This window comes from Algibacter lectus (assembly GCF_004368925.1).
In the GTDB taxonomy this organism is placed as follows: Bacteria; Bacteroidota; Bacteroidia; order Flavobacteriales; family Flavobacteriaceae; genus Algibacter; species Algibacter lectus.
In genome coordinates this window covers 1-57,671 of the sequence record NZ_SORL01000009.1, presented here as the reverse complement: position 1 = coordinate 57,671, position 57,671 = coordinate 1, and the positions used below count along the sequence as shown (strand labels likewise).

At 32.4% G+C, this 57,671-nt stretch carries 55 protein-coding genes (1 of these 55 running past the window's edge); 34 read left to right on the top strand and 21 right to left on the bottom strand.

What is annotated here, in order from left to right:
• The 6 genes from DFQ06_RS12875 to DFQ06_RS12850 all read left to right on the top strand — a co-directional run.
• On the top strand, positions 1-197 hold the final stretch of the coding sequence (locus DFQ06_RS12875; RefSeq protein ID WP_042504792.1) for a stage II sporulation protein M. 781 nt of this gene lie to the left of the window's left edge; 197 of the gene's 978 nt are visible here — the last part of the coding sequence; its start codon lies beyond the left edge, outside the window; the stop codon is at positions 195-197.
• Entirely contained in the window at positions 184-1,122 is a 939-nt protein-coding gene (locus DFQ06_RS12870) for a hypothetical protein (protein ID WP_133968099.1), read from the top strand. The genes DFQ06_RS12875 and DFQ06_RS12870 overlap by 14 nt, the downstream gene beginning before the upstream one ends.
• A complete protein-coding gene (locus tag DFQ06_RS12865; RefSeq protein ID WP_042504790.1) occupies positions 1,115-1,882 on the top strand; it encodes a hypothetical protein in 768 nt (255 codons plus the stop codon). Before DFQ06_RS12870 ends, DFQ06_RS12865 begins: the two co-directional genes overlap by 8 nt.
• Entirely contained in the window at positions 1,879-3,075 is a 1,197-nt protein-coding gene (locus tag DFQ06_RS12860) for a DUF4350 domain-containing protein (protein ID WP_133968097.1), read from the top strand. The genes DFQ06_RS12865 and DFQ06_RS12860 overlap by 4 nt, the downstream gene beginning before the upstream one ends.
• A 2-nt stretch (positions 3,076-3,077) precedes the next feature.
• A complete protein-coding gene (locus DFQ06_RS12855) occupies positions 3,078-4,151 on the top strand; it encodes an AAA family ATPase (protein ID WP_133968095.1) in 1,074 nt (357 codons plus the stop codon).
• Positions 4,152-4,241: 90 nt separating this feature from the next.
• Positions 4,242-5,573: a DUF58 domain-containing protein gene (locus DFQ06_RS12850; RefSeq protein ID WP_235833540.1), complete on the top strand. Its 1,332-nt coding sequence runs from the start codon at positions 4,242-4,244 to the stop codon at positions 5,571-5,573.
• Positions 5,574-5,666: 93 nt separating this feature from the next.
• Here DFQ06_RS12850 and pepT read toward each other — a convergent pair whose 3' ends face one another.
• A complete protein-coding gene (gene pepT / locus DFQ06_RS12845) occupies positions 5,667-6,911 on the bottom strand; it encodes a peptidase T (RefSeq protein WP_133968093.1) in 1,245 nt (414 codons plus the stop codon).
• Between the two features lie 192 nt (positions 6,912-7,103).
• Here pepT and DFQ06_RS12840 point away from each other — a divergent pair, with 192 nt between their 5' ends.
• Positions 7,104-8,138 carry a quinone-dependent dihydroorotate dehydrogenase gene (locus DFQ06_RS12840; RefSeq protein ID WP_133968091.1) on the top strand — a complete coding sequence of 345 codons (1,035 nt, stop codon included), beginning with the start codon at positions 7,104-7,106 and terminating at the stop codon, positions 8,136-8,138.
• Here the strand turns inward: DFQ06_RS12840 and DFQ06_RS12835 are convergent, their stop codons facing one another.
• The gene (locus DFQ06_RS12835; RefSeq protein WP_133968089.1) at positions 8,139-9,323 is read right to left on the bottom strand and encodes a zinc-dependent metalloprotease; all 1,185 of its coding nucleotides are present in this window, start codon (positions 9,321-9,323) and stop codon (positions 8,139-8,141) included.
• Positions 9,324-9,729: 406 nt separating this feature from the next.
• Here DFQ06_RS12835 and DFQ06_RS12830 point away from each other — a divergent pair, with 406 nt between their 5' ends.
• The 7 genes from DFQ06_RS12830 (at position 9,730) to guaB (ending at position 21,538) form a co-directional block, all read left to right on the top strand.
• The gene (locus DFQ06_RS12830; protein WP_042504782.1) at positions 9,730-10,593 is read left to right on the top strand and encodes a hydroxymethylglutaryl-CoA lyase; all 864 of its coding nucleotides are present in this window, start codon (positions 9,730-9,732) and stop codon (positions 10,591-10,593) included.
• Between the two features lie 294 nt (positions 10,594-10,887).
• Positions 10,888-12,084, top strand: a complete 1,197-nt coding sequence (locus DFQ06_RS12825; RefSeq protein ID WP_133968087.1) for a DUF4856 domain-containing protein — start codon at positions 10,888-10,890, stop codon at positions 12,082-12,084.
• Between the two features lie 35 nt (positions 12,085-12,119).
• Positions 12,120-13,217, top strand: a complete 1,098-nt coding sequence (locus DFQ06_RS12820; protein ID WP_133968085.1) for an imelysin family protein — start codon at positions 12,120-12,122, stop codon at positions 13,215-13,217.
• A gap of 84 nt (positions 13,218-13,301) precedes the next feature.
• Positions 13,302-14,684 carry an HTTM domain-containing protein gene (locus tag DFQ06_RS12815; protein WP_174564434.1) on the top strand — a complete coding sequence of 461 codons (1,383 nt, stop codon included), beginning with the start codon at positions 13,302-13,304 and terminating at the stop codon, positions 14,682-14,684.
• Positions 14,665-17,088 (top strand): TonB-dependent receptor domain-containing protein, encoded by a 2,424-nt coding sequence (locus tag DFQ06_RS12810; RefSeq protein ID WP_133968083.1) that lies wholly within the window; start codon positions 14,665-14,667, stop codon positions 17,086-17,088. Before DFQ06_RS12815 ends, DFQ06_RS12810 begins: the two co-directional genes overlap by 20 nt.
• Positions 17,089-17,163: 75 nt before the next feature.
• A complete protein-coding gene (locus DFQ06_RS12805; protein WP_133968081.1) occupies positions 17,164-19,923 on the top strand; it encodes an outer membrane beta-barrel protein in 2,760 nt (919 codons plus the stop codon).
• 142 nt (positions 19,924-20,065) lie between these two features.
• A complete protein-coding gene (gene guaB, locus DFQ06_RS12800; RefSeq protein ID WP_042495518.1) occupies positions 20,066-21,538 on the top strand; it encodes an IMP dehydrogenase in 1,473 nt (490 codons plus the stop codon).
• A gap of 271 nt (positions 21,539-21,809) precedes the next feature.
• On the opposite strand, the gene DFQ06_RS12795 is transcribed toward guaB, so the two are convergent.
• A complete protein-coding gene (locus DFQ06_RS12795; RefSeq protein ID WP_133968079.1) occupies positions 21,810-22,160 on the bottom strand; it encodes a hypothetical protein in 351 nt (116 codons plus the stop codon).
• A gap of 2 nt (positions 22,161-22,162) precedes the next feature.
• On the bottom strand, positions 22,163-22,894 hold the full coding sequence (locus DFQ06_RS12790; RefSeq protein WP_133968077.1) for a hypothetical protein: 732 nt from the start codon (positions 22,892-22,894) through the stop codon (positions 22,163-22,165).
• 156 nt (positions 22,895-23,050) lie between these two features.
• Between DFQ06_RS12790 and DFQ06_RS12785 the strand changes: the two genes are divergently transcribed.
• Together DFQ06_RS12785 and DFQ06_RS12780 are read left to right on the top strand one after the other, a co-directional pair.
• A complete protein-coding gene (locus tag DFQ06_RS12785; RefSeq protein ID WP_083415760.1) occupies positions 23,051-24,430 on the top strand; it encodes a phenylacetate--CoA ligase family protein in 1,380 nt (459 codons plus the stop codon).
• A gap of 3 nt (positions 24,431-24,433) precedes the next feature.
• Entirely contained in the window at positions 24,434-25,468 is a 1,035-nt protein-coding gene (locus DFQ06_RS12780; RefSeq protein WP_133968075.1) for an ATP-grasp domain-containing protein, read from the top strand.
• Between the two features lie 182 nt (positions 25,469-25,650).
• Here DFQ06_RS12780 and DFQ06_RS12775 read toward each other — a convergent pair whose 3' ends face one another.
• The 8 genes from DFQ06_RS12775 to DFQ06_RS12740 all read right to left on the bottom strand — a co-directional run bounded on the left by DFQ06_RS12775 (position 25,651) and on the right by DFQ06_RS12740 (position 33,331).
• Entirely contained in the window at positions 25,651-26,073 is a 423-nt protein-coding gene (locus DFQ06_RS12775) for a T9SS type A sorting domain-containing protein (protein WP_133968073.1), read from the bottom strand.
• A gap of 278 nt (positions 26,074-26,351) precedes the next feature.
• A complete protein-coding gene (locus tag DFQ06_RS12770; RefSeq protein WP_133968071.1) occupies positions 26,352-26,819 on the bottom strand; it encodes a hypothetical protein in 468 nt (155 codons plus the stop codon).
• A gap of 111 nt (positions 26,820-26,930) precedes the next feature.
• Entirely contained in the window at positions 26,931-27,311 is a 381-nt protein-coding gene (locus DFQ06_RS12765; RefSeq protein ID WP_133968069.1) for a hypothetical protein, read from the bottom strand.
• On the bottom strand, positions 27,312-28,784 hold the full coding sequence (locus tag DFQ06_RS12760; protein WP_074937628.1) for a potassium/proton antiporter: 1,473 nt from the start codon (positions 28,782-28,784) through the stop codon (positions 27,312-27,314).
• A gap of 762 nt (positions 28,785-29,546) precedes the next feature.
• Positions 29,547-30,059 carry an IS1096 element passenger TnpR family protein gene (locus DFQ06_RS12755; RefSeq protein ID WP_042504769.1) on the bottom strand — a complete coding sequence of 171 codons (513 nt, stop codon included), beginning with the start codon at positions 30,057-30,059 and terminating at the stop codon, positions 29,547-29,549.
• Positions 30,060-30,097: 38 nt separating this feature from the next.
• Complete coding sequence (locus DFQ06_RS12750; protein WP_133968067.1) at positions 30,098-31,114, bottom strand: COX15/CtaA family protein; 1,017 nt, start codon at positions 31,112-31,114, stop codon at positions 30,098-30,100.
• Positions 31,115-31,127: 13 nt separating this feature from the next.
• Positions 31,128-32,543 carry a CCA tRNA nucleotidyltransferase gene (locus DFQ06_RS12745; RefSeq protein WP_133968317.1) on the bottom strand — a complete coding sequence of 472 codons (1,416 nt, stop codon included), beginning with the start codon at positions 32,541-32,543 and terminating at the stop codon, positions 31,128-31,130.
• 227 nt (positions 32,544-32,770) lie between these two features.
• Positions 32,771-33,331, bottom strand: a complete 561-nt coding sequence (locus tag DFQ06_RS12740; protein ID WP_074937621.1) for an L-threonylcarbamoyladenylate synthase — start codon at positions 33,329-33,331, stop codon at positions 32,771-32,773.
• Positions 33,332-33,395: 64 nt separating this feature from the next.
• Here DFQ06_RS12740 and DFQ06_RS12735 point away from each other — a divergent pair, with 64 nt between their 5' ends.
• Positions 33,396-34,157 carry a lipopolysaccharide kinase InaA family protein gene (locus DFQ06_RS12735; protein WP_133968065.1) on the top strand — a complete coding sequence of 254 codons (762 nt, stop codon included), beginning with the start codon at positions 33,396-33,398 and terminating at the stop codon, positions 34,155-34,157.
• Here the strand turns inward: DFQ06_RS12735 and DFQ06_RS12730 are convergent.
• Positions 34,154-34,912, bottom strand: a complete 759-nt coding sequence (locus tag DFQ06_RS12730; protein WP_235833539.1) for a glycosyltransferase family 2 protein — start codon at positions 34,910-34,912, stop codon at positions 34,154-34,156. The genes DFQ06_RS12735 and DFQ06_RS12730 overlap by 4 nt on opposite strands.
• An 11-nt stretch (positions 34,913-34,923) precedes the next feature.
• Positions 34,924-36,009 (bottom strand): glycosyltransferase, encoded by a 1,086-nt coding sequence (locus DFQ06_RS12725; protein WP_042504767.1) that lies wholly within the window; start codon positions 36,007-36,009, stop codon positions 34,924-34,926.
• A gap of 142 nt (positions 36,010-36,151) precedes the next feature.
• Here DFQ06_RS12725 and DFQ06_RS12720 point away from each other — a divergent pair, with 142 nt between their 5' ends.
• Complete coding sequence (locus DFQ06_RS12720; protein ID WP_133968063.1) at positions 36,152-37,231, top strand: glycosyltransferase family 4 protein; 1,080 nt, start codon at positions 36,152-36,154, stop codon at positions 37,229-37,231.
• A gap of 15 nt (positions 37,232-37,246) precedes the next feature.
• On the opposite strand, the gene DFQ06_RS12715 is transcribed toward DFQ06_RS12720, so the two are convergent.
• Together DFQ06_RS12715 and DFQ06_RS12710 are read right to left on the bottom strand one after the other, a co-directional pair.
• Complete coding sequence (locus DFQ06_RS12715) at positions 37,247-38,359, bottom strand: glycosyltransferase family 4 protein (RefSeq protein WP_074937611.1); 1,113 nt, start codon at positions 38,357-38,359, stop codon at positions 37,247-37,249.
• Between the two features lie 63 nt (positions 38,360-38,422).
• Positions 38,423-39,238 carry a 2,3,4,5-tetrahydropyridine-2,6-dicarboxylate N-succinyltransferase gene (locus tag DFQ06_RS12710; protein WP_133968061.1) on the bottom strand — a complete coding sequence of 272 codons (816 nt, stop codon included), beginning with the start codon at positions 39,236-39,238 and terminating at the stop codon, positions 38,423-38,425.
• Positions 39,239-39,568: 330 nt separating this feature from the next.
• On the opposite strand from DFQ06_RS12710, the gene DFQ06_RS12705 reads away from it, so the two are divergent.
• The 6 genes from DFQ06_RS12705 to DFQ06_RS12680 all read left to right on the top strand — a co-directional run bounded on the left by DFQ06_RS12705 (position 39,569) and on the right by DFQ06_RS12680 (position 43,326).
• Positions 39,569-39,868 (top strand): hypothetical protein, encoded by a 300-nt coding sequence (locus tag DFQ06_RS12705; protein ID WP_074937608.1) that lies wholly within the window; start codon positions 39,569-39,571, stop codon positions 39,866-39,868.
• A 110-nt stretch (positions 39,869-39,978) separates the two neighbouring features.
• On the top strand, positions 39,979-40,389 hold the full coding sequence (gene ruvX / locus DFQ06_RS12700) for a Holliday junction resolvase RuvX (RefSeq protein WP_042495487.1): 411 nt from the start codon (positions 39,979-39,981) through the stop codon (positions 40,387-40,389).
• Positions 40,390-40,508: 119 nt separating this feature from the next.
• The gene (def, locus tag DFQ06_RS12695; protein WP_042504762.1) at positions 40,509-41,099 is read left to right on the top strand and encodes a peptide deformylase; all 591 of its coding nucleotides are present in this window, start codon (positions 40,509-40,511) and stop codon (positions 41,097-41,099) included.
• A gap of 54 nt (positions 41,100-41,153) precedes the next feature.
• Positions 41,154-41,585, top strand: a complete 432-nt coding sequence (locus tag DFQ06_RS12690; RefSeq protein WP_042495484.1) for a DUF5606 family protein — start codon at positions 41,154-41,156, stop codon at positions 41,583-41,585.
• A gap of 120 nt (positions 41,586-41,705) precedes the next feature.
• Positions 41,706-42,377, top strand: a complete 672-nt coding sequence (locus DFQ06_RS12685; RefSeq protein WP_042504760.1) for a Crp/Fnr family transcriptional regulator — start codon at positions 41,706-41,708, stop codon at positions 42,375-42,377.
• 76 nt (positions 42,378-42,453) lie between these two features.
• A complete protein-coding gene (locus DFQ06_RS12680; RefSeq protein ID WP_133968059.1) occupies positions 42,454-43,326 on the top strand; it encodes an anti-sigma factor in 873 nt (290 codons plus the stop codon).
• Positions 43,327-43,395: 69 nt separating this feature from the next.
• Here the strand turns inward: DFQ06_RS12680 and DFQ06_RS12675 are convergent, their stop codons facing one another.
• Entirely contained in the window at positions 43,396-43,983 is a 588-nt protein-coding gene (locus tag DFQ06_RS12675; protein ID WP_133968057.1) for an outer membrane beta-barrel protein, read from the bottom strand.
• A gap of 124 nt (positions 43,984-44,107) precedes the next feature.
• On the opposite strand from DFQ06_RS12675, the gene tgt reads away from it, so the two are divergent.
• The 10 genes from tgt to DFQ06_RS12625 all read left to right on the top strand — a co-directional run bounded on the left by tgt (position 44,108) and on the right by DFQ06_RS12625 (position 53,588).
• Entirely contained in the window at positions 44,108-45,238 is a 1,131-nt protein-coding gene (gene tgt / locus DFQ06_RS12670) for a tRNA guanosine(34) transglycosylase Tgt (protein ID WP_074937601.1), read from the top strand.
• A 48-nt stretch (positions 45,239-45,286) separates the two neighbouring features.
• The gene (locus DFQ06_RS12665) at positions 45,287-46,369 is read left to right on the top strand and encodes an LptF/LptG family permease (RefSeq protein ID WP_042504759.1); all 1,083 of its coding nucleotides are present in this window, start codon (positions 45,287-45,289) and stop codon (positions 46,367-46,369) included.
• Complete coding sequence (locus tag DFQ06_RS12660) at positions 46,356-47,252, top strand: DMT family transporter (protein WP_042504758.1); 897 nt, start codon at positions 46,356-46,358, stop codon at positions 47,250-47,252. Before DFQ06_RS12665 ends, DFQ06_RS12660 begins: the two co-directional genes overlap by 14 nt.
• Before the next feature lie 68 nt (positions 47,253-47,320).
• Entirely contained in the window at positions 47,321-48,274 is a 954-nt protein-coding gene (locus tag DFQ06_RS12655; RefSeq protein ID WP_042504757.1) for an acetyl-CoA carboxylase carboxyltransferase subunit alpha, read from the top strand.
• A gap of 170 nt (positions 48,275-48,444) precedes the next feature.
• Positions 48,445-49,983, top strand: coding sequence for a replicative DNA helicase (gene dnaB / locus DFQ06_RS12650; protein WP_074937595.1), 1,539 nt, complete (start codon positions 48,445-48,447; stop codon positions 49,981-49,983).
• 294 nt (positions 49,984-50,277) lie between these two features.
• Complete coding sequence (locus tag DFQ06_RS12645) at positions 50,278-51,462, top strand: asparagine synthetase B (RefSeq protein ID WP_133968313.1); 1,185 nt, start codon at positions 50,278-50,280, stop codon at positions 51,460-51,462.
• Positions 51,463-51,502: 40 nt separating this feature from the next.
• Positions 51,503-51,781, top strand: coding sequence for an EF-hand domain-containing protein (locus DFQ06_RS12640; RefSeq protein WP_074937593.1), 279 nt, complete (start codon positions 51,503-51,505; stop codon positions 51,779-51,781).
• Between the two features lie 20 nt (positions 51,782-51,801).
• Positions 51,802-52,224: a secondary thiamine-phosphate synthase enzyme YjbQ gene (locus tag DFQ06_RS12635; protein WP_133968055.1), complete on the top strand. Its 423-nt coding sequence runs from the start codon at positions 51,802-51,804 to the stop codon at positions 52,222-52,224.
• Between the two features lie 261 nt (positions 52,225-52,485).
• Positions 52,486-52,932 (top strand): YHS domain-containing (seleno)protein, encoded by a 447-nt coding sequence (locus tag DFQ06_RS12630; protein WP_042504753.1) that lies wholly within the window; start codon positions 52,486-52,488, stop codon positions 52,930-52,932.
• 5 nt (positions 52,933-52,937) lie between these two features.
• On the top strand, positions 52,938-53,588 hold the full coding sequence (locus tag DFQ06_RS12625) for a hypothetical protein (protein WP_133968053.1): 651 nt from the start codon (positions 52,938-52,940) through the stop codon (positions 53,586-53,588).
• 117 nt (positions 53,589-53,705) lie between these two features.
• Here the strand turns inward: DFQ06_RS12625 and rplT are convergent, their stop codons facing one another.
• From rplT to thrS, 4 genes are all read right to left on the bottom strand, one after another.
• Positions 53,706-54,050, bottom strand: a complete 345-nt coding sequence (gene rplT, locus DFQ06_RS12620; RefSeq protein ID WP_042495466.1) for a 50S ribosomal protein L20 — start codon at positions 54,048-54,050, stop codon at positions 53,706-53,708.
• 111 nt (positions 54,051-54,161) lie between these two features.
• Complete coding sequence (gene rpmI / locus DFQ06_RS12615; protein ID WP_042495462.1) at positions 54,162-54,359, bottom strand: 50S ribosomal protein L35; 198 nt, start codon at positions 54,357-54,359, stop codon at positions 54,162-54,164.
• A gap of 91 nt (positions 54,360-54,450) precedes the next feature.
• Complete coding sequence (infC, locus tag DFQ06_RS12610) at positions 54,451-54,990, bottom strand: translation initiation factor IF-3 (protein WP_074937583.1); 540 nt, start codon at positions 54,988-54,990, stop codon at positions 54,451-54,453.
• A 46-nt stretch (positions 54,991-55,036) separates the two neighbouring features.
• Positions 55,037-56,971, bottom strand: a complete 1,935-nt coding sequence (gene thrS, locus DFQ06_RS12605; protein ID WP_074937581.1) for a threonine--tRNA ligase — start codon at positions 56,969-56,971, stop codon at positions 55,037-55,039.
• Between the last annotated feature and the right edge of the window lie 700 nt (positions 56,972-57,671).

The following is a 57,671-nucleotide window of genomic DNA, read 5'->3' as shown; positions in this document are numbered from 1 at the left end:
AAATATTAATTAGTACGTTTCCGTTTACTATTGCGGCTGGTTTTTTAGAAGGTTTTGTAACTCGATATTCTAATATTATGCCCAATTGGTTATCGGTTGGCATCATTTTAATAACGTTAGGTATAATTTCATTTTACTATTTAGTTTACCCATTTATCGTAAATAAAAAACTTAAAAAAACATATGGAATTATATAAATCAAGAGGTTTTAGTGAGTTTTTTCAAGATACTTTCGCGTTTATAAAACAAAGCGGAAAACACTTTTTTAGAGAATATTTTATTATAAATGGTATCTTTTTATTGGTTTTAGCGGTTTTAGGCTATTTCTTTACGAAGTTTTATAGCGATTTTGTTTTCGGAAGCATTCTAAACAACAATAGCACCACGCTTTTAGATGAGTACTTAAATGATAATTTTGTGCTATTCATGGCTATGGTTTTTATTTTCGTTATTGTTGCTGTCATTGCCGGAGTAGTATCTTATGCATTTCCTTTTGTTTATTTAAAATTATATAACCATAACAGCGGTACAAACTTCGAAACACGAGATATTTTAAAAGCCTATAAAGCGAACCTAGGTAAGCTTTTTACATTTATACTTTGTTGTTTTCTAATTGGTTTTCCTATGCTAATCATCTTTTCTATTGGTGCTATAATTTTAACGGTTACCATAATCGGTATTATGGCGCTTCCGCTTTTAGCAGGTGCATTTATGCTTTTTTATGGCATGGCATTAATGGAATATTTAGAAGACGAAAAAGGCATTTGGGAATGTTTTTCATACTCATGGGATTTGCTTAAATCTAAATTTTGGGCAGCAGTAGGTAGCGTTGGTTTGTTCTATTTAATAGTTTACATTATACAGAATATAATTTCAATAATTCCTTACTTTTTTGGTATGGCAAGCATGTTTACTACGGTACAAGATGTACCTTCTAACGAAGATATTGGGGCTACCATGACTGTGGTTATGCTAGCTATATTTTTCTTAACCTTTTTTGTTAGTGCAGTTTTAGGTAACGTTGTGCAGCTTAATCAAGGTATTGTGTTTTACAGTCTAAAAGAAGATAAAGAGAATATAAATACCAAAAGTGTTATCGATCAAATAGGTTCGGGTGAATAGGAAGCAAGCTTTACATATCGTTTTTTTAGTATTTGGATTGTTTTTATCTTCAGGAACTATTTCGGCTAAAAGCATCACAACTTTAGAGGTGGTTTTGGTTGAGCAGGATAGTTTGCAAATAGATACCACTTGGGGCGAAAAACGACATTTCGAAAATTTAAAAGAAATCTATACTGGTGAAGAATTTGTTTACGATAGAACCGTTGAGAGTTCTGGTTGGTGGACACGATTTAAGCAATGGTTAAATGAACGTTTTATCGATTTCTTTGAAATTAAAGATAAAGGGCAATCTTTTGCATTTGCAGATATAGCTCTTAAAATAGGAGCCGTTCTCGTTATTCTGTTAGTCATCTTCTTTATTTTTAAAGCTGTAATGAATAGCGAAGGCAAATGGGTTTTTGGCAAAGGATCGGATAAAAGTATTATTCCTGTTAGTGATATAGAAGCTAATATTCATGCTGTAGATTTTAAAACACTTATCGCTTCCGCGGAAGCAGAACACAATTATAGATTGGCTATTCGGTATTATTATTTATGGCTTTTAAAAGGATTAACTACGGCCGAAATTATTGAATACGACGTTGAAAAAACAAATAGTGATTATCAAAACGAAATTGTTTCGCAGGATTTAAAAAAGGGTTTTTCATACACATCTTATTTGTATAACTACATATGGTATGGCGAATTTGATGTTAACGAGCATGAGTTTAATAAAGCGAAAGAAGCTTTTATTCAATTTCTAAAATCGATAAAAGCATGAACAAAACAATAAAAATATATATCGTTTTGCTCGTCTTTTTATTTGCTGGAGCCGCCGCTATAGAGTTTACTAGAGAGGAACCTATAGACTGGAATAGAAGCTTTGACGAGACAGATAAAATTCCTTACGGGACTTTTATTTTCTACGAAGAACTTAAAAATCTATTTCCGGAAAGTGATGTAAAAACAATTAAAACAACACCTTACGAGTATTTTGATGCGCTTTATAATTTTGAAGATAGCATTTATAATACTAGCGGAACGTATATGGCGGTTAATAATTTTTCTGGTTTAGACGATGTGTCTTCACAAGAATTATTAGATTTTGCTGCGCATGGAAACGATGTTTTTATAGCATCTCATTTTCCATCTAAAAACATTCAAGACTCTTTAGGAGTCGATATTAAAAGTGATTATAATTTTAAAGGAAAAGCCCTTTTTAACTTTGCCAATCCTAACTTTAGAACCGATTCTATAACCGTTGAAAAAGGTTTAGGGAATTATTATTTCACTAAGTTAGATTCGGCAACAACAACCGTTTTAGGCTATCAAAAATTCGATTCTATTCAAAATATTAATTTTGTAAAAGTAGAATACGGTGCAGGGAATTTCTATTTACACTTGCAACCCATTGTGTTTACTAATTATCATTTACTTAAAAAGAACAATAAAAAATATGCCGAAGCAGCTTTGTCTTATGCAGAAAACGATACCATTCATTTCGATTCGGTTAATAAAATAGGGCAAGATTTAGGCAGTTCACCGTTAAGATTTATTTTAAAAACACCGGCCTTGCGTTGGGCTTGGTATTTGGCTTTGTTTACAATGGTTTGCTTCATGATTTTTAATGCAAAACGCAGACAACGTATCGTAAAAATTATAAAACCTAATGAGAATACAACCGTGGCATTCACTAAAACCATTGGTAATTTGTATTACGAAACCAAGGAACACGATACTATTATTGATAAAAAAATCACTTATTTTTTAGAGTTCTTAAGACGAGAATACTTTTTAGATACGCAGATTTTAGATGAAAAATTCATTAAAAATTTAAGTCTTAAATCAAATAAAAAAGAAGATACTATAAAACGATTAATTAATTTAATTTTACAATTGAAAGCCAAACGACATCTAGAAGAGGCCGATTTGTTAAGGTTAAACAAAGCTATTGAGGCTTTTTATAATAAATAATTATGGACGAAAAGAACACGCCAAGCAACGATAATTTAGATTTAGGAGCAGAACAACAAAGTTTTGAAAATACTATTGAAGGTAAAGAAGCCGGACAAGATTCTAATTTAGATTTTAAGAGTCGTATTGATTTAAGTGAGCTACAAGAAGGTATAGCACTTATAAAAAATGAAATAGGAAAAGTTATTGTTGGGCAGAAAGGGATGATAGATATGCTAATTGCTTCTATTTTAGCTAACGGCCATTCTTTAATAGAAGGTGTTCCGGGCGTTGCCAAAACCATTTCGGCTAAGTTATTGGCAAAATCATTAGATGTTGGTTTTAGTCGTATACAGTTTACACCCGATTTAATGCCAAGTGATATTTTAGGAACCTCGGTTTTCGATATGAAATCATCTGAATTTCAATTCAAAAAAGGACCTATTTTTTCGAATATGATTCTTATTGATGAAATAAATCGTGCGCCTGCAAAAACGCAAGCTGCTTTGTTTGAAGTTATGGAAGAACGCCAAATTACTATCGATGGTAATAAATTTATTATGGATTTACCATTTATTGTTTTGGCAACACAAAACCCTGTAGAGCAAGAAGGAACTTACCGTTTACCGGAAGCACAATTAGACCGTTTTTTGTTTAAAATAGATGTAGATTATCCTAATTTAGAAGAAGAGATTGAAATTATAAATAGAGAACAAGCCTTGCAAGGTGGCACAAAAACCGAAAAGATTACGGCACATTTAAGTAAAGAAGATATTTCTAAATTTCAGATTTTGGTGAGTCAAATAATTATCGAATCACATTTAGTAAAATATATCGCTGATATTATTGTTAACACACGAAGTAATCCGTTTTTATATTTAGGCGCTTCGCCACGTGCATCTATTGCAATATTAAAAGCAAGTAAAGCCTTTGCAGCCATGAACGGACGCGATTTTGTAACACCCGAAGATATTAAACAAGCCGCTATTCCGGTATTGCAGCACCGTGTTATTGTTACTCCAGAGCGCGAAATGGAAGGCGTAACTTCTAAACAAATTATTAAACAAATTATAGAAGCTGTAGAGATCCCGAGGTAAGGAGTGAATTATTCAGTTTACAGTATTTAGTAAAAAATAAGTAACGAGCACAACACGTAACTAATAACCATCAACCAATAATCAAAAAAATTGAAACGTATTAAACCTTTTTACATACAAAACAGATTTTTCTACGGATGCCTGATTGTTATGGTCTTGTTTGTGTTAAGCTTTGTGTTTCCTAGGTTGTTTAATTTAGTGAAGTTGTTATTGCTATGTTTGTTTGCTCTTACGTTTTTAGATGCTATTTTATTATTCGTTGCAAAAAAAGGTATAAAAGGAAAACGAAATTTACCGGAAAAATTCTCTAATGGTGATCAAAATGCTATTGGTGTTTCTATTGAAAACTTCTACACATTCCCTATTTTTATTAGAATTATAGATGAAATTCCTGTACAGTTTCAGGTGCGTGATTTCAAAATAGATAGAAAGTTAGATGCTTCTAGCTTAACAGAATTAGAGTACGAACTGCGCCCAACGGAGCGTGGAGAATATCAATTCGGGAAACTTAATATTTATGCCACATCGGTTTTTGGATTAATTGCAAGACGCTTTTGGTTTGATGATGACCAAATGATTGCTACGTACCCAAGTTTTATTCAATTGCGTAAATATAATTTACTTGCCATAAGTAATAATTTATTACAGTATGGAGTTAAAAAAGTAAGGAAGTTAGGGCACACCATGGAATTTGAGCAGATTAAAGATTATGTTTTAGGTGATGATTTACGAACCATAAATTGGAAGGCTACTGCCAAGAAAAATCAATTAATGGTAAATCAGTTTCAGGATGAAAAATCTCAGCCTATATATTCTGTAATTGATAAAGGACGTGTTATGAAAATGCCTTTTGATGGCTTAACTTTACTAGATTATGCTATAAATGCTGCTTTGGTAATATCTAATGTGGCTTTAAAGAAACAAGATAAAGCCGGTATTTTTTCATTTTCCAAAAAAGTAGAAAATAGAGTCGTTGCGGAGCGCAGAACATCTCAAATGAATTTGATTTTAGAGGCGCTTTACAAGGTGAACACCGATTATTACGAAAGTGATTTTGGACGTTTGTATGCCGATGTAAAGCGTAATATTACGCAACGAAGTCTTGTTTTGCTATATACTAATTTTGAAACCTTAGATGGTTTACACCGCCAATTACCTTATTTAAAAGGAATTGCTAAAAGTCATTTATTAGTCGTTATATTCTTTAAAAATACAGAGTTAGATAGTATAATAGATGAAAAGGCCGAAACTGTTCAGCATGCTTATGATAAAGTAATAGCAGAAAAATTTGCTTTCGAAAAACGCCTTATCGTTAATGAACTGAAGAAATATGGTATTTATTCCATTTTAACAACTCCAGAAAATTTAACTATAGATACTATAAATAAATATCTGGAAATTAAAGCACGAGGCTTGCTCTAGACTATATATTATCTTTTGGATATAAAGTAAAATAGCGCTAAAACCTTCAGGTCTTAGCGCTATTTTTATAAATAAGGATATGGGTTGAAGTTCTTAGTTTTGAGCTTCTTTTGCTGTTAACTCTGCAATTTTACAAATGACTTCAGTAGCTTTTATAATGCTTTCTACAGGTACATATTCATAACGCCCATGAAAGTTATGGCCACCAGCAAAAATATTAGGACAAGGTAAGCCCATGTAGCTTAATTGCGATCCGTCTGTACCACCTCTAATGGCTTTAATTAATGGTTCAATATCTAATGCTTTCATCGCTTTTTCTGCAACATCAACAATATGCATTACAGGTTCAATTTTTTCACGCATGTTAAAATACTGGTCCTTAATTTCTGTAGTAATCACTTCGTTTCCATATTGCGAATTAAGTTCAGCAGTAAGTTTTAGCATCACTTCTTTTCTAGCTTCAAAATGGCCACTATCATGATCGCGAATAATATATTTTAAAGTGGTTTCTTCAACATCACCTTCCATATTATGTAAATGGAAAAAACCTTGATAATCTGTAGTATGCTCAGGTGTTTCCATACGTGGTAGAGAATTAATAAACTCGGTAGCAATATACATGGAGTTTATCATTTTGCCTTTAGCATAACCGGGATGCACAATTTTTCCTTTAATTTTTACAACGGCTCCGGCGGCATTAAAGTTTTCGTATTCTAATTCACCAATTTGACTACCGTCCATAGTGTAGGCCCACTCGGCTCCAAATTTTTCAACATCAAATTTATGAGCACCTCTTCCAATTTCTTCATCTGGAGTAAATCCAACACGAATTTTTCCATGTTTAATTTCTGGGTGTTGCACTAAGTATTCCATGGCAGAAACAATTTCGCAAATTCCAGCTTTATCATCTGCACCTAAAAGCGTTGTGCCATCTGTGGTAATTATCGTTTGTCCTTTGTATTGTAATAAATCTTCAAAATAATCTGGAGATAGAATAATGTTTTCAGCTTCATTTAAAACAATATCTTTTCCATCGTAATTTTCGATAATTTGAGGTTTTACGTTTTTACCTGTAAAATCTGGCGATGTATCAAAATGAGAAATAAACCCAATAGTTGGTACATTGTGATCTACGTTGCTAGGCAATGTAGCCATAATGTATGCGTTTTCGTCGATGCTAACATCTTCTAAACCAATTTGTTTAAGTTCTTCGGCAAGTTTGTTAGCCAAATCCCATTGTTTTTCTGTACTTGGTGTAGTTTGAGATTCTGGATCAGACTCGGTATCCACAGTTACATAACCTACAAAACGTTTTATGATATGTTCTTTTGAAATCATTTTAGAAAAATTTTAATGTATTTGAGGGAAAAAATGTTCTTGATTTTAATATTTCAAAAATACGATTTTTAGCCATGAATTCACGAATGTTTTCATTCAAATAATTAGGAGACAAGATTCAAATATTTAAATTTTCAGGCGTTAGAATTGTTCAATTTTTTAATTAAACCTATTTTTGCACAAATAATCCTGATGTACAAACAATTACTGCGCCCGATATTTTTTTCTTTCGATCCTGAAAAAATTCACCATTTTACATTTTCATTAGTAAAATTCACTTCTAAAATCCCTGGTTTTAAATCTATATACAGGAGTTTATATGTTATAGAAAACCCTAAATTAGAGCGAAATGTATTGGGGCTAACTTTTAAAAACCCAGTGGGATTAGCTGCAGGTTTTGATAAAAATGCCGTGCTATACAATGAATTGGCAAACTTTGGATTTGGTTTTATTGAAATAGGAACTGTAACTCCAAAAGCGCAAGAGGGAAATCCTAAAAAGCGTTTGTTTCGTCTAAAAGATGATCGAGGTATTATTAACCGAATGGGTTTTAATAATGAAGGCTTACAAGCTGCTATTGTTCAACTTAAAAAGAATAAGGGAAAACTTATTATTGGTGGGAATATTGGTAAAAACACGCAAACAAAACCTGAAGATTATACTAAAGATTATTTAGAGTGTTTTAACGCCTTGCACCCTTATGTAGATTATTTTGTACTTAATGTGAGTTGCCCTAATGTGGGATCGCATGCTAAGTTAAATGATAAAGATTATTTAGAAGAGTTGATTGGAGCGGTACAAAAAGCCAATGGCACGTTTGCAACTCAAAAACCTATAGTTTTAAAAATTGCACCAGATTTAAATAATGCGCAGTTAGATGAGATTATTGAATTGGTAAAAGACACGAATTTAGATGGTGTAATTGCAAGTAATACCTCTATGGATAGAAGTGGTTTAAAAGCTTCTCCCGAGCGTTTAGAAAGTATTGGTAATGGTGGTTTAAGCGGACAACCTGTTAAGGATAAAAGTACAGCCGTTATTAAATATTTATCTGAAAAGAGTAATAAAGCCTTTCCTATTATAGGAGTTGGTGGTGTACATTCTGCTAAAGATGCTTTAGAGAAAATTGACGCAGGCGCCGATTTAGTTCAAATTTATACCGGATTTATTTATGAAGGTCCTAGTTTGGTGAAACAAATTAATAAAGCAATTTTGAATAGAGGTTAGTTATTTAACAAACCTTCTAATTACAGTAGAGTTTCCGTTTTGCAGTTGTAGAATATAACTTCCAGCAGGTAAACGGTTCACATTAATTTCATTATTTTCAACATAACCATTTGCCAGGGCTTGACCTTGTAGGTTAACAATTTTGAAGTTTATTGCGGTTTCTATTTTGGTAGACGATAGGTAAATATTACCATTTTGTACAGGGTTAGGGAATAGCTTAACTGCAGTTAAACTATCTTTATCGTAATCCTCTTCCTCTATAACTATTTCTGGAACAACGCCAGGTTGCGTAAATCTGTTTTTTTCTAAAGTGAAATAAGTATACATGCGTATTATTTGTTCCTTAGAGAAGTATGTTCTACAAGCTTTTAACGAATACGACATCATGTTGCTAGTATCAGGATTAAAAGTATCACCATTTGCATCGGTAGCGCTACCTGTGTAGTTACAAAAATTATCAACGTTATCGCTTGATAATCCTGGATCTGCAGGAGTGTCGCATATGCCATCACCATCAGTATCGCAGTTGCTACCATCAACCAGTTCTGTAGTTAATTGCGTGTTACTAACACCGTGTGTGTGCACTAGAGATAATATATGTCCAATTTCATGTGCTAAAGTAGAATCATTAATGGAGCAGCTATTTTTCACAACTATAATATCTCTATTATCGGTATTATCGCTATAACCACAAATTGAAGATTTTGATGAGTTTGTTAAATATTCAGCAAAATAAACGTTTAAAATACCAGGAATATAATGGTTCTCTAATAAGGTTTTTTCGTCACCTTTTTCAAACTGCATTAAGTCACTATCATCAATATAATCTACACCTTCATAAAGTATAAAGTTTACAAGGGCACCATCAAACATGTTATTTAAGTTTTGAAATGCTTTTTCTAAATCGTAAGCACGTAAACCACCAGAACCATTAGAATAACGAATGGCGTGAACTTTTATGTAAACATCTTGAGCACTTGGTATATTTCCTTTACTATTAGCCGATCGTTGTTGAAGCATCGATTGTTTAGCAGCTTGGAGTTCGGCTTTATGCGTTTTGAAATAGTTTAAAGTTTCGGGAGAAGTCACCGTTTGGCACTCTTGTACAACTTCATTTTGTCCATAGCTAAATACGCTAACGAACAATGTAAAGATGAATGTAAAAAGTAATGATGCTTTATTCACGGATGGTATTTAGGTTTGGGGTAATTTCTAATCAAATGTATTTCATAATTCGGATTAGTAAGAATAAAAACGTTATACTTATTGATATACTCGTTCAGCGTACCAAGTGGTAATTTTTTAGGTTCAAAAGTGTTAAATTTTAACATTATTTTTAGATGTAATATCTTGTAAATGAAGTGTATCGGTTTTGTAGTCTCGCAAATTAGTTTAAGTTTTTAAAGTATAACCTTGAAAAGCGCTTTCGTTTTTGTGTAAATAGTCGGTTTTTAGAATGTTATGTGTTTAGGATGTTTTTTTAAAAAGTCGTTTTTTCATTTAGATTTTTAGAGAACTTAAAACAAGACTTCTATCTATTCTTTTTTCAGAAAAATAATAGTATTTTTAACAACTATATTTTTAACTGTTTATGCAAAAAACCATAAAAATTATTGAGTGCCCTCGTGATGCTATGCAAGGTATTAAGGCTTTTATTCCAACGGAAAAAAAAGTGCAATACATTCAGTCGCTTTTGCGTGTAGGTTTCGATACTATTGATGTTGGGAGTTTTGTGTCTCCAAAGGCAATTCCGCAAATGGTCGATACATCACAGGTTTTAGAGCAGTTAGATTTAAGTAAAACTACTAGTAAATTATTAGCCATTATTGCTAATACTCGCGGTGCTATAGATGCGTGTCAGGAAAACGTTATAGATTATTTAGGATACCCATTTTCGATTTCAGAGAATTTCCAAATGCGTAATACTCATAAAACCATAGCAGAATCTGTGGTGACACTTTCTGAAATTTTAGAGCATGCAGATAAAGCTAGTAAGGAAGTTGTAGTCTATATTTCTATGGGTTTTGGAAATCCGTATGGCGATCCCTGGAATGTAGATATAGTTGGTGAGTGGACAGAGAAATTAGCCAATATGGGTGTTAAAATATTATCGTTAAGCGATACTGTTGGCACATCAGACCCAGAAAGTATTAATTACTTATTTTCAAATTTAATTCCCAAATATCCAGAGATTGAGTTTGGTGCACATTTACATACCACACCAACCAGTTGGTTTGAAAAGGTAGATGCGGCTTACAAAGCAGGATGTTACCGATTTGATGGGGCTATACAAGGTTTTGGTGGTTGCCCAATGGCGAAAGATGAATTAACAGGAAATATGCCAACCGAAAAACTTCTATCTTATTTTACTTCACAAAAAAACAATAATTTAAATGCACTTAGTTTTGAAAGTGCTTATAATGAAGCTTCAAAAATCTTCAAAGTTTATCATTAATTTTGAATTTCTTACTTATAAAAAGTGAGATAAATCTTAATTTTTAGTTTTAAAATTGTCTTAGATACCGAGGCGCTTATTGTTATATGTAAAAATTACAAGTAATTTATTTTCATCATTCTATGCTTTGTAAACGCTTGATATTTCTACCTTTTTTTGTATTTACATGAAATCATGTGTTTCTTTATTTTAATTTGTTCTAAATAAACTTTGTTGAAGTTATTCTGTGTTTTATATTTGCAACTTCAAATTAAAAATTATTTGTAATAAGTCTAAATAAAACAATAACTTATAATGAAAAAAATAGTATTCAGTCTTTTTGTAGCATCAGCATTATTTCAATCTTGTTCAAGTGATGATGATGGAGGACAAACTTCTCAAGTAGAAGCACCAACAACATACACCTTTTTAAGAGATGGAAATTCGTCGGTAAGTTATAGTGGACAAACCACAAGAATTTTAATGGCAGAAGAGTTGGTTGCTGGGTTAAAAGTTGAAACAAACACAGAAGAGACTTTAGACGCTATGTTTGCTCATATAGAAGGAGCAAGTGATTTTAGTGATGCAGATTTAAACGCATCAGATAAAAGTGTGCGTAGTAAAGTAGCAGCTTCAACAGATTTTTTCTCTGCTAACACTACAGAAGCTAACGAAATTAAAGCTGATTTTGACGGATGGATTGCATCACAAGTAAATGATGTTTTTCCTAACTGGAGCTTTACAGCAGCAGCTGGAGAGGCAGGTGCTTTACAACAAGCTGGTGGTGGAACAACCCGTTATTTAAATGCTAAAGGATTAGAATATAACCAAGCTTTTGCTAAAGGTTTAATTGGTGGATTAATGATCGATCAAATCCTTAACAACTATTTAAGTCCAGCAGTTTTAGATGCAGGTACAAATATTGCAGATAATGATAGTGAGGTTTTAGAAGAAGGTAAAACATACACTTCTATGGAGCATAAATGGGATGAAGCATTCGGATATTTATACGGAAACGAAGCAGACGCTGCTAACCCTGTTTTAGATGTAGATCAGTTTTTAAGTGAATATTTAGATCGCGTTGAAGCAGACGAAGATTTTGCGGGTATCGCTTCTAAAATATACAATGCTTTTATATTAGGTCGTGCTGCAATTGTTGCTAACAACTATACAGTTCGTGATGCACAAGCAGAGATTATTAAAGAAAATATTTCAGTAATACCAGCAGTTAGAGCGGTGTACTATTTACAATCAGGAAAAAATAATTTAGGTGTAGATAATGCATCTGCATTTCATGCATTATCAGAAGCTTACGGATTTATTTACAGTCTTCAGTTTACCAGACAACCAAATTCAAATTCACCTTATTTAACAAAAACAGAAGTAGATGCTTATTTAGAAGAGCTTATGGAAGGTAATGGTTTCTGGGATGTTACGACTAATACTTTAGATGAAATTTCAGATGAGATTTCTGCTAAATTTGGTTTCACAACAGAAGAAGCCTCTAACTAGAAACTTTAGTTTTTAGAATTAAAACAACATGTAGTATGATTAAAAAGATTTTTTTAGCAGTAATAACCTTAACATTTATAGTGGCATGTAGTTCATCATCATCTGATGATAGTCCATCGGTAAGTCCCGATAATTTTGATAGAGGCGCCTTATTAACCAATTTGGCAGATAATATCATTATTCCTGCATATCAAGATTTGTCTGAAAAATTAACGACGTTAACGGCAGATAAGGATGCTTTTATAGCCGATGCAAATCAAACTAATTTAGATAACTTAAGAGCATCTTGGTTAGAAGCTTATAAAGTTTGGCAACATGTTGAAATGTTCAATATTGGTAAAGCTGAAGAGTTAACCTATAGTTTTCAAATGAATATCTATCCGGTTTCTACTACAGATGTTGAAGCTAATATTTCTGCTGGAAATGCCGATTTAACGCACGTTAATAATAATGATGCCGTTGGTTTTCCTGCTGTAGATTATATGCTTTACGGTGTTGCAGATAGTGATGCTGCTATTTTAACTAAGTATGAAGATGATAAGTATAAGGCTTATTTATCAGATTTAGTAAACCAAATGGAAAGCTTAACCGAAACAGTTTTAACAGATTGGACTTCTAGCTACCGTGCAACTTTTGTTAGCTCGACTTCCAATACAGTAACGAGTTCTTTAAATAAGTTTGTAAACGATTATATCTTTTACTTCGAAAAAAGTTTAAGAGCGAATAAGTTTGGAATTCCAGGAGGTGTTTTTTCAACAGATCCGTTACCAGAAAAAGTAGAAGCTTTTTATAATCAAGAAGTTTCAAAAACATTAGCTTTAGAGGCTTTAGCAGCTTTTCAAAATACATTAAACGGTACTTATTATAGTACTAGTGCTACTGGCGAAAGTTTTAAAACCTATTTAACCGAATTGGAACGTACCGATTTAAGTACTTTATTGAATACAAGAATAGATGCCGCAAGAGCAAAAGTTAATCTTTTAGATGATAATTTTTACTCACAAGTAAATAGCGATAATGTTAAAATGACAGAAGCTTATGATGCTTTACAATTAGTAGTAGTATCATTAAAAGTAGATATGCTACAAGCTTTCAATGTGAGCGTCGACTATGTTGATGCCGATGGCGATTAAAAACATATAAACATTACTAAAAAGGTTGTCTAATAAAAAGGCAACCTTTTTTGCGTATCACTAAATTCAAAGGGCATATTTTTAATGAGATTGAATATAAGTACATATCTAAATAAAACAACAAGCGCAGCCCCATTGGCTGTGTTTCGTGTTTTCTTTGGTATCATGATGTGCTTAAGTATAGTTCGGTTTTGGTATAACGATTGGATCGATTTACTGTATATACAACCTAAGTTTCATTTTACGTATTTTGGATTTGAATTTATAAAACCACTAGGCGTTTATACCTATGTATTGTTTGCAATTTGCGGTATCGCAGCCCTTTTTGTGGCTTTGGGTTTTAAATATAGGATAGCCATTATTACATTCTTTTTAAGTTTTACTTACATTGAATTAATGGATAAAACCACCTATTTAAATCATTACTACTTTATTACTTTATTGAGTTTTATAATGATTTTTCTTCCTGCCAATGCGCATTTCTCGGTAGATAATATATTCAGAAGAAAAACGTATCAAAGCATTCCAAATTGGACTATTGATAGCATAAAACTCCTTTTAGGAATTGTCTATTTTTATGCTGGCTTAGCAAAACTTAATAGCGATTGGTTATTTAAAGCCATGCCTTTAAAAATTTGGTTGCCTTCAAAATATGATTTACCGTTTATTGGCGAAAACCTCATGCAACAAAACTGGTTTCATTTCGTAATGAGCTGGAGCGGTATGCTATACGATTTGTGTATTCCGTTTTTATTATTGTACAAAAAAACACGCTGGTTTGCCTTTGTTTTGGTAGTTGTTTTTCATGTGTTTACTCGGGTTTTATTTCCTATTGGTATGTTCCCGTTTATCATGATTGTATCTACTTTAATATTTTTCGATGCTAGTTTTCATCAGAATATTATAAGGCTTTTAAAACGCCTATTAAATGCGTTATCTCTTCGGAAACCATCATTGCAAGGAAGCAAATTAAATGTTTATTCCCAGTTTCAACTTAAACGTAAATCGCTCATTATTCCATTATTTGTGCTGTTTTTCAGTATTCAATTGGTATTTCCGTTTCGTTATTTAGCATACCCAAACGAACTATTTTGGACCGAAGAAGGGTATCGCTTTTCATGGCGCGTTATGCTTATGGAAAAAATGGGTATCGCAACGTTTAAGATTGTCGATGCCGATACAGGACGATTTTTTTACGTGAATAATAAAGATTTTTTAACCCCTTTTCAGGAAAAACAAATGAGTTTTCAACCTGATTTTATTTTGGAATACGCACATTATTTAGGCGATCACTTTACGGAGCAAGGACACAACAATGTTCAGGTTTTTGTTGAAAGCTATGTGGCATTAAATGGCAGATTAAGCGCTCCATATATCAATAAAACCGTAGATTTGTACGCGGAAAAGGAATCATTTAAACCAAAACACTGGATTTTACCATTTAAGGATGACATTAAAGGACTTTAAAATTATACTAGCACTTTTAATTAGTGCGTTAAGTTTTGCACAGCACAACGTTTCTGGAAGGGTTACTTTTTCGAAAACAAATGCACCAGTGGCCGATGTAAAAGTTTACGATAAAACATCTGGAGTTCTTGCAACTACAGATAATTCTGGGTTTTTCAAGTTTGAAACTGCTAAAAAAGAACTAACCTTGGTGTTTTTCTCTTTTGAATATGCGGTGGAAGAAGTGACCATTCAAACCGAAAACGCTTCAGCCTTAAATATTACTTTAAAAGATTTAACTCAGAATTTATCTGAAGTTGAAATTACAGCACGTAAGCAACGCATTTTCGAATTAAAACGTTTAAACGATGTTGAGGGCACTGCTATTTATGCCGGTAAAAAAACGGAAGTGGTATTGGTAGATCAGTCTATGGCAAATTTAGCATCTAATAATGCAAGACAAATTTATAGTCAGGTAGCAGGTTTAAATATTTACCAAAATGACGATGCTGGATTGCAGTTAAATATTGGTGGTCGTGGTTTAGACCCAAACCGTACGGCTAACTTTAATACCAGACAAAATGGTTATGATATTAGCGCGGATGTTTTAGGATATCCAGAAAGTTATTATACACCAGCCTCAGAGGGTTTATCAGAAATTCAGGTGATTCGAGGTGCGGCTTCATTACAATACGGAACGCAGTTTGGAGGTTTAATTAATTTTAAAATGAAAGAACCAAACCCGAATAAACCTCTAGAAGTGATTAGTAGATTTACCTTGGGGAGTTATGGGTTATACACCAATTTCACAAGTGTTAGTGGTACCAAAAACAAATGGAGTTATTACAGTTATTTCAACTATAAAAAAGGAGATGGATTTCGTCCAAATTCTGAGTTTGAATCTAAAAATGTATTCGCACATTTAGGATATCAATTTAACGAAAAAACAAAGTTAACAGGCGAGATAACCTACATGCGCTATTTAGCCCAACAAGCTGGCGGATTAACGGATGCTATGTTTAACGAAGATCCGTACCAAAGTAACCGTGCTAGAAACTGGTTTCAGGTAGATTGGTTGCTTTATAATCTAAAATTAGATCATAAATTTTCTGATAAAACAAATTTTACTTTTAACTTTTTTGGGTTGAATGCCTCTCGTGATGCTTTAGGTTTTAGAACCAACCGAGTAAGTCAGGTAGATTCTAACCAAGAACGCGATTTAATTAAAGGTGACTTTAAAAACTTTGGTTTTGAGTCGCGTTTGCTTACCAAATACAAAGTATTTAATAAGGATGCTACGTTTTTAATTGGATCTAAATTTTACAAAGCCGATAACTATCAAGAACAAGGCCCTGCTAGTGATGGTATTGGTCCAGATTTTGACTTTACCAACGACGAGTATCCTAATTATCCAAACCAGTCGCAATTCGATTTACCTAATTTAAACGTTTCTGTTTTTGGTGAAAATATTTTTTATGTATCCGATAAGTTTTCGGTAACACCAGGTTTTAGATTTGAATATATAAAAACCCAAAGTGATGGTTTTTATAAAAACATAAATACCGATGCTGCTGGCAATGTTATTTTTGAAGAAACGGTTGAAGATAACCAAAACTTCGAGCGTTCGTTTATTTTATTAGGTTTGGGGCTTAGTTATAAGCCTAACACAAACTTTGAAGCTTATGGAAATGTATCCCAAAATTACCGTTCGGTTACGTTTTCTGATATAAATATTGACAATCCTGCGTTTTTAATTAGTCCGGATATTACCGATGAAGAAGGTTTTACAACCGATTTAGGTATTCGTGGGAATTTCAATAATATGGTGTCTTACGATTTGGGTGTTTTTGGACTGTTTTATAAAAAAAGAATTGGTTTTGTAACCATTGTAGATACCGATGGAAGTATTAAAAATGAACGTGGTAATATTGGAGATGCTGTAATGTATGGCGTAGAATCTTTATTCGATTTTAATTTGAAGAAAATTTTCAACTTAAATAATAATGTTAAGCTTAATTATTTTATAAATACATCGGTTATTAATTCGGAATATACCAATTCTGAAAAAGCAGGTGTTAAAGGAAATAAAGTAGAGTTTGTTCCTGATTTAAATTTAAAAATGGGACTTAACGGTGGTTATAAAAACCTATTGGCTAATATTCAATATAGTTATTTAGGTAGTCAATTTACCGATGCTACAAATTCTATAGAGGCTAGTGAAAGCGGTGTTGTAGGTGAAATACCTGAATATGATATTTTAGATGTATCGCTTTCTTACAGTTATAAAAATTTCAAACTAGAAACAGGAGTAAATAACGTTTTAGATAACGCATATTTTACACGTAGAGCTACTGGCTATCCAGGACCGGGAATTATCCCGTCATCGCCAAGAAATTGGTATACCACACTTCAAATTAAATTTTAAAAATATTTGTCATTTTGATTTAAACCTTTGGTAAAAGCTTTAGTCTAAAACTAAACCAAGCAAAAACCAATCAGTTTGAAACAATTATTTCTATTTCTTTTATTAGCATTTAGCACTACGCTCTTTGCTCAACGTTTTACTTTAGAAGGCCAAGTAAAAGATCCGGACGCCATCAGCTTAGAAGGTGCCACAGTTTATGTACAAAGCCTTAAAGACAGTATTACCATGGCTTATGGTATTACTAATAAAACAGGGCAATTCTCGATAAATATTAATGCAGAAGAAGAAACGAAACTTTTATTTAATGTTGCTTATTTAGGCTACCAACCGTATTCTAAAGATATTGATGTGCCTACGGAAAATAAATTTGATATGGGTACGGTTACCTTATCCGATCAAATAGAAGAATTAGATGTGGTTTCTATTATAGGGAAAGCTCCACCAATTGTTATTAAAAAAGACACTATTGAATATAATGCCGATAGTTTTAAAACGTTGGCTAATGATCGTGCAGAAGATTTACTTAAAAAACTGCCAGGCGTAGAGTTTGATATAGACGGAAATATTACGGTAAATGGCGTAGAGGTGGAAGCTATTAATGTGGATGGTATGGAGTTTTTTGGTGAAAAAATGGGAGATATTGCTCTTAAAAATTTACCCAGTAACGTAATTAGTAAAGTTCAAGTTACCGATTACAAAACCAATTTACAAAAGTTTACAGGTGAAGAGTCCGATTCGGGAACCAAGGAGATTAACATTAAAATTAAAAAAGGTAAGAATACAGCGTTTTTTGGTGATTTAAATGGAGGTGTAGGTACCGATGATAAATATCAGGCCAATGCCAACTTATTCCAAATGATAGATGGTAAACAAATTGGGTTTATTTCGGGAACCAATAATATAAATATGCGCCGTGGTTTTACGGCCTTGCCAGATGCCAAGTCTAGTACTGGTTATGTAGAATCGGATTTTGTTGGAGCCAATTACTCCAAAGGAAAATGGAACGAAACTCGTGTAAACGCAAATTATAAATACAGCGCAAATAATGTAGATAATAGTAGTTTGAGTTTTAGAGATAACTTTTTGCCAGACTTAAATTACACCACCGAAACGGTAAGTAATAGCACTACAGATAGTGATAACCATAGTGGCGATTTGGATTTAAAATTTATTATTCCTTCAAAAAATAAATCGTCTAACAATAAAATACAGCTATCTAACGAACTTAATTTTAATAGAGATACTAGCGATTCTTTTTCCGATTCTGCTACAGAATCTAAATCTAACGATGGCGAAGATATTAGCGATTATAATGCCAATAGCGAATCGACTTCTATTAGTAATAGCATTGATAATACCATAGGAGCTATTGTGAGAACAGGAAAAGGACGTGATTTTTTCAATCTTAAATTAAGCACCAATTTTGATAATTCAGAGAGTGATTCTAAAAATTACTCAGAAAATATATTGTATCAAAGAAATACAACGGAAATTCAAGATCAAGTTAGAAGTACAGATAATTCAACCTCAAACATTAATTTTAATGGGTATTGGTTTAAAGAGTTATTTACTAATTTCAGAATTATACCAAAGTATAGCGCTACTATTTACCATAATAAAAATGAGAAAAACGTTTTCGATTTTAATGAAATAGATAATGATTATTCCGATTTTAATGAGCAACAAAGTTTTGATAGTAAATATGTAACTACAACCTTAAAGCCTGCATTAAGGTTTAGATACGAGTATAAAGATTTTAGGTTTGAAGTAGAAGGTGCGTATACAAATACTTTTAGAAAATATACCGATGAGTTAATTACTGAAAGAAATTTTAATGCAGAATTCGATTACATAACTTATTCAAGTAGAATTCGTTATCGTGATGATAAAGGCTATAAAAATATCTCTTTAGATTATAATCAAAATGTAGATTTGCCATCATCAACACAATTACAACCTGTTGCTGATGTAAGTAACCAAACGCATATTTACACTGGAAATCCAGATTTAGAACCAGGTTTAAGTCATAATTTAAGATTCCGATATCAAAACAATATTGCCTTTAATAATATTACCATTAATGCAGAAACAAAAGCAGAGTTTGTAGAAGATAAAATTATTAATTCGACTATTACAGATGCCGATTTAATTAAGTACACCACCTATGATAATATTAACGGCGATTATTCGCTTAGTGGTAATGCTTCTATTTCTAAATCATATTTCAGTCAAAACACAAATATTAATATGAGTGCTAAGTTTGCGGCATCATACGATAACAATATTTCTATTCAGAATGGAGTGAAATTTTCTGGAAAAAATACCGTTTACAAGCCTTCTGTAGGTTTTAAGTACTCTTATAATAACAAATTCGATTTCGGAATTAATTATAGCTATTCTGTAAATGAAACTTTGTATGATACGGATGCTTTTAATGATAACGAATATTTTGTTCAGAATTTAAAATTAGATACCTCTATCTTTTTCTTTAAAAATGCTTTTTTCTCTAATAAAATAGCATACCAATATAACAGTAGAGTAGGAGATGCTTTTGATGGCGATGCTGTATTTTGGAATGCAGGTTTGGGTGTGCAACTTTGGAATAATAAAGGTACATTAACCCTTGTAGGATACGATATTTTAGGTAAGAATAATGGATACAGACGTTCGGTTACCGAAACCTATATTCAAGATATAGAAAACAAAATTTTAGAGCAATATTTTATGCTAACATTCTCTTATAAATTTGGTAGAATTGCAGGGCAAAACATGAATGTGAGACCAGATAGTCCAAGTGGAAGAGGTGGTTATGGTGGCGGAAGACGCGGTAGATAATATCTCTGCTTTTTTTAATATGCCGTGCAGTCTATGAGCTAAATGTTAAGAATTGGCTTTATTAAGGATTTCATCTTAATAAAGCTAATTTAAACCGAAAAAAATGCTTAGATTTGCACGCAATTATAACAGTAATTGCAACATGACTGCACACGAAAATAAAATAGTAGGAGAAGGGCTAACTTACGACGATGTCCTTTTAGTTCCAGCGTTCTCCGAAGTACTCCCTAGAGAAGTTAGTATTCAAACAAAATTTACACGTAACATCACCATTAACGTCCCTATTATTTCGGCTGCAATGGATACCGTTACCGAAAGTAAAATGGCAATTGCCATGGCGCAAGAAGGAGGTATTGGTGTGCTACACAAGAACATGTCTATAGAGGCGCAAGCCTTAAAGGTGCGCAGAGTAAAACGTGCAGAAAGCGGTATGATTATCGATCCGGTAACCCTACCTGTAACTGCAGTAGTTAGCGATGCTAAAAAATACATGGCAGAATATAGTATTGGCGGTATACCAATTGTTGCAGAAGATGGCACATTAAAAGGTATAGTAACCAATCGAGACTTACGTTTCGAGCATAATGGCAAACGTGCCATTAGCGAAGTCATGACAAGCGAAAAACTAGTTACTGCATCTGTAGGAACTTCTTTAAAAGATGCTGAGCTTATACTTCAAGAACATAAAATTGAAAAGTTATTAATTGTAGACGATAATTTTAAATTATCAGGATTAATAACCTTTAGAGATATTACAAAATTAAGTCAGAAACCAAATGCAAACAAAGATCAATATGGTCGTTTGCGTGTGGCTGCCGCTTTAGGTGTTACTGCAGATGCTGTAGAACGTGCCGAGGCATTAGTTAACGCCGGAGTAGATGCCGTAGTTATCGATACTGCGCACGGGCATACAAAAGGTGTGGTTTCTGTATTAAAAACTATAAAAGCAAAATTTCCAAACCTAGATGTTATTGTAGGTAATATTGCAACTGGCGCAGCTGCTAAATATTTAGTAGAAGCCGGAGCCGATGCTGTAAAAGTTGGTATTGGTCCAGGATCTATTTGTACAACACGTGTTGTAGCAGGTGTAGGTTTTCCTCAGTTTTCTGCAGTTCTAGAAGTAGCAGCAGCTATTAAAGGCAGCGGAGTACCGGTAATTGCCGATGGTGGTATACGTTACACGGGCGATATTCCTAAAGCTATTGCAGCAGGAGCAGATACCGTGATGTTAGGGTCGCTTTTAGCAGGAACAAAAGAATCTCCAGGAGAAACCATTATATACGAAGGACGTAAGTTTAAATCTTACCGTGGTATGGGATCTGTAGAGGCTATGAAAGAAGGTAGTAAAGACCGTTATTTCCAAGATGTAGAAGACGATATTAAAAAATTAGTACCAGAAGGTATTGTTGGTCGTGTGCCTTACAAAGGCGATTTATACGAGAGTATTCACCAATTTATCGGTGGTTTACGCGCAGGTATGGGCTACTGTGGAGCTAAAGATATTGAGACGTTAAAAGAAACAGGACAGTTTGTTAAAATTACAGCAAGTGGAATTAACGAAAGTCATCCGCACGATGTAACCATTACCAAAGAATCACCAAACTATTCAAGGTAATATAAACAGTACTATAAAATTAAAGTTCAACTGAAAGGTTGGACTTTTTTTATGCGTATTATTTTGGGCGTTACCCGAAAAGGGTCGGGCTTTCCGCTATATCTTTTTTAAGGTTGGTTTTGTTTAAGTAATTTAAACTTTAACATTGAGGTTTACTTCTTTTTAATCATGGTTTGGTTAGAAGTAAAAAAAAGGATGCCGCATCAATCCCTAACGCAGGCTAGTTTGTGGTATTTGTTTTTAACAGGAAATGTGTAAATTATTAACCCTCTTAAAACTCCACCGATTGTAATTCAGTTAAATAAGTTTTAGTATATCTTTCTCCAAAATTATCTATAGTAATCGCAAAGGCAAGATGTAAAATAAGCGCTGTAAATATCCCAAAGAGTATAGATTCTGGACTAATAAAAGACATGGCCAAAATAAGCATCACAATTAAACCGCCATAAATTAATTTTAGCCAAAAGAAAGATTTTAGAGCCTTTTCGGAAGTTTCAATTTCAGATTGAGCAAAAGCTATCTGGTCGGTTTCATAAAAGGAAACCTTGTCGTCAAATTTTTGTTGGTATTTAAAATAAGCAGGAACCATAGCAGCTATTTCTATGAGTCCTATAAAAATCAAGGTTACGGCAAAACTTTTATGATTAGAAAATAATATAAAAGTAATCCTACAACGGCCGAAATAATACCAATAATTCCCGCAGCAAGGTATAGTGATTTTTCGCTAGCTAAAAAATGAGATAAAAGCTCCATAAGCGCTGTCTTGTTTTTTGAATGCGTTGGTTGTAAATACGCTTTAGTTTTTTCTGGTAGTTCGGTGGTTTTATATTCTATATCAGAAAGCCATTCTATTTTAGAAATAACAAAACCATCAAAACATTCTGTAGCTTTTAACCCGAAGGCTTTTAACGTTATTATAAAACGTTCAATACCTCCAAAAGGATAATTACCAGTAGAAAAATTAATAAGAGCACTATTTGCATTAAGCTTTTCCAAATTGTCGATATCGACTTCAAATCCATATTCTAAATAATTGAATATAGAATCTACGTTTTGTAAACCTAATGCTTCTAATTTAGCGTTATCAGCGTTAATATATTTTTCTAAATACGTGATGGCATAATCAGGAATAAAAGCTCTACGCCTGTGAATTTCTGGTGCTATATCTAGGTAGTCGCTTAATTCCTTTACAGCTATATCGACTTCCTCTTGCGTGTGTTTACTATCCCAATCAATTTTGGGAGAATCATCTGGAAACTCATAATTAGGTTTCCGCACATTAACCATATGTTTATGTAGATTTTTAAAGTCTTTAAACTTTAAAGTATCCAATATATTGAAGGAAATGTATAACATTAATTAAAAGTTGATTAGCCTAAATCTTAGACTTGTAATAAGTGTTTTGTTGTAGTCGTAATTCTATAAATTAATTATAAAATATTAAAACGAAGTTATTGAATTTATTCAGTAATAAAAAATGATTATTTACGACTATGATAGCTTGTTAAATATATGGTAAATATTTATATAGAGATAATAGAGTCCGGAAAAAGACCTATTTTTAAAGCTTTGTGTATTAGACTTATGGAGATTTTAAACACGCTTAGAAATTTTGCTTATTGGAGCATAGATGCCTTAAAAGGTGGAGAGGTAAAAAAGGATTTTCAGGATATCGAAAAGATATTTGGTTATACATCCTTTACGTCATTAAAAGAGCATCAAAAACCGGTTTTAGACAATTTGCTCAATGCTGTTGTAAATAATTCTACGTTCTATTCAGGCTGTAAAAATTACAAAAGTCTTTCAGATTTTCCTATTGTAAATAAATCCATCATTAAAGATCATTTTGATGATATCACTTTTGAAGATCAGGAAAGCAATTATCTTCCTGTAAAAACAAGTGGATCTACAGGATCTCCTTTTTCAATCTTTCAGACTAAAAGAAAAAAAAATAGAAATACAGCCGATACACTATATTTTGCAAAATTGGCAGGCTACACCCTTGGAGAAAAATTATTATATCTAAGGTTATGGGCGGCTTATTATAAAAAGCCAAAAATGATTGCTTGGTTGCAAAACACGGAGCAACTTGATGTTAGCGATTTAAACAATACTTATGTTAAGGCTATGGTAGATCGCTTAGAAAAAGATAAATCGCCTAAAGGTTGGATTGGTTACCCTTCGGGATTTGAATCTATTTGTAAATCACTAGATGCTTTGAATGCAAAGCCTCTAGATTGTAATATAAAATCTATAATAGCGATCGCTGAAGGCTTGAGTCCAGAGGTGAAATCTAAAATGGAATACTATTTTAAGGCTCCAACAGTATCTCGCTATTCTAATGTTGAAAACGGAATAATAGCGCAGCAAATGCCAAATGATAATGCTTTTAGAATAAATTGGGCGAGTTATGTGGTTGAAATTTTAGATTTGGAAAGCGATGTGCCCGTTCCAAATGGTACTATTGGACGTATCATTATAACCGATCTGTATAACTTGGCAACGCCTATGATTCGTTATGATACTGGAGATATTGGTGCTTTTGTAAACGATGAAAACTCTACAGATAACATACCTAAACTAGAAAGTATTCAAGGAAGAAAAATGGATGCCTTGTATAAAACCAATGGGGATATGCTAAATCCATTTACCATGCATGCGTATGTGTACGATTTTCCTGAAATTAAGCAATTACAATTCATACAGCATAAGGAGAAAAAATATGAAATAAAAGTAAATACAAATGTAATGTTTGAAGGCGAATCCCTACTAATAGAAAATTTTAAAAATGATATAGGTACAGATGCTCATGTAGACATTCAATATGTAGATGAAATTCCTAGTCTAAAGTCGGGAAAAAGAAAGATATCAGTTAACTTATACAAACAATAATAAATGCCCCAAACCAATATATTATTCACTTGTGCTGGTAGACGAAATTACCTTATAAATTACTTTAAACAAGCCTTAAACGGAACCGGCTCTGTTATAGCTGTAGATATGGATGTTAACGCGTCTGCTTTAATTGATGCTGATATTTTTCTAACCGTACCAAGTATATTTGACGAGAATTATATCTCGTTTTTAAAAGATGTTTGTAAAACTCACAAAGTAGCTGCCGTAATTTCTTTAAATGATTTAGAGTTACCAATTTTATCAAAACATAAAAAAGAATTTGAAGATTTTGGTACTAAAATTATAGTGTCTAATGAGGAGGTTATTGATACGGCTTTCGATAAATGGAAAACCTATCAGTTTTTAAAGGCTAATAATTTATTAACACCACAAACTTATATAGATTTAAATAAAGCTTTGGTTGATTTAGAAGATAATAAATTAAACTTTCCATTGGTTTTAAAACCAAGATGGGGTAGTGCTTCTATTGGTGTGGATATTGTTGAAAGTAAAGAGGAGCTTATGCTATCTTATCAATTATTAAAAATTAAGCTTTCTAGATCTAATGCTGGTAAAACGAGTGTGATTGATATGAATAACGCCATTTTAATTCAAGAAAAATTAGGAGGAAAAGAATTCGGAATGGATATTCTGAATGATTTTCATGGTAATTATTACGGATCATTTGCAAGAGAAAAACTCTCTATGCGTTGTGGTGAAACCGATAAAGCTAAATCTGTAATAAACATTGATATTAGTAATGTTGGTAAGGCTATTTCAGAAAAACTAAAACATTTAGGCACTTTAGATTGCGATGTTTTTGTAGATGAAGATAAAATATATGTATTAGAGTTTAATCCACGTTTTGGAGGAGGTTATCCTTTTTCGCATGAAGCAGGTATTAATACAGCTGCAATATATATAGAGTGGATTAGAGGCGGTAATTCTATAAGTGCTTTCAATAATTATAAAGAAAACATGGTGTTTGCTAAGCACGATACATTAATAAATATTCCTGTTTTAGGAGAGCTATAATTTTATAACAAGTATTTCAGTTTTCTATTAACAGTATAAAATAAAAAATCTCAGGTAATTTAAGTTATCTGAGATTTTTTTGTTTATTAACTTATGTCCTCATAATTTTTAGAAGACATAAAAAAAACTGCCACTAAGTATTATTTAGCAGCAGTTTAGCGGTTAAGGTAGATTATATAAGGTTATTCTTTTAAGAATTTTCTAGAATTTGCATTATTGATTTTTAATAAATACAAACCTTTTTTAAGGTTTTCAATATTAATAGTTGCATTATTTGAAACAAGCCCTTTAGCAATTTGTTTTCCTAAAATATTATAAATTCTATATTGCTCGGTGTTTTTTAAACCTGAAATTTGAATAAAATGACTAGAAGGATTTGGAGATATATTGATATCTCGTTTAGCTGTAACATTATTTTCTGTAGAAAGCGCTACCTCATTTAAATTTGGAGGTTTAGCAGCTGTATAATCTTCTTTATCGACATCTTTACTTTTAAGTAAAGCACTAGTTGCATGTTCTGTTTCCTGCTCAACGGTTTTTGTTTGCGCGTTTGAGTTGAGGAAACTGAAAAATAAAATAAGAGTTATAGTGTAGATTTTCCCCATAGAAACTGTTTTGTAGTATAAGATAAACAAATTTATTGATTTTTTATGAAATAACCTTTTGTTTTAACTAGAAAATATACGATAAACGGTTAAATGTGTTTTTAATCGTGTTAAAATTTAGTTGTAAATAGATTTGTGTAGGAAATTTGTTGTTTTGAGACTTTATTTGTACTGTAATACTTATAAATAAGAAATAGCGGATTCGAGTTTATGATTTTGATAAATATTCTCAAATTGTTAACTCAAATCCGCTATTGCTTACATGTTTATTAAAGGTTTTACTGTTTGGTCTCCAATAAGTTATTGATTATTTTATTCCATTTTTCAATAGATTGTAATTCTTCTCCTAATTGGTAACTTACATCAGCATTAAAAAACTCTAAATTCACCTCTTTTTTAGTTTTATCGATAGGTATAAGCTTTAAATACAGTCTATCAATGTGTTTCGATTTAGTAATATTAACAATCTCACAACTTTTAATTGTAGAAAGGTCTATAAACTGTTGTTCAACTTCAGTTTCTTCTTTCAAGATAAACGAAACAGATTTTTTGCTCTCATCTATACCAATGGCATAGAAGCTCTTAATTTCGTTTTGTGTAATGGTGTTGTTATGTTGGGATGCTAAATCTTTTAACACGATTAATTGACGTTTAACAATCGCTTTTTTGCTTCTGTTAGTTAATACAAATGGCATTGCACAAATTGCAACGCATATAATTCCGATAAGGGTTGTTCCTAATTCCATTTTGATAATATTTTAAATTTTGATAATATAATTTCTGTATGAAGCGTTAATTCGCAGCATATCAATACTTTAATTTTAATCACCTAAGCGGTGGATTTTTATTAAAGTGTATTACCAAAAATTGTGGAAAGGAAAAATAAGATCAGACTTTCTGTGCCTAATCAGAATGGTTTTTAAATGATTTTGATACTGCTTAAACTTAGCGCTAAACAACATATCATTCGAGCAAATAATAGCCCAAAAGCCATTGTAAGGTAGTTTTAACTCCGGAAAAGAGAGCTCGGCTACATCCGAAAATAAGTTTTCGAATTGCTGTGTATGTGGCTGCAATAACTTAGAATTAGCTTCTAAGTTTTCTTTAGGCATGCTACCGTTGCTTTGCTCTATGTATTGAAAACTAGAACTTGGTAATGTTTGCGCAGGAGTGTATATGCCGAAACAGTATATTGAAACCAGCAGAAAAACACCTAATATGTTATTCCAATTTTTCATTTAAGCTATTGGAGTTTGGTCTAGAATGGTGTGCACTTCATTTAAACTAGCCTCATTATCTAGTAAAAGCACCAAGGTATCGTTGGCCTCAATGACTGTTGAGCCTCCTGGGCGCACAAATTTTTTGTTGCGCTTAATCATAACAATAAACGCAGATCGCGGAAAATGTAAGTCTATAATTCGTTTTTCTACAGCAAAACTTCCTGGAGCTATGGTTATTTCTTCCATTTCTGATTTCGGTAAATTTAGAATATACCTGTCATTTTCTGCTATAGGTTTAACTTCTTCTGGTAATGCTACATTTAGCCACTTGGCAATAATAGATAGTGTTGTACCTTGAATTAATATTGATGTTACAGAGATAAAGAATACAATATTGAAAATAATATTGGCCTTATCAATACCTGCTAAAAGTGGGTAAGTGGCAAACACAATAGGAACCGCACCTCGTAAGCCAACCCACGAAATGTAAAAACGTCTTCTAAGTTTCATTTTAAAAAACATTAAACTTAGAAAGACACTTATTGGTCGTGCAACGAGAATTAAGAATACTGAAATTAGTAAACCAATGCCCATATAAGGTATAATTTGCGAAGGAAAAACAAGTAAACCTAAGGTTAGGAATAATACAATTTGCATAAGCCATGCAATACCATCAAACATTTTTAAAATAGTCGATTTATGTATTAAATCTTGGTTTCCTAAATATACCGAACAAATGTAAATGGCAAGAAATCCGTTACCACCAAAAAGGTCTGTTGCCGAAAATGTTATAAACATTAGAGCAATAACTAAAACAGGGTAAAGCCCTTCGAAACCTAATTTAATTTTATTGATAATTATTTTGCTCAACTTTCCGAAGGCAAAACCAGCCACACCACCAAAAATCATTTGCTGAAGAAACATTATAATAATCTTCCAAATGCTTTCGTCTTGACTAGTAACTAAGGTTAGAAAGGTAAGCGTAAGCACATAGGCCATCGGGTCGTTACTTCCACTTTCTAACTCTAATGTTGGTCTTAAATTATTTTTTAACGCTAAGTTTTTTGAACGTAAAATTGAAAATACGGCCGCTGCATCTGTAGAAGAAACAATAGAACCAAGTAACATACTTTCAAAAATGGTAAAATCGGTTACAAACCAAACAAAGGTCCCTAATGAAACTGCTGTAAGTAACACTCCAATGGTTGATAAAACAAGACCTTCTTTTAAAATAGGTTTAACCGCTTTCCAGTTGGTATCTAGTCCACCAGAAAACAAGATGAAGTTAAGGGAAACGATACCAATAAACTGCGCCATTTTAGAGTCACTAAAACGTATGCCACCAATACCATCGGATCCTGCGAGCATACCGATAGTTAAAAAGAGTATTAAAGTTGGTACTCCAAACTTGTAAGAGGTCTTACCTACTACAATACTTATAAAAAGTAATAGAGACCCAACTAATAATATGTTTTCTATGGTTAAATTCATCTTTTTGTGTCTAATTTCAGACGCTGTAAAATTAGTTTTTTTATAAAAGAAAACAATAAAAAAGGCTAATTGTTTTAATAAAAAAACATGAAGGTATATACGTTGTTTATGAGCCGTTTACATTGATTTTTAATATGAAGTTTTTATTCGGAATTTTATTGAATTTGTATGTCAATTGATGTATGCTTTGGTTCAATTAAACTTGAATAAAAACTAGGACTTGTGTTTAGACGGAAGGCACACGGTCTAAATTATCAATTTTGTTATGTAAACTTTCTATTAGAATGAAAATATTAGATAAACTCTTGGTGTCTTTTTTACGTACCGAACCTTTATAAATTAAGCTATTTGCATCAAGAAGAATGTAACTCCTTTTACTGGCTAGTATATGACGTGTTTCAGGACTTTTTAAAAGTAATTCTGAATATTTACTTTTTTCTCCATAAAAGTTAAAAGCACTACTTCTTGTTAAAAAACTTAAAAGGGATGCTTGCTTTAATTGGCAAGGTAAGAAATGAGATTTTAAATCTGTTTTACGTGATGCTATATTGATTGATAACCATGTTTTCCCCCAAGAGCATTTAACTTTAATTATCTAATTACTATGTTGCTCAATGAAGTTAACTTCTCCTTTAAGAAGTATGTTCGTTGATTCCGTAATCGAACTTGTAAAAGGATGATTTTCTTGCACCAAATTGTTTGTAATAGCGCAATTATTAGTTTTGCTTACTGCTTACTGCTTACTGCTTACTGCTTACTATATTAATTCCAATGTTCATCGAAGTCTAAATCTTCATAATCATCAAGATCTAATTCATCGTCAAATTCATTAAAATCATCATCATTTTCAGCTTTAAACACTTTGTCTGGGGCATCGTCAGGTACTTGCCCTTGTACAAACATTAAGTTCGGGTAATCTGATCCTTCAGCTTCTTCAACAATTTCAGCTAATTCAACATAAAACGTCCACATGCTTAAAAAATCATAAACGTAAATCAGTTTCGTTTGCATTTCGAAAGTAACATCGTTAATGGCAGTTTCGTTCATTAAACGCGCAGAACCATCATCACTCAAATCAAATAAAGATATTTCTTCACCTTGATTCCATTGGTCGTCACTACGGTAAAAAGATGCCATTTCACTACCATCAAACCCAAAAGATTGCGTGATAATGTTGTGTAAATCTTCGAGTGTATCATCTTCACGAATTTCTAAATCGCGGAATACATCTTCGTCTGTATCGTTATCAAGTATTACTCTAAATCTATAAATCATTGTAAAAAAATATGGTGCAAAGGTAAGTCTTTTTATAATTATTTACTGAAACGATGTAAAGTAAATGTTGTGATGCTTAAAAGGAAAAATGCGCCAACTTGGTGAGCCACACCTAACCAAACAGGTACGTGAAAAATAAGGGTTAATACGCCTAATAAAAACTGAACACCTACCATAATTAAAAGACCTGTTACGGCGTAATTTTGCAGTTTGGTGGTTTCCATTTTTCTAGCTTTATACCAAATAGATACGAGCAGAAAAGCGACAAGATATGCTAGCATGCGGTGTACAAACTGAACCCCACTTTTACCCTCTATAAAGTTTTTGTAAAGCGGATTTTGTTCAATATATACGGTTTCATGCATAAATTTACCCTCGTTCATTAAAGGCCAATGGTTGTGTATAAAACCAGCATCTAAACCGGCAACAAAAGCACCATAGATAATTTGGAGAAGTAAAACAACTAAACCTAGCCTTATAAAATTTCTGAAAGATGTATTTACTGTTTTTCTGCATGGAAATTTTAAATCGAGCGCTACCCAAAATGTATAAGCGAAAGTTAAAAATGCGGTTGTTAAATGTGCAGATAGCCTAAAATGACTTACATCTGGGTTGTCTACCAAACCGCTTTTTACCATATACCAACCAAGAAAACCTTGAAAGCCACCCATGATTAAAAGGATAACAGTTTTTTTTATGGTAGATTTTGTGAGTTGCTTTGTGATTAGAAAGTACAGGAAAGGTAAGAAAAACACTAAACCAATAAAACGACCAATTACGCGGTGCAGCCATTCCCAAAAATAAATATCTTTAAAATCTTCTAGATTAAAATGATTGTTTAGCTTTTGATATTCTGGATATTGTTTATATAAATCGAAAGCTTCGGTCCATTCAGCATCGTTCATAGGCGGAATGGTTCCTGAAATTAATTTATAACTAGAAATTGATAAACCAGAATGCGTAAGCCTAGTAATACCACCAACAACAACCATGATAAATATTAAAAAGCACCCGGTTAGGAGCCAATAAATCACTTTTTTATTATCTTTTTTCATGCTATTATATTTTTTATTCAGCAACTTGTAATCCTAATGCTTTTCCTTTTTCTAACATGAGTTGGTAGGCAGCATTAAATTCGTTCGGAATGTCTCCTTCTAAAATGGCTTCTTTGATAAAATCTTTAATAATACCAATTTCTCGAGATGGTTTCATGTTGAAAGCTTTCATAATTTCTTCACCAGAAACGGGAGGTTGAAAGTTTCTAACCTGATCTCGCTCTTCAACTTCAATAATTTTCTCTCTTACAATTTTGAAATTGTTATGGTATTTGTTAAATTTCTTAGGGTTTTTAGTAGTAATATCGGCTTCGCAAAGCGTCATTAAATCTTCTACATACTCGCCAGCATCAAACACTAAACGTCTAACAGCAGAGTCTGTTACGTCTTGAGCCAAAACAATAGGACGCGAACTCATAAACACCATTTTCTGAACAAATTTCATTTTTTCATTCAATGGCATTTTTAGTCTTTTAAACAAATGATACACCATTTTGGAGCCTTCAAATTCATGTGCATGAAAGGTCCAACCTGCTTTTTTACTAAAACGTTTTGTTGGGGCCTTACCAATATCATGTAATAGAGCAGCCCAGCGCAACCAAAGATTGTCGGTATTTTTGGCAATATTATCTACAACTTCTAAAGTGTGATAAAAGTTATCTTTATGGCGTTGACCTTCAACTTCATCTATACCTTTTAAAGCCGTAATTTCAGGTAAAATATATTGAAGTAATTTTGTTTTTTCTAACAGTAAAAAACCAATAGAAGGTGTTTTGCTTTCTAGAATTTTATTCAATTCTGTAACAATACGTTCTTTGGTTATAATTTTAATTCTATCACAATTATCAGAAATAGCTTTAAGCGATTTTTCTTCAATAGTAAATTCTAATTGTGTTGCGAACCTAATGGCACGCATCATGCGCAAAGGATCATCACTATAAGTGATGTCTGGGTTTAATGGCGTACGGATTATTTTTTTATTTAAATCATCAATGCCGCCAAAAGGATCTAATAAATCCCCAAAATTGGTTTCGCTTAAATTTAAAGCTAGGGCATTTATTGTGAAATCTCGACGGTTTTGGTCGTCTTGCAATGTGCCATTTTCTACAGATGGATTCCGACTATCTTCGGTGTACGATTCTTTACGAGCTCCAACAAATTCAATTTCAATATCCTCGTAACGAAGCATGGCCGTTCCGTAGGTTTTAAAAACCTGTACTTTTGGTTTGTTTGGCAAGTTTTTCGCCACTTGTTTTGCTAATTGTATACCGTCGCCAATGGCTACCACATCGATATCTTTGGCGTTACCACGTTCTAAAATATAATCGCGAACAAAGCCACCAATCACGTAACTATCCAAATTTAATTCTTTGGCAGATTGTGAGATGATTTTGAAAATTGGGTTTGTTAATGCTTCTTTATAATTCATACTGTGTGTGGCCATTAATAACAAATTATTAAAAAATAATTATGCTGTTTTTGTAAATATTCTACTTAGAAATTTACTGAAATGGCTATTTGGTTTTACTAAATGTTTAATAGTTTAAACATGGTGTTATCCATTTATTGAAGGCTTATTTTATCTTAAAAAATTATTTCTTTTTTTAGATGAGATAGACCTTATTTGAAAACTTGTGATGAATTTATTGGTATTAATTATTTACGAATAATTTTAACAACACCACTGTTACTCAATTTTATAATAGACGACGGATTCGCACATGTTTTTTCGCGTTGCAAATTTACAACATAGTCCACACCTTTTAAAACCTCTGGCGCTATTTCTTTAAAGGATTTAGGTGTAGGAAAGCCACTAATATTTGCAGAAGTAGATACTAGAGCTCCATTTAATCTTCTGCTAAGTTGGTAGCAAAATTCGTCGTCTGGAATTCTAATAGCAATCGAGCCATCTTCAGCAATTAAATTCAGAGCTAAATTTTGGGCATCGTCGTAAATAATGGTGGTAGGTTTATCGGCAACATCAATAATGGTTAACGCTGCTTCGGGAATGCTTTTTACATACTTTTTAAGCATTCTATCATCGGTCACTAAACAAATTAATGCTTTGCTATCTTCACGCTGCTTTAATTGGTATACCTTTTTTACAGCCTCGGGGTTTGTGGCATCGCAGCCAATTCCCCAAACGGTATCGGTAGGGTAGAGTATAAGTCCGCCTTCTTTTAAAATTTGTATCGCTTTATTTATTTCTTCATTCATGTTTTGAACCTTATATTTGCAGTGTTGCAAATTTACAATAGAAAATATATTCTATCTTTTTTAAATGAAGGAAATTAAAGTTTTTAATAACGATTTAACTGAAGCTTATAAAAATAAGTTGACAGAAATGATTCATAACTTCGATAATTATGATGGAGGTGTTGGTAATAGAAACATCATTAAAATTATAAATATTGATGGTGTAAATTTAAATATTAAAGCGTTTAAAATTCCAAATTTAATAAATAGAGTTGCTTATAATTTTTTTAGAAAAAGTAAAGCACAGCGGTCTTTCGAGTACGCCAATAAGTTAACCAAAATGGGTGTTGGAACTCCAAAGCCTATTGCTTTTTTCGAATATAAAAACACATTTGGTTTTGGTGAAAGTTATTATATTAGCGAGCAAGAGGATTATGATATAACTTACAGAGAACTTACCAAAGATTTTGATTACCCAGATTACGATAATGTTTTAAGAGCTTTTACTAGATTTACTTACAAGTTGCATGAAAAGGAGATTCATTTTTTAGATCATTCTCCAGGAAATACATTAATAAAAAGAAATGGTGAGACCTATAACTTTTACTTAGTGGATTTGAATAGAATGAACTTTAAAACTTTGGATTTTGAAACTAGAATAAAAAACTTCTCACGGTTAACGATACATAAAAGCATGGTTGAAGTTATGAGTGACGAATATGCCAAATGTTCTGGTGAAAACTATGATGATATCTTTAATTTAATGTGGAAAGAAACGGAAGATTTTCAATATAAATATTATCGTAAAAAACGATTAAAAAAGAAATGGCTGTTTTGGAAGAATTAGGAGGATAACTTCTCTAATTCTTTATATCTATAATAAACACCATAGGCACTTAGGTAGCATATTTGCAAACCTTCGACGCCGTCTAAAAATCCTAACCTGAATATATAATTTACAAGAAACTTATATAGTGGACGGATGTAAAAATGGAATGCGTTAGGCTTTTTTCCTTTTTTAAAAAGTTCTAACGCTTTCAAGCTTGCGTAATGTTCCATTTTAGATTTATAATGCGCTGCACTATCAAAGCAATAGTGTAACATATCATTTTTTAAAATTTTACTTTTGCCATCTATTATGGGCATTTCGTGAACAATTTTTGTTTCGTCGTATTTAAAAAATCCTTTTTTGAATAGGCGATATGTTGTATCTGTTTGAAAGCCACAAAAACGTATTCTCTTTTGCTTAAAAAAGTATTTGCGCTTAAACATATAAGCGATAATATCATTTGAGGTATTAATTTCGGAATTTAGTTCCTGTTTTAGTTTTTCTGTTATGCGCTCGTCTGCATCAATAAAAAGAATCCAATCTTTAGTAGCTTGGCTTATTGCGAAATTTCTTTGGTCTGCAAAATTTTTAAATTCACGCTGAATGACTTTAACATGCTTTAATTTTTGAAGTTTTTCGAAAGTACCATCGGTACTAAAAGAGTCTATAACAATAATTTCATCGGCAAAATCAATGTTGTTGATAGCGTCTTCGATGTGTTTCGATTCATTAAAGACAATCATCAAAGCTGATATGTTGTTTGATTTTTTCAAATTAAAGTATGTTATTTTAGTAGATATTCTTCAATTTTAGCTAGAGTAATTTTACTGTTAAAAGTGGTTGAAGCAAAATTAAAACCTGCCTCTCCCATGCTTTTCGTTTTTTCTTTGTTGTTACTTAAAAAATCAACTTTATCAGCAAATAATTTTACATCATTTAAAGGTGTTAAAAAACCAGTTTCGTTATCTTTTACAACTTCGGGATTACTACTGATATCAAAGGCGATAATTGGTTTTCTGCATAAAGAAGCTTCGGCTAAAACATACCCGAAACCTTCCCAAAAAGAGGATAACACAAATAGGTCTCCAGAATACATTAAGTCCTTCGGGTTTTCTATAAAACCAGGAAATAAAACAACATCATTGATGTTAAGTTCGTCTGATAGTTTTTGTAATTCATTTTTTAAAGATCCTTCTCCTCCAATAATAAGTTTAAAATTAAGGTTTCTAGATTTTAACTCTTTGGCTAGATGTAATAAGAATTTTTGATTTTTCTGATTTTCTAATCGACCCAAATTAGTTAAAACAAATTCACCTTCAGCTTTTTTGTATATAGGGGTATATGCTTTCTGTATAAACGCCTCTATATCCAAACCATTATAAATAACTTCAATCTTTTCTCTTGGAAATAAATTGGAATTGTTTACTAATACAGTCTCTTTTGTAGCTTGTGAATTAGCTAAAATATCGGTTACTAAATTTTTAAAATAATATCTATTTAGAAATTTGTTTTTTATAGGTATTGCGCTACCTCGCCTATAAATTACGCGGTCTAAACCGGCTTTTTTTGCGGCAAGAGCGGCAATTTTTAAATCTCTAGATAAATTGATAATTATAACATCAATATTGTTTTCCTTAAGAATATTTTTCACTTCGTTTATAGCAAAAGGATTAAGGAAACTTTGATTTGTTATTGATAAGCCTACATGCTTTATACTAGACTCTTGTAATTTGTGATAAAGTTGACTGTTTTTATTGGTAATAAAGAAGACATTATGACCTTTATCGTGCATGTATTTACAAGTTTCTAAATGCCATTTTTCACCACCTCCCCAAGCCTTGGTTGTATTAAAGAAGCAAATTGTTTTCATGTAGTTTTGAAAGGTGTAATTGGTTTTTAGAATAGGTCTTAAAAGGAGTTTGGCCCCTTATATCACAAATGTACTTTTTTTTTACGTTAAATAGCTTAGCAATTATATATTTGTAATTATAAGTATTCTGAAAAAAGGTTTTATGAAAATTATTATTGAAGGCTCAACATTAAGCACAAAAGGTTTTACAGGGATTCCTCATTATATAATTAGTATTCAAAAAGCTTTAAAAAACAAGCATAATATTGAAGTTGAATTAGCTTTCAACCTAAAAAAAATAAACAAGTTTAAGCCAGAAGTTTTAAAGAAAACTCATTTTTGGTATGTTGGTTCTATATTGTTTTCTAGGACATTTAAACCAGCAATTTCTCATAGTTTACATACACCATTTTTAAAACTTAGAGGCACAAAAAAAATAGCTACAATTCATGATTTAGCTGTGCATCTTCCTGAATTTGCAGAGTTTAATTTTGCTTCAAAATATTTTCAAGAAAAACGTTATAAATTATTTCAGGACTTTGCTAAAAATGCAGATGCAATAATCGCTGTTAGCCAGGCTACTAAAGACGATTATTTAAAAATGTTCGATTACCCAGAAGAAAAAATTCATGTAGTGCATCTAGCTCCTGTTTTTAAACCTTTAGAAACTAAATTGGATAATGAAAATGATATATTAAATTCATTCTCCATAGGTAAAGAAAATTACTTTTTAAGTGTAGGCGGAGTTTCAAAAAGAAAAAATAGTTTCAATCTTATAAAAGGGTTTGCGTTATCAGGAGAGCGTAAAACGACTAAGTTGGTTTTTGCAGGGAAAATTGTTGAAAGTGAGATGGAAATAATAAAGGTGTTTTTGAAGGAGCATGATCTTGAAAACGATGTTGTTTTTACAAGTTATATTTCAGATGAGACTTTAAGTGTGCTGTATAAAAATGCAAAAGCATTTTTGTTCCCAACGTATTATGAGGGGTTTGGAATTCCTATAATTGAAGCTATGGCTTATGGTTTACCTGTTTTAACAGGTAATATTGGTGCAGCACCAGAGGTAGCAAATGGGTATGCACTTCTAGTAGACCCTCATAACCCAGAAGAAATAGCTAGAGGCATAGTTGATTTAGGAAATATTGAGAAAGATAAAGTGAAATTAGCAAAAGAGTACGCTAAAGGGTTTACTTGGGATAAAGTTGCAGAAGAGACAATTAAGGTTTATAATTCTGTATTGTAAGTAAGCAAAATGTAATTAAATAAGAGCGTTGTAGATTGCTACATGTTGCTCAGCAATATGTTTATCTTCAAATTTCTGGGCATATTCTAAGCCCTTCGAAACCATAAGCAGTTGCTTTTGTTCCGAATTAAGTAAGTTTTCTATTTCAGATCTTAATTCACTAACATTTTCAGGATCAATATAAATACTATCTGGTCCTCCAGCTTCAGGAAAACAACTCCCTTTACTTGTAATTACGGGTGTTTTAGAGTATAAAGCTTCTATTATAGGGATGCCAAAACCTTCGAAAATACTTGGGTAAACAAAAATATTTGCTAATTGGTATATGTGTGCAAGTTCTTCTGTACTAACATTTTTAAGAAAGTGAACTCTATGATTTAAGTTCTTGCTATTTATGTATTCTTTAACTGTGTTAGTGTATTTCCTTTTATCATTACCTACTACCACTAAGTCGATGTCTAACGTTTCAATAGCTTTTATTAAATTAAGTAAATTTTTCCTTTTTTGAATAGTACCTACGTTTAAAACAAACGCCTTCGGAATATTAAACTTAGTTCTTGTTTGTTCTAATGCTTCAGAAGGATAAACTTGCTTAAAAGCTTTGTTGCATCCTTGATAGATAACAGAAACTTTTTCAGGATCAATATTTAAAAAATGCACAATGTCCTTTTTTGTTTCTTCGGAAATAGCAATAACTACATCTGCTTTATCAGCAGCATATTTAAATTTTTTGAAGTAGATTCTTCTGTCTATTGGGGAGTATAGTTTAGGAAATCTCATAAATATTAAATCATGTATAGTTACAATTGTTTTAATATTCATTTTATGAATGCCTTGAGGGATTTCGCCACTTAAACCGTGGTATATCTCAATTTTATCATTTTTAATTTGATTTAATATTCCTTTTTGTCTCCAAATGGATGAGAATATTTTCCAGAAAATAGAACTTGGTAAAACTTCTGTTGTGTTTTCATTTAAGCTAAAATTGATTTTAGCTTTTTTAGGATTGTATAATACGTATTGGTTTTTAGGGAAATAAGAAGAAATAATACTAATTAAATCTCTACTAAAATTACCTAAACCAGACCTATTGTGAAAAGCTCTTTTAGAATCATATCCTATTTTCATATTCAATAATATTTAAATGTTATTTTTTGACACAAGGTTAGGTCTGGTATAGATATATTTTATTTAAACCGCTACATTATGCTCTCTTAAAGCATCGTTAAGCGATGTTTTTTTGTTTGTACTTTCTTTACGTTTACCAATAATAATTGCACATGGTACATTGTAAGTTCCAGCAGGGAATTCTTTAGCATAACTACCAGGTATTACTACCGAGCGTGCAGGAACAACACCTTTATATTCAACAGGTTCATCACCCGTAACATCAATAATTTTTGTACTCATAGTTAGTGTTACACCAGCACCTAAAACAGCTTCTGTTTCAACACGTACACCTTCAACAACAATACAACGGCTACCAATAAAAGCATTATCTTCTATAATTACCGGAGCAGCTTGTAATGGCTCTAAAACACCACCAATACCAACACCACCAGAAAGGTGAACGTTTTTACCAATTTGAGCACAACTACCAACGGTTGCCCAAGTATCTACCATGGTTCCTTCATCTACATAAGCACCAATGTTTACATAACTTGGCATTAAAATAGTTCCCGCAGAAATATAAGCACCATGTCTAGCAACAGCATGAGGTACTACACGAATGCCTTTTGCAGCATAACCTGTTTTTAATGGAATTTTATCATGAAATTCTAATGGACCACATTCTATGGTTTCCATTTTTTGAATTGGGAAATATAAAACTACGGCTTTCTTAACCCATTCGTTAACTTGCCATCCACCTTCAATAGGTTCAGCAACGCGCAATTCACCTGCATCTAATAAATCAACAACTTTTCTAATGGCTGTTGTAGTTGCTTCTTCATTTAAAAGGTCTCTGTTCTCCCAAGCTTTTTCTATGATCTCTTGTAATTGTGTCATTTTTGTGTTTTATTTTTCGCAAATATAATAGGTATCAACTAAAATATGGTAACTATTAAAATATAATATTGGGGTTTTAGCCGTTAAATTTGGGTTAAAACACACCACATGCACACACTTGAAAGCGCTGTTTGTCTTTCTTTAAGGCTTTTTGTCGGTAAAATATTTTTCATATCTGTTTTTAGTCGTTTAAAATGATCATTTCAACAGTTAAACGTTGAAATCACTCCGATTTTCTAGTAAACGAAAATCTGTGTGGTTACAACTAATATATTGTTTTCAACATGTTGTTGCTCTGTATATTTGTACCAACAAAGTATCACATCAAACATGAAAACAAACTTTATCATACTATTAATTTTACTTCTTACAGTTTCTGTTGGAAACGCACAAAGCGTAGACAGCGAGAATGTAGCTGTAAAAACTAGTGAAATTGTTTCTGTTGAAGATACTGAGAAACAAGTTACGGTTGATACTGTTGATGAAGATAATACATTAATTGATACAGTAGAATTTGAAGCTATTTTAGCGCGTACTACAAGTGATATTAGAAGTTACTTAAATAGGGAAAGAAACATTAGCAACATCGGTTTATTGTTTCCTACTATCGAAAAAAGAGTAAAAGCATAATTAAAAAAATAAAAGAGTTATATTATTAAGGTTATCTGAAAAGATAGCCTTTTTTGTTTTTAAACAGTTTTCAATAGTATTAATAAACTATTTTTGCACAAAACTTATTTATGGCACGCATTTTAGCAATAGATTATGGCACCAAGCGCACGGGAATTGCAATTACCGATGAGTTACAAATTATTGCCTCTGGGCTTACTACAGTAAATACTAAAGAGATTTTTAGTTTTTTAAAAACCTACACGTCTAAAGAGCAGGTAGAGTTGTTTTTGGTAGGCGAGCCTAAACAAATGGACAACACAGCATCTGAAAGTGAAGTTTTTATTGCAAAATTTTTAAGTAAGCTTGAAAAACAGTTTCCTAATATACCTGTAAAACGTGTTGATGAGCGTTTTACATCTAAAATGGCATTCCAAACTATGATTGATAGTGGTTTGAAAAAGAATCAAAGAAAAAATAAAGCTTTGGTAGACGAAATTAGTGCCACACTTATTTTACAGAGTTATTTGTATTCTAAATAAGTATTACAATATTATTTTCCGGACTTTACTTAATAGATTAAAATCTGTTTTTTCTAAGTAAAAAGTTCGTAGTAAATTTATAGAATTGTACTTTTGCATTTACTAACAAAAAACATAGAATGATTTTACCTATTGTAGCATACGGCGATCCCGTTTTAAAAAGAAAAGCGACCGATATTACTGAAGATTATCCAAAACTAGATGCCTTGGTGGATAACATGTTCGAAACCATGTACAACGCCTATGGTGTTGGTCTTGCTGCGCCTCAAATAGGTTTACCAATTCGTATGTTTTTAGTAGATACGACACCTTTTGCTGATGATGAAGAATTAACAGAAGAGGAACAAAAAAGTTTAGAAGGTTTTAAACGTGTTTTTATAAATCCAAAAATCACTAAAGAAGAAGGAGAAGAGTGGGCTTTTAACGAAGGTTGCTTAAGTATTCCGGATGTTCGTGAAGATGTATTTAGAAAACCTGTTATTACTATTGAGTATTTAGATGAAAACTTTAAGGCACACACCGAAACATTCGATGGTTTAGTGGCAAGAGTAATTCAGCATGAATACGACCATATCGAAGGTGTTTTATTTACAGATAAACTATCTAGCCTAAAAAAGCGTTTAATAAAAGGACGACTTTCAAACATTTCTAAAGGCAAGATAAAAGTAGATTACAGAATGCGCTTTCCTGATCAAAAAAAGAAGAGATAATATTTGCAAGACATCAATAAACATTTGATATTTGCGACTTTCAAAAAATAATTTATGAGTTTAGATAAAGTTCTATCAATATCTGGAAAACCAGGTTTGTATAATTTAGTAACGCAAACCAGAGGTGGTTTTATAGCAGAATCGTTAATCGATAAAAAACGTATTACTGTAAATGTGCGTCAAAATGTTAGCGTTTTAAGCGAAATTGCTATTTATACTTTAACAGAAGAAGTACCGTTAAAACAAGTGTTTTTAAACATTAAAAATAAAGAAAATGGTCAAGAAAGTTCTGTTAAACCTAAAGATGGTAAGGATAAATTAGAAGAGTACTTTTTTGAAATTTTACCAGATTACGATGAAGATCGTGTTTATGCTAGTGATATTAAAAAGGTGTTACAATGGTATAATTTATTAGTAAAAAATAATTTACTAGATAATTTAGAAGCTGAAATTGCAGAAAGTAAAGCTGCAGACGAAGAAGAATAAATACTAGTTTATTTAAAATATACATGAAAGCTTCCATATTATGGGAGCTTTTTTTTTGCAGTTATGTAAGTATTACAGCCTTTTTGCGTCTATTAATGAGTAAATTAATTTCTTTTAAATATGAACTCACTTTGGTTTTTCGACGACGTAAATCTTTTTAAAGTCCTTTGTCCGCATAAGTTTAAAAATTATAAAAAAGATCATACTTTCGATGCTTATAAAAAGCAGGATTATATTTATTTCGAGCAAGATTTTGCCAATAAAGTCTATTTAATAGAAAAAGGCAAAGTTAAAATAGGATACTATAATGAAGATGGAGTAGAAGTTGTAAAAGCTATTTTAACCAAAGGAGAACTGTTTGGAGAAACGGCCATATTAGGCGATGATACCCGAGAAGAGTTTGCTCAATCTGTAGATAACGCAACAAGCATTTGCCCTGTTGGGGTAGATACTATGCACAATTTAATGCGAGACAATCAAACTTTTAGTTTTAAAGTCTATAAAGTAATAGGTTTTAAATTGAAAAAATTGGAACGTCGTTTGCAATTATTACTTTTTAAAGATGCCAAAACCCGTCTTCTAGAATTTCTACATGAATTATGCACCGATTATGGTTACGATTGTGACCAAACAGGAGATCGGGTAGTAAACCATCCATACACACAAAAAGATATCGCCTCGTTAATTGGTACCTCTAGACCAACTTTAAATGTGCTTTTAAATGAATTAAGAGATGAAAACGTACTTGAATTTAAAAGAAAAGAGATAAGAATTTATAAAAAAAGTGCTTAATGTTAGTTGGCTAACATTTTATAATGTTTTAGTGAAATACCTTTGGAGTATAAAACAATCACTAAAAAAAGATAAAATGATTAAGAACACAATTTTAGCAATGTTAGCCCTAGGGGTTTTAACAACATCATGCGATAGCGATGACGATAACGCACCAACAACAGCAAATTTAACAATCAACCTTACAGGTTTGGAAGAACTTGGTAGCGATTTTGTTTACGAAGGATGGGTAATTGTTGATGGAGCACCAGTTTCAACCGGAACATTTTCCTCAGTAGATTTTCCTCAATCTTTTTCTGTCGATGCAGATCAATTAGCAAGTGCATCAACATTTGTACTTTCTATTGAACCGGCAGTAGATTCTGACCCAGCTCCAGCTGCAACAAAAATTTTAGCAGGAGATTTTTCTGGTAGTTCAGCAAGTGTAAATTCAAATAATATAGTTGCAGATTTATCATCTTCTACAGGGAAATATATTCTTGCAACACCTACAGATGAAGATGAAACTAACGAAGAAAGTGGAGTTTGGTTTTTAGATAACTCTGGCGAAGCAGCTGTTCAAGGTTTGGATTTACCAACACTATCTGATGGATGGGTATATGAAGGTTGGGTTGTATTCGATGGTACTCCAGTAAGTACAGGTACGTTTACAGATCCAAATGCTGCAGATAATAATGCTGCAACTTCAGTTTTTAAAGGCGATGCAGGTAATGGACCTGGTTATCCAGGAGAAGATTTTCTTCAAAATGCACCATCAGGATTAACTTTTCCAACAGATTTAAAAGAAAGAACAATTGTTATTTCTGTAGAACCAAGTCCTGATAATAGTGCAGCACCTTTCACACTAAAACCTTTAGCAAATGTAGTTCCTGCAGATGCTATGAACCACACCGTAATAGATATGGGAGCTGGCCCAGTAGTAAGTTTGTCTGGTACAGTAACAAGATAATATTAAAAATAAGCATAAAAAAAGCCCTAGTAATTTTTACTAGGGCTTTTTGTTTTTATAAAGTTTGGACTATAAAATAATAGCTAAACTCAAAATTAGTTGATCTGGTCGTGTATCCAAACGGTCGTTCACGGATAATCCATTATTTTGAAGTATATCAGCTTCATTTTTGCTAAATCCACGCTCATATCTCAAGTCGATACCAACTTTTTTGAAGTTAACGCCAACACCAAAGTTAAGCCCAACTGAAAAATCATCTTCAATATCACCAATAGTAATGCCTTCGTATTCGGTGTCTAAAATATATTGAAATGATGGACCAGCGAAAACACTAACCGGGCCTAGAATATTCAATCCAACCAAAATTGGAGCATCAAGTTTTTGCATTTCAAAGCTATCATTATCGTAATCACTTTTTGTTTTTGTGTAAACAATCTCTGGTCTCAAATATAATTTGTCACCAATTTTCCCAAATAGACCAATGTGGTATCCAACATTTCTATCTGGATTTTTAGAAGCTTGTGTTGCAGACTCAACATATTTACCATTAGCATTGTAATTTAAACCTCCTTTAATACCAATACCACTAGCTGTTTGCGCGAAAGCTGCTGATGGGACAACAATGGCGACTACTAAAATTAAAAATAAATTTTTCATAATGTTCGTTTTAAGATTTCGTTTATTATTACAAAAACGTTGCCAAAGTTAAATTATTTCCTTTTTTTAAATATTGCTTTCGGATTTTAGTTAATTATCTTTGCCAACTGATACAAATATAGAGATGAAATTCGAATTAAACGCAAAAGACCCACAAAGCAAAGCGAGAGCAGGGAAATTAACTACAGATCATGGTGTAATAGAAACACCAATTTTTATGCCTGTGGGAACTGTTGGAACGGTTAAGGGAGTGCATCAAAGGGAGTTAAAGAATGATATTAACCCCGATATTATTTTAGGAAACACCTACCATTTATACCTAAGACCCCAAACACATGTGTTAGAAAAAGCAGGTGGACTTCATAAATTTATGAATTGGGATAGAAATATTTTAACCGATTCTGGTGGATACCAAGTGTACTCGCTTTCTGCAAATAGAAAGATAAAAGAGGAAGGTGTGAAGTTTAAATCGCATATCGATGGTAGTTATCACACATTTACGCCAGAGAATGTTATGGAAATTCAACGTACTATTGGAGCTGATATTATTATGGCTTTTGATGAGTGTACACCATATCCTTGCGATTATAATTACGCGAAACGATCTATGCACATGACGCATCGTTGGTTAGATCGTTGTATTAATCACCTTGAAAAAACACCTTTAAAGTACGATTACAATCAGGCATTTTTTCCTATTGTACAAGGAAGTACTTATAAAGACCTTAGAAAACAATCGGCGGAGTATATAGCGAACTCTGGTGCTGTAGGAAATGCTATTGGAGGTTTATCTGTAGGGGAACCTGCTGAAGAAATGTATGCCATGACAGATGTGGTTTGTTCTATTTTACCAGAAGAAAAACCAAGATATTTAATGGGAGTAGGTACACCAATCAATATTTTAGAAAATATTGCGTTAGGTGTAGATATGTTCGATTGTGTTATGCCAACTAGAAATGCTAGAAATGGGATGTTATTTACAGCGCATGGCTCTATCAATATTAAAAATTTAAAATGGGCAGAAGATTTTTCTCCAATCGACGAGATGGGAATTACCTTTGTTGATACAGAATATAGTAAAGCATATTTACGTCATTTATTTACGGTTAACGAGTTGTTAGGTAAGCAAATAGCAACTATACATAATTTGGGTTTTTATATGTGGTTGGTTCGCGAAGCAAGAAAACATATATTAGCAGGAGATTTCAATGACTGGAAAAACCAAATGGTAAAACAAATGGCTAATAGACTTTAGAAGAAATAAAATATTGAAACACTGCTTGTTTATTGAAGCTGTATAAGTATGAAAATATTAGATTGGTACATATTAAAACGCTATTTGTTTACATTTTTAATGATGTTACTTCTGTTTATACCCATTGGTATAACGGTGCATTTAGCTGAAAAAATTGGTAAAATTTTAGAAAACGAAGTACCTTTTGGAGAAGTGCTTATTTATTTTTTAGATTTTACTATCTATTTTGCACATCTACTTTTTCCTCTATTTTTATTCCTATCTGTAATTTGGTTTACTTCAAAGCTAGCAAATAATACAGAAGTTATTGCTTTTTTAAGTTCGGGAGTATCGTTTACAAGGTTTTTACGTCCTTATATGATAGGTGCTACAATTGTTGGTATTTTGTCTATTCTTTTAGGCTTGTACTTAGCTCCAAATGCTAGTAAAGGGTTTAACGATTTCAGTTATAAATATTTAAAAAAGGGACGTAGTGCTGTAGAAAATACTAATGTTTTTAGGCAAATTAATGATAACGATATTATATACGTTAGTAGTTTTGATGTTAAAAACAGTATAGGACGAAATTTTACTTTAGAACATTTTGAAGAGAATGAACTTGTTTATAAAATTACTGCCGATAAAATTAAATATGTTGAAAAAGATTCGTCTTCAACTTACGAATTAACCAACTATACCAAGCGTATTATTGGTCAAAATGAAGACGAATTAGGAGTCTTAAAGAAAAAAGACACGCTTTTCGCCTTTGACGTAGGTGATTTAATTCCAGAAATCTACGCGGCAGAAACTAAAATGTATGGTGATTTAAAACAATTTATAGCAAAAGAAGAATCGAGAGGGTCTTCTAATGTGGGGCGTTTTAAATTGGTGCTATATAGAAAATGGAGTTTACCTGTTTCAGTGTTTATATTAACTATTATTGCTGTGGCCGTTTCTTCTAAAAAACGTCGTGGTGGTATGGGAGTTAATCTTGCTGTAGGTATTTGTATAGCCATGATATTTGTATTTTTTGATAAAATATTTGGAGTAATGGCCGAGCAGTCAGATTTTAATCCACTTATAGCTGTATGGTTTCCAAATATAATTTTTGGAGTTTTAGCAGCTTACCTGTTGTACCATGCAAAGCGCTAATTTTAAAGATTATTTTCATTTACATATTCTTGTTTTTATTGCTGGATTTACGGCAATTTTAGGCGAGTTAATCACTATTGAAGCAATTTCTTTGGTTTGGTTTCGTATGTTAATGGCATCGGTTTTACTTGTGGTTTATGTGTTATTTTCTAAGGTAAATTTAAAAGTAAATCCGAGGGCTTTATTACGGCTTTCGTTTGCAGGAGTTATTATTGCCTTACATTGGATTACTTTTTTTGGAGCTATCGATGCCTCAAATGTTTCTACAACTTTAGCGGTATTTTCAACAGGTACATTTTTTGCATCTATAATAGAACCTATTGTTTATAAACGTAAAGTTTTAGGCTACGAAATTCTATTCGGTATACTTGCTATTGTAGGCGTTTGCATTATTACACAAAGTGAAGTAGAGTATCTCACAGGAATTATTCTAGGTATTTTATCTGCTTTTTTTTCGTCATTATTTGCTGTACTTAACGGAAGCTTTCTTAAAAAGCATTCGGCAACTGTTATCTCGTTTTACGAGTTTATAAGTGGTGTATTATTCATTACTATTTACATTTTATGCTTTGGAGAAGGGTTTTCTGCAGAGTTTTTCAGTTTAAGCACTTCCGATTTTTGGTATCTTTTCATTTTAGCATCCATTTGTACAACATATGCTTTTATAGCATCAGTTTATATAATGAAAACCATAAGTCCTTACACCGTTGTACTTACTTACAATTTAGAACCTGTTTATGGCATTATTTTAGCCTTAATTCTATTTCCGGAGAAAGAAAAAATGAGCCCATCATTTTATTACGGAGCCCTTGTTATTATTACCGTTGTTATGTTAAATGTGCTAGTTAAAAACCGTAGAAAGATAAAAAGAAGTCGCTCATAATGTATTAACAAAATTAAAGTTTTTATATTTGCAGACTAACTCTAATAATTAGTCAAAACAAATTTCCTATGGAATATTTAGAATTTGAACTCCCAATAAAAGAGCTTGAAGATCAATTACAGAAATGTAAAATTATTGGTGAAGAAAGCGAAGTGGATGTTACAGAAACATGTACGCAGATAGAAAAAAAGCTTAAAGAAGCTCAAAAAGATATTTACAAAAACCTAACGGCTTGGCAGCGTGTACAAATGTCTCGTCATCCAGAACGTCCTTATACTTTAGATTATATTAAAGCTATTTGCGGTAATTCTTTCTTAGAGTTGCATGGTGATAGAAGCTTTAAAGATGATAAAGCAATGATTGGCGGATTAGGTAAAATTGGAGATCAAAGTTTTATGTTCATTGGTCAACAAAAAGGATACAATACCAAAACAAGGCAATACAGAAATTTTGGTATGGCTAATCCAGAAGGATACCGAAAAGCGTTACGTTTAATGAAATCTGCTGAAAAATTTGGAATTCCTGTGGTAACACTTTTAGATACTCCTGGAGCTTATCCTGGTTTAGAAGCTGAAGAGCGAGGACAAGGTGAAGCTATTGCTAGAAATATTTTAGAAATGACACGCCTTAAAGTGCCAATTATAACTATAGTAGTTGGTGAAGGTGCATCAGGTGGAGCATTAGGTATAGGTGTTGGAGATGTTGTTATGATGTTAGAAAACACATGGTATTCTGTTATTTCTCCAGAGTCATGTTCGTCTATTTTATGGCGTAGTTGGGAGTATAAAGAATTAGCTGCATCAGCTTTAAAGTTAACGGCTCCTGATATGAAAAAGCTAAAAATTGTTGATGAGATTATAAAAGAACCTCTTGGAGGCGCACATCGCGATAGAACAAAAACTTTTACATCGGTTAGTAATGCCATTACAAAACATTATGAGGTGTTAAAAAAGTTATCAGAAAAAGATTTAGTTGCCCAACGTATGGATAAATATCTACAAATGGGGGTTTACAAAGACTAAACCATAGAAAACATACTTAAGAAAAAAATCTGAAGGGTATCACTTCAGATTTTTTTTATGCTTATTCACAATATATTTAAGTTATTAACAGTTAAATTGTTAACCAATGGTTAACAATCATAGCCGTAAAAATCTATAAACCTACTTCAATTTTAATTACTTTCGTAGTTATGAAACAACCAAACCCCGTTCAGGGATATAAAGTCGATAAAAGCACACTAATAAGCCTCGAAAAAGGGAAAATACCTCCTCAAGCTATTGATTTAGAAGAGGTTGTTTTAGGTGCCATGATGATTGATAAAAAAGGTGTCGATGAAGTTATCGATATTTTAGCACCCGATGCATTTTATAAAGAAGCACATCAACATATATTTGAAGCTATTTTTACGTTATTTGAAAATAGTGAACCAGTCGATTTATTAACCGTTTCAACGCAGTTAAAGAAAAATGCAAAACTAGAGCAATCTGGGGGCGATTTTTATCTTATTTCTTTAACTCAAAAAGTATCATCTTCTGCGCATATTGAGTTTCACGCTCGTATTATTCTGCAAAAGTTTATTCAGCGTAGTTTAATAAAAATTTCAAATGAAATTATTGAAGATGCTTACGATGAAACTAAAGATGTATTCGACTTATTAGATACAGCCGAGTCTAAATTATATGAAGTTACACAGGGAAATATTAAAAAATCTAGTGAAACCGCTCAAGATTTAGTAATTCAGGCCAAAAAGAAAATTGAAGAAATTTCTAATAAAGAAGGTTTAAGTGGTATTCCAACAGGATTTACCAAACTAGATAAATTAACCTCAGGGTGGCAACCTTCCGATTTAATTATTGTTGCGGCACGTCCTGGTATGGGTAAAACGGCATTAACTTTATCCATGGCACGAAATATTGCTGTAGATCAAAATGTACCCGTTGCCTTTTTCTCATTGGAGATGGCATCTGTACAGTTGATTATGCGTTTAATTTCTAGTGAAACGGGCTTATCTTCGGAAAAATTAAGAACAGGGAAACTTGAAAAACACGAATGGGAACAGCTTAACGTAAAAGTAAAGAGTTTAGAAAAAGCACCGTTATTTATTGATGATACGCCGTCGCTTTCTATTTTCGATTTACGTGCAAAAGCCCGTCGATTATCTTCTCAGCATGGTATAAAATTAATCATGATTGATTACTTACAGTTAATGACGGGTGGATCGAGTCATGGAGGAAACCGTGAACAGGAGATTTCGATGATTTCTCGAAACTTAAAAGCATTAGCAAAAGAATTAATGGTGCCAGTAATAGCACTATCTCAGTTATCTCGTGCGGTGGAAACGCGTGGAGGAAGTAAGCGTCCGCTACTATCGGATTTACGTGAATCTGGTGCGATTGAGCAGGATGCCGATATTGTAAGTTTTATTTATCGTCCGGAATACTATAAAATTGATGAATGGGATGATGATGAACGCTCTCCAACAGAAGGTCAAGCCGAATTTATTATTGCAAAACACCGTAATGGTGGTTTAGAAAATATTAGACTGAAATTTATCGGTAACTTAGGTAAGTTCGACAATTTAGATGATTTTGATTCTCCGTTTGAATTCCATTCTAAAATGAATGCGGCTGCAAATGATGATACCTTCCAAGCAGATAATTTTAAGGCGAGTCCAGACCAAGCTTTTGGAAGTTCATTTAATGATGACGATAACGAAGTACCATTTTAAAATTAATTAGTTTCTAAGAGAATTTATATAGAGATTTTCAATCTCAAAAAAGGAAAATTATTCCTAGAAATAGTACAAAATTAGTATTGATTTTATCAAATAGAATCATAAATACTTTTTTTTATCCCCACAAAAATTAAGTATCTTTCGCTTATATAATTCAATTTCTCAGTTGGTTTTTATTAATTAACTGAGAAATTATTTTTAGGCAATCTCAAATTGAAAAAGATAATCTTCACATTATTATTTATATGCTTAGCATGTAAAACCTACGCATCCTATGTTTTTATTCCTATGGGTGTAGATAATCAAAAAAATCACTTAAAAGCATACGGAATTACCTATTGGGTTCTTAATAAAGATCTTAAAGTGAAATGGCTTCTTAATTATCAAGGTGGTTCATTTTTACTTCCTGATACGGAAGCTATTCAGAGAGAATGTCAAATTCGTGGCGTATCTTTCGATGTTATTTCTAATGCTAAAGCGGAAGCTATTTTGGAAGATATAAGTAGCCCTAGCCAAAATATGGAAGCTGTTGTATTAGAAAAGGCCCCAAAAATTGCAGTTTATACGCCAGAAGGAAAATTGCCTTGGGATGATGCTGTAACTATGGTGTTAAACTATGCCGAAATCCCTTATGAAACCGTTTACGATGAAGAAGTTTTAAACGATGGTTTATTATTATTCGATTGGTTGCACCTGCATCATGAAGATTTTACCGGACAATTCGGTAAGTTCTATGGAGCTTATCGCGCGGCATCGTGGTATATAAACGAGAAAAAAGCAGCAGAAACTCTAGCTCAAAAATTAGGATATAATAAAGTTTCTGATGAAAAATCGGCAGTAGCTCATAAAATTAGAGACTATGTTGTTGGTGGTGGCTTTATGTTTGCTATGTGTAGTGCTACAGATAGTTTTGATATAGCTTTATCTGCCGAAGGTGTAGATATTTGCGAACCTATGTTTGATGGCGATGGGAGCGATGCAGGATATCAGAATAAAATAGATTTTAATAAAACATTTGCATTTACTAATTATCAATTAGAAAGAAGTCCTACGGTTTACGAGTTTTCTTCTATTGATATGACGCAGAAACGCAAGGTAAGTAAAACAACCGATTATTTTTCTCTTATGGAATTCTCAGCAAAATGGGATCCTATTCCATCTATGTTATGTCAAAATCATACCGCTTTAGTTAAAGGTTTTATGGGGCAAACAACATCTTTTACAAGAGATGAAATAAAATCGAATGTTTTGGTAATGGGAGAAAATAAAATCAATGGCGAAGCAAAATATATCCATGGTATAAAGGGAAAAGGCTTCTTTACATTTTATGGCGGGCATGATCCTGAAGATTATCAGCACCGTGTTGGCGATCCTAAAACGGAATTGGATTTGCATCCAACATCACCGGGTTACAGATTAATTCTTAATAATGTGTTATTTCCTGCTGCAAAAAAGAAGAAACAGAAAACATAGTAGCTCTTATTTTTAATTTATAACCATAAAACTTAAAAACATGGCATCAAAAAAAGCAATACTCAACAAAATACAAATAGTTCTTACTAATCATTTTGAAACTCCAGAAGACGCATTTAACTTTTTTGATAAAAGTGGAGACGGTAAATTATCTAAAAGTGAAATAGTAGCTTTGCTTAAGGAAGCTGAGATTAATGGTTTTATTCGAGGATTAGTGTCATCGAAATTGATTGATGGTTATGATAAGGATGGTGATGATAAAATTGATTGGAAAGAGTTTAAAAAGGCTATTTCAGAAATAGCTAAAGATGTCAAATAATGATAAAATTTTTGTTTTAGATGAAAATTTTTCAAAAGGAAATTAAATTAGAATCGCATAAAAGAGGCTTTCATTTAATAACGGATGCTATTCTGCATGCAATTCCCGAAATTGTAGAGATTCAAATGGGGCAATTACAGGTTTTTATTAAGCATACATCAGCAAGTTTAACCATTAACGAAAATGCAGATGATACAGTTAAAATGGATTTCGAAAGTCATTTTAATAAAATGATTCCTGAAAATGCACCATATTACAAGCATACCTATGAGGGACCTGATGATATGCCTGCTCATATTAAAGCTTCGTTATTAGGAGCATCAGTTCAAATACCGATTACTTACGGTAAATTAAATCTTGGTATTTGGCAAGGTATTTATTTATGCGAACATCGGGATTATGGAGGAGCAAGACAAATTGTTATTAGTGCTTTTGGTGTTTAAAATAAATTACTAAATAACATTAAAAAGAATTCCTAATAAAATAGAAAAGAGCATCTATCTAAAAGAGATAGGTGCTTTTTTTTGTCCAAACTTTTAGAATAGGCAATAAATACGATGTTCTTTTAGCTTAACATAAGCTTTTCAATTTTTTTATTTGAAAGGTAGTTCTCGTCATGGCGACTGACTTCTAAGTAACCATGAGACATTATAATAATTTAAATTACTCTTGGGAAATAAATGAATAATATAAATGTATAGCAAATGAAAAATTTAATAGCTCTAGTTTTCTTCATATTTGGTCAAACTATGATAGCTCAAAATATCGATTTTAATACTAAAAAAGGTTTTGTAATAGAGGGATTCGATGTCGTTTCTTATTTTAATAATGCGCCTAAAAAAGGAAATGATGATTATGTATCGAAATACAAAAGCGGGAAGTTCAAATTTTCATCACAAGATAATCTAGACACTTTTAATGAAAATCCTGAAAAGTACGTTCCGGCATATGGCGGATATTGTGCTTATGCCATTGCTGTAAAGGGAGACAAGGTTTCCGTAGATCCAGAAACTTACGAAATTAGAGATGGTAAATTGTACTTGTTTTACAATTCATGGGGAATTAATACGCTTAAATCTTGGTTAGATGAATATCCTGATAGCTTAAAGGAAAAGGCAGATATAAACTGGAAACGTATAAATCAAGGTTAGAAGTGATGGATTTAATTCTTTATTTACTTATTGGTTTTTCTGCAGCGGTACTTGGTGCACTTCCTTTGGGTACTACAAATATAGCTGTGATAAACACAACTATTAAAGAAAACGTAAATAGTGCTCTAAAAATAATACATCCTGCTGCTTTTGCAGAACTTATTTTAATATTATTTGCTATCAGTTTTAACAGCCAAATAGAAATGTTTATTAACATGAATATTTGGTTACACTATACTATTGTTGCTGTTTTTATTGTAGTTGGTGCCATTTTTCTTTCTGGTAGAACAGAGTGCGTTAAAGATGAAAATGATGAGTGTATAATAATTAAGAAGAGAAGGAGACCGGTTTCAAAACAAATGTTAGGCTTCTTTTTAGGTTTGGTTAATCCAACAGTTCTTATTTATTGGATATTTATAACCACTTATTTAAACAGGAATATAATAGATTTAAGTTTTCCTGTAGATTATAAGCTATTGCTATTTTTCCTAATTGGAGCATATTTGGGCAAACTGTTAGTGTTATATGCATACAGCAAATTTAGCGATATATTAAAGGTAAAGGTCTCTAATGTAACTACGCGGGTAAATAGAGTTATTGGTGTGTTGTTACTTTGCGTTTCGGTATTTCAAATCACTAAATTAATATACCTTTAACAAATTGTTTATTAGAGATGTTTCATTTAAATGAAAAGCATAAAAAAATCCGATTCAATTAAGAATCGGATTTTTTTTTATTAAGCGAATAATATGTTTTACAATAGGCGGAACGCCTTATTTTACTTTCTCGATTACGGCTTTAAAAGCCTCTGGGTTGTTCATAGCTAAATCGGCTAAAACCTTACGGTTTAATTCGATATCATTAGCTTTTAATTTCCCCATAAATTGAGAATAAGATAAACCATGTAAACGGGCTCCTGCGTTAATACGCGTGATCCATAATGCACGGAATGTTCTCTTTTTATTTCTACGGTCTCTATACGAGTATTGCATCGCTTTATCAACCGCATTTTTTGCTACTGTCCAAACGTTTTTACGACGTCCAAAGTAACCTTTTGCTTGTTTTAGAACCTTTTTTCTACGGGCTCTTTTTGCTACAGAATTTACTGATCTTGGCATAATTTTAATTGTTTTTTTGTAGTAGGCGGTCTATAAAATAGACACTTTTTATAAATTGAGCCTAACTCCAGGGTTTATAATTTATTTAACCAACGTTAAAACAGGTTGTGTTTATTTTAAACGCAACATTGTTTTAATGTTATTTTCGTCTGCTTTATGTACTAATGTATCATGACGCAGCGCTAGCTTACGCTTTTTAGACTTCTTTGTTAAGATGTGACTTTTAAAAGCGTGCTTTCTTTTTAATTTACCAGTACCAGTAAGCTTGAAACGCTTTTTAGCACTAGATTTTGTTTTCATTTTAGGCATTTTTTTCTCCTAGATTTTAATTATTTCGCTTAATTATTTTCCTGCCAAATGTATTTGGCAACTTATCTTTATCCTAATAAATTAGGGGTATTTACTTTTTAGGAGCAATAAACATAGTCATACGTTTACCTTCCAATCTTGGCATTTGTTCTACCTTCCCAAGTTCTTCTAGATCTTGAGCTAAACGTAGTAACAGGATTTGGCCTTGTTCTTTAAATATAATAGAACGTCCTTTAAAAAACACAAATGCTTTTAGCTTTGCACCTTCTTTTAGGAATTTTTCGGCATGCTTCCTTTTAAATGCGTAATCATGATCATCAGTTTGAGGTCCAAAACGAATCTCTTTGATAGTCACTTTTGTAGCTTTAGATTTTAAAGCCTTATCACGCTTCTTTTGTTCGTAAAGAAACTTTTTATAGTCCATAACCTTACAAACAGGGGGCTCAGCATTTGGTGATATTTCTACAAGATCTAGTCCTTGTGTGTCAGCTATTCGCATAGCGTCACCTTTGGTATAAATACCAATTTCAACGTTGTCTCCTACAAGACGCAGTTTTTGTGCTGTAATTTTCGAGTTTATCTTGTGTTTATCCTCTTGTGAAACCCTTCTCGGTTGATGTCTTCTTCTAATTGCTATGGCCTTAAAATTTTAAATTAAACTTAATTATATTTTGTTGTTAAAACGATTTTAACGTTTTTTTAATCTCATTCTTTATTATTGTAGAGAAGTCGTCAACGGATATCATTCCTAAATCTTCTCCACCATGTTGGCGTACAGATATTTTGCCTTCTTGCTCTTCTTGTTCCCCTATAATAATCATATACGGGTGTTTTTGCATTTCAGATTCTCTAATCTTCTTCCCAATAGTTTCATTTCTATGGTCTACAAGGGCGCGAATTTCGTCATTTTCTAGCAAATTTAAAACTTTTTCCGAGTATTTTTCATATTTCTCGCTAATAGATAAAATAATTACCTGCACTGGCATAAGCCAAAGCGGGAAGTTACCACCTGTATGTTCCAATAATAATGCCACAAAACGTTCCATACTTCCAAAAGGAGCACGGTGTATCATAACAGGGCGGTGAAGCTCGTTATCACTGCCTTTGTAGGTTAAATCAAAACGTTCTGGCAGGTTATAATCTACCTGAATAGTACCTAATTGCCACTTTCTTCCTAAGGCATCTTTCACCATAAAATCTAGTTTTGGGCCGTAAAAAGCAGCCTCACCTTCTTCTATAATAAAATCTAAACCTTTATCGGTGGCTGCATTAATAATGGCTTGTTCTGCTTTTTCCCAATTTTCTACATCTCCAATGTATTTGTCGGGGTTTTTTGGATCTCTTACAGATACTTGTGCAGTAAAGTTTTCAAAACCTAAAGAACCAAACACGTAAAGAACCAAATCAATAACATCCTTAAACTCTTTATCTAACTGTTCTGGCATACAAAATAAATGCGCATCATCTTGAGTAAAACCTCTAACACGAGTTAAACCATGTAGTTCACCACTTTGCTCATATCTATAAACGGTACCAAATTCAGCATAACGCTTAGGTAAATCTTTATAACTCCATTGCGCACTGTTGTAGATTTCACAATGGTGTGGGCAATTCATAGGTTTTAATAAAAACTCTTCATCAGCTTTAGGGGTTGTAATAGGCTGAAAACTATCAGCACCATACTTAGCATAATGCCCAGAAGTAACATAAAGTTCCTTTTGTCCAATATGCGGAGTAATTACCATTTCGTAACCTGCTTTCTTTTGTGCAGCTTTCAAAAAGTTCTCTAAGCGCTCACGTAAGGCAGCTCCTTTAGGTAACCAAAGTGGTAAACCCTGTCCAACTTTTTGAGAAAACGTAAATAACTCTAATTCTTTACCAAGTTTTCTATGGTCACGTTTTTTAGCCTCTTCAAGTAAAGCTAAATATTCAGTAAGTTCCTTTTGTTTAGGGAACGATGTAGCGTAAACACGTGTTAATTGCGGGTTGTTTTCATTACCTCTCCAGTAAGCACCAGCAACACTTAAAATTTTAACAGCTTTTATTATACCAGTGTTTGGTATATGTCCGCCCCGACATAAATCTGTAAACGTAGCGTGGTCACAAAAAGTAATAGTGCCATCCTCTAAGTTTTCAATAAGTTCAGTTTTAAACTCGTTACCTTTATATAGTTCTAAAGCTTCCGCTTTACTAGCTGATCTCATTTTAAACTCATGTTTACCACGAGCAATTTCTAACATCTTGTTTTCAATGGCTTTAAAGTCCTTTTCCGAAACAGTTTGCTCACCAAAATCTACATCATAATAAAAACCATTATCAATAGCAGGTCCAATGGTTAATTTAGCGTCACTATATAGCTCTTCAATAGCCTGAGCCAAAACGTGAGCAGAACTATGCCAAAAAGCAGTTTTTCCCTCATCATCCTTCCAAGTATATAAAACTAACGAACCATCCGTGGTCAACGGCGTAACGGTTTCAATAGTTGTACCATTAAAGTTTGCCGAAATCACGTTTCTAGCAAACCCTTCGCTAATACTTTTCGCAACATCCATAGGTGTCACGTTCTCATCAAACGTTTTCACGCTGCCATCAGGTAATGTAATATGTATCATAAAATAAATTAAAATCCGTATGCAAAGATAATAGTATAAACAAACCCACACAATATATATAAGAGTAATAATTAAAATAGAATAAAATGGGCGTTACTCTATATGCACTTTTAAGTGTGCATATAGAGTCGGGCTTTCACTACTCGCTCCTCCTAAGGTCGGGAGCTCAAACACGCCGTTCAATCCCTAACGTAAAAATAAATTCGGAAAGAGCATTTCTAAAGCATCATATATAGGTTCTCTGTTAAGTGAAATTAATACACCTATATATAATTAATAAGTTGAATAGTAAAAAGAATAGGGGAGGAGAAGAAAACCAGTATTAGTTATGGAGAGCTAAACATCAAAGACAAGTTTATATTATACGTTATATACAACAGCTAAGATTATATAGTCATATATATAATAGATATATAATGAGGGAAATTGGTTTTAATCAAATAAAGCGATCTCCCCGAAGTGCTTTGTAGAGTAAATACACCTTGTAAAATGTTTTTACAACGCTTTATTGCTGTTCAATAGATAAAAGTTAATGTCCTATGGAATAAAAATAACAATTAAGCTTCTGTAAATCAATTGCGTAACATTTTTTTAGTAATTAATTCAAAAATACTTCATAAAAAAGGTTGTCAGAACCAAAAAGGGATCTATATTTGCACCCCGCTAAAAAAGGTAAAACTTTAAAGGCGTAACGTTCATA

Coding starts and splice junctions, on each gene's coding strand:
- DFQ06_RS12780 (WP_133968075.1), top strand. CDS start 24,434: ATGCCCCAAACCAATATATTATTCACTTGTGCTGGTAGACGAAATTAC.
- DFQ06_RS12705 (WP_074937608.1), top strand. CDS start 39,569: ATGAAAACAAACTTTATCATACTATTAATTTTACTTCTTACAGTTTCT.
- guaB (WP_042495518.1), top strand. CDS start 20,066: ATGACTGCACACGAAAATAAAATAGTAGGAGAAGGGCTAACTTACGAC.
- DFQ06_RS12790 (WP_133968077.1), bottom strand. CDS start 22,894: ATGTTATACATTTCCTTCAATATATTGGATACTTTAAAGTTTAAAGAC.
- DFQ06_RS12785 (WP_083415760.1), top strand. CDS start 23,051: ATGGTAAATATTTATATAGAGATAATAGAGTCCGGAAAAAGACCTATT.
- DFQ06_RS12640 (WP_074937593.1), top strand. CDS start 51,503: ATGGCATCAAAAAAAGCAATACTCAACAAAATACAAATAGTTCTTACT.
- DFQ06_RS12675 (WP_133968057.1), bottom strand. CDS start 43,983: ATGAAAAATTTATTTTTAATTTTAGTAGTCGCCATTGTTGTCCCATCA.
- DFQ06_RS12690 (WP_042495484.1), top strand. CDS start 41,154: ATGAGTTTAGATAAAGTTCTATCAATATCTGGAAAACCAGGTTTGTAT.
- DFQ06_RS12755 (WP_042504769.1), bottom strand. CDS start 30,059: ATGATTTATAGATTTAGAGTAATACTTGATAACGATACAGACGAAGAT.
- DFQ06_RS12635 (WP_133968055.1), top strand. CDS start 51,802: ATGAAAATTTTTCAAAAGGAAATTAAATTAGAATCGCATAAAAGAGGC.
- dnaB (WP_074937595.1), top strand. CDS start 48,445: ATGAAACAACCAAACCCCGTTCAGGGATATAAAGTCGATAAAAGCACA.
- def (WP_042504762.1), top strand. CDS start 40,509: ATGATTTTACCTATTGTAGCATACGGCGATCCCGTTTTAAAAAGAAAA.
- DFQ06_RS12810 (WP_133968083.1), top strand. CDS start 14,665: ATGACATTAAAGGACTTTAAAATTATACTAGCACTTTTAATTAGTGCG.
- DFQ06_RS12680 (WP_133968059.1), top strand. CDS start 42,454: ATGATTAAGAACACAATTTTAGCAATGTTAGCCCTAGGGGTTTTAACA.
- DFQ06_RS12685 (WP_042504760.1), top strand. CDS start 41,706: ATGAACTCACTTTGGTTTTTCGACGACGTAAATCTTTTTAAAGTCCTT.
- DFQ06_RS12770 (WP_133968071.1), bottom strand. CDS start 26,819: ATGGAATTAGGAACAACCCTTATCGGAATTATATGCGTTGCAATTTGT.
- DFQ06_RS12830 (WP_042504782.1), top strand. CDS start 9,730: ATGCAAAAAACCATAAAAATTATTGAGTGCCCTCGTGATGCTATGCAA.
- DFQ06_RS12715 (WP_074937611.1), bottom strand. CDS start 38,359: ATGAAAATAGGATATGATTCTAAAAGAGCTTTTCACAATAGGTCTGGT.
- DFQ06_RS12765 (WP_133968069.1), bottom strand. CDS start 27,311: ATGAAAAATTGGAATAACATATTAGGTGTTTTTCTGCTGGTTTCAATA.
- DFQ06_RS12825 (WP_133968087.1), top strand. CDS start 10,888: ATGAAAAAAATAGTATTCAGTCTTTTTGTAGCATCAGCATTATTTCAA.
- DFQ06_RS12720 (WP_133968063.1), top strand. CDS start 36,152: ATGAAAATTATTATTGAAGGCTCAACATTAAGCACAAAAGGTTTTACA.
- DFQ06_RS12870 (WP_133968099.1), top strand. CDS start 184: ATGGAATTATATAAATCAAGAGGTTTTAGTGAGTTTTTTCAAGATACT.
- thrS (WP_074937581.1), bottom strand. CDS start 56,971: ATGATACATATTACATTACCTGATGGCAGCGTGAAAACGTTTGATGAG.
- DFQ06_RS12645 (WP_133968313.1), top strand. CDS start 50,278: ATGGGTGTAGATAATCAAAAAAATCACTTAAAAGCATACGGAATTACC.
- DFQ06_RS12840 (WP_133968091.1), top strand. CDS start 7,104: ATGTACAAACAATTACTGCGCCCGATATTTTTTTCTTTCGATCCTGAA.
- rpmI (WP_042495462.1), bottom strand. CDS start 54,359: ATGCCTAAAATGAAAACAAAATCTAGTGCTAAAAAGCGTTTCAAGCTT.
- DFQ06_RS12750 (WP_133968067.1), bottom strand. CDS start 31,114: ATGAAAAAAGATAATAAAAAAGTGATTTATTGGCTCCTAACCGGGTGC.
- DFQ06_RS12860 (WP_133968097.1), top strand. CDS start 1,879: ATGAACAAAACAATAAAAATATATATCGTTTTGCTCGTCTTTTTATTT.
- pepT (WP_133968093.1), bottom strand. CDS start 6,911: ATGATTTCAAAAGAACATATCATAAAACGTTTTGTAGGTTATGTAACT.
- DFQ06_RS12855 (WP_133968095.1), top strand. CDS start 3,078: ATGGACGAAAAGAACACGCCAAGCAACGATAATTTAGATTTAGGAGCA.
- DFQ06_RS12745 (WP_133968317.1), bottom strand. CDS start 32,543: ATGAATTATAAAGAAGCATTAACAAACCCAATTTTCAAAATCATCTCA.
- tgt (WP_074937601.1), top strand. CDS start 44,108: ATGAAATTCGAATTAAACGCAAAAGACCCACAAAGCAAAGCGAGAGCA.
- DFQ06_RS12760 (WP_074937628.1), bottom strand. CDS start 28,784: ATGAATTTAACCATAGAAAACATATTATTAGTTGGGTCTCTATTACTT.
- DFQ06_RS12740 (WP_074937621.1), bottom strand. CDS start 33,331: ATGAATGAAGAAATAAATAAAGCGATACAAATTTTAAAAGAAGGCGGA.
- DFQ06_RS12630 (WP_042504753.1), top strand. CDS start 52,486: ATGAAAAATTTAATAGCTCTAGTTTTCTTCATATTTGGTCAAACTATG.
- DFQ06_RS12625 (WP_133968053.1), top strand. CDS start 52,938: ATGGATTTAATTCTTTATTTACTTATTGGTTTTTCTGCAGCGGTACTT.
- DFQ06_RS12660 (WP_042504758.1), top strand. CDS start 46,356: ATGCAAAGCGCTAATTTTAAAGATTATTTTCATTTACATATTCTTGTT.
- DFQ06_RS12815 (WP_174564434.1), top strand. CDS start 13,302: ATGAGATTGAATATAAGTACATATCTAAATAAAACAACAAGCGCAGCC.
- DFQ06_RS12820 (WP_133968085.1), top strand. CDS start 12,120: ATGATTAAAAAGATTTTTTTAGCAGTAATAACCTTAACATTTATAGTG.
- ruvX (WP_042495487.1), top strand. CDS start 39,979: ATGGCACGCATTTTAGCAATAGATTATGGCACCAAGCGCACGGGAATT.
- DFQ06_RS12710 (WP_133968061.1), bottom strand. CDS start 39,238: ATGACACAATTACAAGAGATCATAGAAAAAGCTTGGGAGAACAGAGAC.
- DFQ06_RS12655 (WP_042504757.1), top strand. CDS start 47,321: ATGGAATATTTAGAATTTGAACTCCCAATAAAAGAGCTTGAAGATCAA.
- DFQ06_RS12665 (WP_042504759.1), top strand. CDS start 45,287: ATGAAAATATTAGATTGGTACATATTAAAACGCTATTTGTTTACATTT.
- DFQ06_RS12735 (WP_133968065.1), top strand. CDS start 33,396: ATGAAGGAAATTAAAGTTTTTAATAACGATTTAACTGAAGCTTATAAA.
- DFQ06_RS12775 (WP_133968073.1), bottom strand. CDS start 26,073: ATGGGGAAAATCTACACTATAACTCTTATTTTATTTTTCAGTTTCCTC.
- rplT (WP_042495466.1), bottom strand. CDS start 54,050: ATGCCAAGATCAGTAAATTCTGTAGCAAAAAGAGCCCGTAGAAAAAAG.
- DFQ06_RS12725 (WP_042504767.1), bottom strand. CDS start 36,009: ATGAAAACAATTTGCTTCTTTAATACAACCAAGGCTTGGGGAGGTGGT.